This window comes from Citrobacter sp. Igbk 16 (assembly GCF_028069755.1).
Classification (GTDB): Bacteria; Pseudomonadota; Gammaproteobacteria; order Enterobacterales; family Enterobacteriaceae; genus Citrobacter.
Genome location: NZ_JANEWJ010000037.1, coordinates 1 through 44859, shown reverse-complemented (window position 1 = coordinate 44859; position 44859 = coordinate 1). Strand labels below are relative to the sequence as shown.

Annotated in this window: 40 protein-coding genes, 3 tRNA genes and 2 pseudogenes; 23 read left to right on the top strand and 22 right to left on the bottom strand. The window is 50.6% G+C overall.

Annotated elements, in window-relative coordinates; translation table 11 throughout:
- Positions 1 to 117 precede the first annotated feature (117 nt).
- The 11 genes from NNO03_RS19715 (at position 118) to NNO03_RS19665 (ending at position 11573) form a co-directional block, all read left to right on the top strand.
- Positions 118 to 582: a hypothetical protein gene (locus NNO03_RS19715; RefSeq protein WP_271450303.1), complete on the top strand. Its 465-nt coding sequence runs from the start codon at positions 118 to 120 to the stop codon at positions 580 to 582.
- A gap of 597 nt (positions 583 to 1179) precedes the next feature.
- Positions 1180 to 1701: a M48 family metallopeptidase gene (locus NNO03_RS19710; protein WP_271450302.1), complete on the top strand. Its 522-nt coding sequence runs from the start codon at positions 1180 to 1182 to the stop codon at positions 1699 to 1701.
- 208 nt (positions 1702 to 1909) lie between these two features.
- Entirely contained in the window at positions 1910 to 3562 is a 1653-nt protein-coding gene (locus NNO03_RS19705; RefSeq protein WP_271450304.1) for a sensor histidine kinase, read from the top strand.
- Positions 3555 to 4253, top strand: a complete 699-nt coding sequence (locus NNO03_RS19700) for a response regulator (protein WP_271441880.1) — start codon at positions 3555 to 3557, stop codon at positions 4251 to 4253. The genes NNO03_RS19705 and NNO03_RS19700 overlap by 8 nt, the downstream gene beginning before the upstream one ends.
- 220 nt (positions 4254 to 4473) lie before the next feature.
- A complete protein-coding gene (locus NNO03_RS19695) occupies positions 4474 to 5562 on the top strand; it encodes an ABC transporter substrate-binding protein (protein WP_271441881.1) in 1089 nt (362 codons plus the stop codon).
- Positions 5563 to 5638: 76 nt separating this feature from the next.
- Positions 5639 to 7408, top strand: coding sequence for an iron ABC transporter permease (locus NNO03_RS19690; protein WP_005133551.1), 1770 nt, complete (start codon positions 5639 to 5641; stop codon positions 7406 to 7408).
- On the top strand, positions 7401 to 8471 hold the full coding sequence (locus NNO03_RS19685; RefSeq protein ID WP_271441882.1) for an ABC transporter ATP-binding protein: 1071 nt from the start codon (positions 7401 to 7403) through the stop codon (positions 8469 to 8471). Before NNO03_RS19690 ends, NNO03_RS19685 begins: the two co-directional genes overlap by 8 nt.
- Before the next feature lie 719 nt (positions 8472 to 9190).
- Positions 9191 to 10345: an HNH endonuclease gene (locus NNO03_RS19680; RefSeq protein ID WP_271450301.1), complete on the top strand. Its 1155-nt coding sequence runs from the start codon at positions 9191 to 9193 to the stop codon at positions 10343 to 10345.
- A gap of 92 nt (positions 10346 to 10437) precedes the next feature.
- Positions 10438 to 10809: an HNH endonuclease gene (locus tag NNO03_RS19675; protein ID WP_271450300.1), complete on the top strand. Its 372-nt coding sequence runs from the start codon at positions 10438 to 10440 to the stop codon at positions 10807 to 10809.
- Between the two features lies 1 nt (position 10810).
- Positions 10811 to 10963, top strand: coding sequence for a hypothetical protein (locus NNO03_RS19670; protein WP_271450299.1), 153 nt, complete (start codon positions 10811 to 10813; stop codon positions 10961 to 10963).
- A gap of 94 nt (positions 10964 to 11057) precedes the next feature.
- Positions 11058 to 11573, top strand: coding sequence for a phage polarity suppression protein (locus NNO03_RS19665; protein WP_271450298.1), 516 nt, complete (start codon positions 11058 to 11060; stop codon positions 11571 to 11573).
- Between the two features lie 207 nt (positions 11574 to 11780).
- Here NNO03_RS19665 and NNO03_RS19660 read toward each other — a convergent pair whose 3' ends face one another.
- The 6 genes from NNO03_RS19660 to proB form a co-directional block, all read right to left on the bottom strand.
- On the bottom strand, positions 11781 to 12434 hold the full coding sequence (locus NNO03_RS19660; RefSeq protein WP_271450297.1) for an HNH endonuclease: 654 nt from the start codon (positions 12432 to 12434) through the stop codon (positions 11781 to 11783).
- Complete coding sequence (locus tag NNO03_RS19655) at positions 12418 to 13923, bottom strand: AAA family ATPase (protein WP_271450296.1); 1506 nt, start codon at positions 13921 to 13923, stop codon at positions 12418 to 12420. Before NNO03_RS19655 ends, NNO03_RS19660 begins: the two co-directional genes overlap by 17 nt.
- Entirely contained in the window at positions 13920 to 15098 is a 1179-nt protein-coding gene (locus tag NNO03_RS19650; protein WP_271450295.1) for a tyrosine-type recombinase/integrase, read from the bottom strand. Before NNO03_RS19650 ends, NNO03_RS19655 begins: the two co-directional genes overlap by 4 nt.
- Positions 15099 to 15260: 162 nt before the next feature.
- Positions 15261 to 15336: transfer RNA gene (locus tag NNO03_RS19645), tRNA-Thr, on the bottom strand.
- Positions 15337 to 15450: 114 nt separating this feature from the next.
- Positions 15451 to 16704 (bottom strand): glutamate-5-semialdehyde dehydrogenase, encoded by a 1254-nt coding sequence (gene proA / locus NNO03_RS19640; protein ID WP_271450294.1) that lies wholly within the window; start codon positions 16702 to 16704, stop codon positions 15451 to 15453.
- Positions 16705 to 16715: 11 nt separating this feature from the next.
- Positions 16716 to 17819, bottom strand: a complete 1104-nt coding sequence (proB, locus tag NNO03_RS19635) for a glutamate 5-kinase (protein WP_271450293.1) — start codon at positions 17817 to 17819, stop codon at positions 16716 to 16718.
- Positions 17820 to 18108: 289 nt separating this feature from the next.
- Between proB and phoE the strand changes: the two genes are divergently transcribed.
- Positions 18109 to 19164, top strand: a complete 1056-nt coding sequence (gene phoE, locus NNO03_RS19630) for a phosphoporin PhoE (protein ID WP_137384434.1) — start codon at positions 18109 to 18111, stop codon at positions 19162 to 19164.
- A gap of 187 nt (positions 19165 to 19351) precedes the next feature.
- On the opposite strand, the gene crl is transcribed toward phoE, so the two are convergent.
- The 3 genes from crl to gpt form a co-directional block, all read right to left on the bottom strand.
- Entirely contained in the window at positions 19352 to 19753 is a 402-nt protein-coding gene (gene crl / locus NNO03_RS19625; protein WP_005133595.1) for a sigma factor-binding protein Crl, read from the bottom strand.
- A gap of 57 nt (positions 19754 to 19810) precedes the next feature.
- Positions 19811 to 21055 (bottom strand): esterase FrsA, encoded by a 1245-nt coding sequence (gene frsA, locus NNO03_RS19620; protein WP_271442038.1) that lies wholly within the window; start codon positions 21053 to 21055, stop codon positions 19811 to 19813.
- Between the two features lie 98 nt (positions 21056 to 21153).
- The gene (gene gpt, locus NNO03_RS19615) at positions 21154 to 21612 is read right to left on the bottom strand and encodes a xanthine phosphoribosyltransferase (protein WP_048212530.1); all 459 of its coding nucleotides are present in this window, start codon (positions 21610 to 21612) and stop codon (positions 21154 to 21156) included.
- 261 nt (positions 21613 to 21873) lie between these two features.
- Here gpt and pepD point away from each other — a divergent pair, with 261 nt between their 5' ends.
- Positions 21874 to 23331, top strand: a complete 1458-nt coding sequence (gene pepD / locus NNO03_RS19610; RefSeq protein ID WP_271450292.1) for a cytosol nonspecific dipeptidase — start codon at positions 21874 to 21876, stop codon at positions 23329 to 23331.
- A gap of 298 nt (positions 23332 to 23629) precedes the next feature.
- On the opposite strand, the gene dinB is transcribed toward pepD, so the two are convergent.
- Complete coding sequence (gene dinB, locus NNO03_RS19605; protein WP_271442040.1) at positions 23630 to 24685, bottom strand: DNA polymerase IV; 1056 nt, start codon at positions 24683 to 24685, stop codon at positions 23630 to 23632.
- 140 nt (positions 24686 to 24825) lie between these two features.
- Positions 24826 to 25746: a putative lateral flagellar export/assembly protein LafU gene (gene lafU / locus NNO03_RS19600; protein ID WP_271450291.1), complete on the bottom strand. Its 921-nt coding sequence runs from the start codon at positions 25744 to 25746 to the stop codon at positions 24826 to 24828.
- Between lafU and NNO03_RS19595 the strand changes: the two are divergent.
- Positions 25673 to 27376: pseudogene (locus NNO03_RS19595) on the top strand (flagellar biosynthesis protein FlhA); the annotation flags it as partial. The gene lafU and the pseudogene NNO03_RS19595 sit on opposite strands and share 74 nt — an antisense overlap.
- A gap of 113 nt (positions 27377 to 27489) precedes the next feature.
- On the top strand, positions 27490 to 27741 hold the full coding sequence (locus NNO03_RS19590; protein ID WP_271450290.1) for a hypothetical protein: 252 nt from the start codon (positions 27490 to 27492) through the stop codon (positions 27739 to 27741).
- Here NNO03_RS19590 and NNO03_RS19585 read toward each other — a convergent pair.
- Complete coding sequence (locus tag NNO03_RS19585) at positions 27738 to 28499, bottom strand: C40 family peptidase (RefSeq protein WP_271450289.1); 762 nt, start codon at positions 28497 to 28499, stop codon at positions 27738 to 27740. The two genes, NNO03_RS19590 and NNO03_RS19585, sit on opposite strands and share 4 nt — an antisense overlap.
- A 348-nt stretch (positions 28500 to 28847) precedes the next feature.
- Here NNO03_RS19585 and dpaA point away from each other — a divergent pair, with 348 nt between their 5' ends.
- Positions 28848 to 29588: a peptidoglycan meso-diaminopimelic acid protein amidase gene (gene dpaA / locus NNO03_RS19580; protein ID WP_271442044.1), complete on the top strand. Its 741-nt coding sequence runs from the start codon at positions 28848 to 28850 to the stop codon at positions 29586 to 29588.
- Here dpaA and NNO03_RS19575 read toward each other — a convergent pair.
- Both NNO03_RS19575 and lpcA read right to left on the bottom strand, forming a co-directional pair.
- A complete protein-coding gene (locus tag NNO03_RS19575; RefSeq protein WP_069323846.1) occupies positions 29559 to 30326 on the bottom strand; it encodes a class II glutamine amidotransferase in 768 nt (255 codons plus the stop codon). The genes dpaA and NNO03_RS19575 overlap by 30 nt on opposite strands.
- Positions 30327 to 30489: 163 nt before the next feature.
- Positions 30490 to 31068: a D-sedoheptulose 7-phosphate isomerase gene (lpcA, locus tag NNO03_RS19570; protein WP_016151815.1), complete on the bottom strand. Its 579-nt coding sequence runs from the start codon at positions 31066 to 31068 to the stop codon at positions 30490 to 30492.
- A 239-nt stretch (positions 31069 to 31307) separates the two neighbouring features.
- Here lpcA and fadE point away from each other — a divergent pair, with 239 nt between their 5' ends.
- The 3 genes from fadE to NNO03_RS19555 all read left to right on the top strand — a co-directional run bounded on the left by fadE (position 31308) and on the right by NNO03_RS19555 (position 35219).
- Positions 31308 to 33752: an acyl-CoA dehydrogenase FadE gene (gene fadE / locus NNO03_RS19565; RefSeq protein ID WP_271442045.1), complete on the top strand. Its 2445-nt coding sequence runs from the start codon at positions 31308 to 31310 to the stop codon at positions 33750 to 33752.
- A gap of 109 nt (positions 33753 to 33861) precedes the next feature.
- Positions 33862 to 34629 carry an amidohydrolase gene (locus tag NNO03_RS19560; protein WP_271450288.1) on the top strand — a complete coding sequence of 256 codons (768 nt, stop codon included), beginning with the start codon at positions 33862 to 33864 and terminating at the stop codon, positions 34627 to 34629.
- 179 nt (positions 34630 to 34808) lie between these two features.
- A complete protein-coding gene (locus NNO03_RS19555; protein ID WP_271442047.1) occupies positions 34809 to 35219 on the top strand; it encodes a Spy/CpxP family protein refolding chaperone in 411 nt (136 codons plus the stop codon).
- 99 nt (positions 35220 to 35318) lie between these two features.
- Here NNO03_RS19555 and NNO03_RS19550 read toward each other — a convergent pair.
- Both NNO03_RS19550 and dnaQ read right to left on the bottom strand, forming a co-directional pair.
- Positions 35319 to 35395, bottom strand: a tRNA-Asp gene (locus NNO03_RS19550).
- Positions 35396 to 35529: 134 nt separating this feature from the next.
- Positions 35530 to 36258: a DNA polymerase III subunit epsilon gene (gene dnaQ, locus NNO03_RS19545; RefSeq protein WP_170974423.1), complete on the bottom strand. Its 729-nt coding sequence runs from the start codon at positions 36256 to 36258 to the stop codon at positions 35530 to 35532.
- Here dnaQ and rnhA point away from each other — a divergent pair.
- Positions 36212 to 36790 (top strand): annotated as a pseudogene (gene rnhA / locus NNO03_RS19540) (ribonuclease HI). The gene dnaQ and the pseudogene rnhA overlap by 47 nt on opposite strands.
- On the opposite strand, the gene NNO03_RS19535 reads toward rnhA, so the two are convergent.
- A complete protein-coding gene (locus NNO03_RS19535) occupies positions 36787 to 37509 on the bottom strand; it encodes a class I SAM-dependent methyltransferase (protein WP_271450287.1) in 723 nt (240 codons plus the stop codon). The pseudogene rnhA and the gene NNO03_RS19535 overlap by 4 nt on opposite strands.
- 33 nt (positions 37510 to 37542) lie before the next feature.
- Here NNO03_RS19535 and gloB point away from each other — a divergent pair, with 33 nt between their 5' ends.
- Complete coding sequence (gene gloB / locus NNO03_RS19530; RefSeq protein ID WP_271450286.1) at positions 37543 to 38298, top strand: hydroxyacylglutathione hydrolase; 756 nt, start codon at positions 37543 to 37545, stop codon at positions 38296 to 38298.
- A gap of 71 nt (positions 38299 to 38369) precedes the next feature.
- Positions 38370 to 39728 carry a murein transglycosylase D gene (gene mltD / locus NNO03_RS19525; protein ID WP_271450285.1) on the top strand — a complete coding sequence of 453 codons (1359 nt, stop codon included), beginning with the start codon at positions 38370 to 38372 and terminating at the stop codon, positions 39726 to 39728.
- Between the two features lie 49 nt (positions 39729 to 39777).
- Here the strand turns inward: mltD and NNO03_RS19520 are convergent, their stop codons facing one another.
- From NNO03_RS19520 to NNO03_RS19510, 3 genes are all read right to left on the bottom strand, one after another.
- The gene (locus NNO03_RS19520; RefSeq protein WP_271450284.1) at positions 39778 to 40548 is read right to left on the bottom strand and encodes a class I SAM-dependent methyltransferase; all 771 of its coding nucleotides are present in this window, start codon (positions 40546 to 40548) and stop codon (positions 39778 to 39780) included.
- Between the two features lie 76 nt (positions 40549 to 40624).
- Positions 40625 to 41425 carry an endonuclease/exonuclease/phosphatase family protein gene (locus NNO03_RS19515; protein ID WP_008783770.1) on the bottom strand — a complete coding sequence of 267 codons (801 nt, stop codon included), beginning with the start codon at positions 41423 to 41425 and terminating at the stop codon, positions 40625 to 40627.
- Positions 41426 to 41556: 131 nt separating this feature from the next.
- A complete protein-coding gene (locus tag NNO03_RS19510; RefSeq protein ID WP_271450283.1) occupies positions 41557 to 42732 on the bottom strand; it encodes an MFS transporter in 1176 nt (391 codons plus the stop codon).
- A gap of 104 nt (positions 42733 to 42836) precedes the next feature.
- On the opposite strand from NNO03_RS19510, the gene yafC reads away from it, so the two are divergent.
- Entirely contained in the window at positions 42837 to 43751 is a 915-nt protein-coding gene (yafC, locus tag NNO03_RS19505; protein WP_271450282.1) for a DNA-binding transcriptional regulator YafC, read from the top strand.
- A 20-nt stretch (positions 43752 to 43771) separates the two neighbouring features.
- Here yafC and dkgB read toward each other — a convergent pair whose 3' ends face one another.
- Positions 43772 to 44575, bottom strand: coding sequence for a 2,5-didehydrogluconate reductase DkgB (gene dkgB / locus NNO03_RS19500; protein WP_271442052.1), 804 nt, complete (start codon positions 44573 to 44575; stop codon positions 43772 to 43774).
- 164 nt (positions 44576 to 44739) lie between these two features.
- Positions 44740 to 44816: transfer RNA gene (locus NNO03_RS19495), tRNA-Asp, on the bottom strand.
- Positions 44817 to 44859 lie beyond the last annotated feature (43 nt).

The following is a 44859-nucleotide window of genomic DNA, read 5'->3' as shown; positions in this document are numbered from 1 at the left end:
CATATTAATATTATCTCAACGTAAACCAGGCATCATCGATTTGTTTTAAATTTGTTCTAAGTATTAGAGATGTAGATAATTCTGTAAATTTAACTTTAGACACGGATAACTCGCCACATGAGAAACACATTTTTTGCCTTTACTTTGCTATGCAGTCTGCCTGTTCTCGCATCCGAACCATCCTTAATTGTATGCGAACCGCAAAATACTAACGATCAGTCAGCAACAGGAATCTGGCCAGCCCCTTATTTATCAAAAGATAAACTCTGCCTTGATATTCGTGCTGATTCGGGAGACACATGCGTAAGCAATGGTCAAAGTACGAATTGGTTTACAGAGGCAGTCATTGTAGATATTGATGGGCAGCCTCAAGGACGTGATGATACCTGGTTCAGAGTCGTACACCCGATAATCACCGATAAGACCATCGAATACAAAATCGAAGGGTCACGAGACAATAAAACATGGGGGCTGGTATCCCATGTATCTATCAATCGACTGTCAGGACAAGCTGTTGATTGGTTAATTGGCGAGCATGGCGGTATTTCTTACCAGTGCCATCTGGAAGGGCGTAAAATCTGACCAGGAATGAGGCCAACATACCTGCCCTAATCCCAAAAACAAATAATACACATAAGGTGAATATCATTATGTCGGGAAAAGCAGTTTTCAGTTTTTTCATTTTGATGTTGTTATCCTCTGTTGCGAGTGCCACCACCTACAGAACAGACAGCTTTGGAACGACACGTGATGATCAAGGAAATAGCTGGCGCACGGACAGTTTTGGAACAACGCGTGGCAGCGATGGGAGCGTCTCACGCACTGACTCATTCGGAACAACAAGGGTAACCAGTGCTAACGGAAATACGACCAGTTATCGAACCGATTCATTTGGCACGACCCGCGGTAGCGATGGTTCCGTATCTCGTACAGACAGCTTTGGTACAACCCGAACAACTGACGCTCAAGGAAACACGACAACCTGTCGCACAGACTCATTTGGGACCACGCGCTGCGATTAAATAGGTGCCTCTCTCTTTGCTCATAAAGCGGTGTATTAAAAATAAACGGCAGGTCAATTTATAGGCATCGATAATGAGTAAAGCATGGTCTGCGCGGTTTACAGCATGCAAGAACCTTCACTCATACCGAGAGGACAGGATCATGAAGATGCACGCCATGACGAAAATACTGCCGTTGATTTGCCTGATCTCAGGCGGGCTGCTCTACTCCGCTGCAGCCAGCGCCATGGGAAATGACGATACCACCACACCAACATGCCCGAAGGGTCAGGTTTACGACAACAAAACCCAAAAATGTTTGCCCGAAAAAAGCAGCATGATCGACGATCAGGATAAAACGCAGTATGCGTATCACCTGGCGAAAACCGGCCATTATCAGGATGCCATCAATTTACTCGATACCTTACAGCAGCCCAATACGCGTGAAGCCTGGAACTATCGAGGCTATGCGACGCGCAAGTTAGGGCGTACGGATGAAGGGATAGGTTACTACCAACGATCGATTGCCCTTGATCCGCACTATGCGAAAGTGCGCGAATATCTTGGGGAAGCATGGATGATTAAAGGCCGCCCCGACCTGGCGAAAGCGGAGCTGGCCACCATTAAGACTATCTGCGGCACCCAATGCGAAGAATATCGCGATCTGAAAGCCGCGATCGACGGACACCCAGAGTCATAGACCGGAAGATCCCAAAAAATCACCGTCAACGATGCGCATTTTCAATGGATACAACCGTTGGATCGCATCGTCGACATACCGTTTATTGTCTCAGAAATTCGCGGAGAATGTAGGCAGTTCACAACTCTGTCGTCCCTCGATTACGGTTCGTATTTTCGCATGATAGGCTTTTCAGATGACCCTTTCTGCTCTGGCCGCTGCGGACTACATGAAACTTAGATTGTCCTTTCAGGTAAAGCTGTTCCTCTCACTGGTGGCTTTTTCCTGCCTTCTGCTGGCGCTGCTTGGCGTATTGCTGTTTCACTTTATCGACCGCCAGTTGCACCACGATTTAGGCCAACGTGCGCGGGTACAGGCCAGCGAAATTGCCCTGATTCCCGGTCTGGCAGAAAAAGTTCAGCAGCGGGATATTCCCGGTATCGCACAACTGATTCAGCCGCTGCGCGCCGAAAGCGATGCCAGCTATATTGTGATTGGCGATGCGCATGAACAGCATCTTTACCACTCAGAATCCCCGGAGCGCCTTAACCTGCCGATGATCGGCGGCGACAATGCTGACGTACTGAAGGGCAAAACCATAATCACAGTGCGCAAGGGCGGGATCGGTGTCTCGTTACGCAGTAAGGCACCTATTTTCGATAGCCATCATCAGGTAATCGGCATTGTCTCCGTCGGTTACCTCACCTCCTACATCGCCAATATCAACGCCCGCCTGCTGTGGCGCACCGGAATGTACGGCCTTGCCCTGCTGCTGCTGCTGTTTATTTTTTCCTGGTTACTGACCCGCACGCTGAAAAAGCAGATGTTCGGCCTGGAACCTAAAGATATCGCCCAGTTGGTGCTACAGCAAAAGGCGTTACTGGAGGCCATGTACGAAGGTGTGTTTGCGGTGAATGCCGATAAGCAGCTAATACTCATCAACCGCGCCGCCAGGGAGATGCTCAATATTCGCCAGAGTGAACAAGCGTTGCTCGGCAAACCGCTGGATGAGGTGATTCAGCTGCCACCGTCGTTTTTTGCGCCAGGCAATACCGCTTATGACAGCCGCCATCACGATCATATTACCGTCCTGAATCAACGGGAAACCATCGTCAACCGCGTGGCTATTGAAGTTGAGCCGGGCACCCAAAGCGGTTGGGTATTCAGCTTCCGCGATAAGAACGATATCAATACGCTCAGCAGCCAACTCAGCCAGGTGACCCGCTATGCCGATAACCTGCGTATCATGCGCCACGAGCAGCTCAACTGGACGGCTACGCTCGTCGGCCTGCTGCAGATGCAGCGCTATGACGACGCGCTGCGTTATATCCAGGTACAGTCAGAGGGGGCCCAGCAGGTGCTGGATTTCCTCTCCAGGCAGTTTGTCTCTCCGGCGCTATGCGGCCTGCTGCTGGGGAAATATGTCGGTGCTCGCGAGAAAGGTGTTGAGCTGGTTTTCGACCCTGCCTGCCAGCTCTCGCGCCTGCCGGAAGGGCTGAGCGAAACGGAGCTGATGTCAGTAATAGGTAATCTGGTGGACAATGCTGTCGATGCCACGCTGAAAACGCCAGCACGTACCGCGCCGGTGGAAGTGTATATATCGGATCGCAACTACGAACTGGTGATTGAAGTGGCTGACCGGGGCTGTGGCGTTGATGAAGCCATGAAGCCGCATATTTTTGAGCAAGGCTTCACCAGTAAACCCACTGACAGCAGCGAACTCACCGGTTCAGAACATGGTATTGGCCTGTACCTGGTCGCGGGCTACGTTCGTCGGGCCGGTGGCAGCATCGAAATGAGCGATAACATCCCGCAGGGTACCGTATTTTCGGTTTTCATCCCGTTCCAGATTTCACTTTCGACAGGACCTTCCCATGACTGATATCCGCCCTCTTGAGGTTGTTATTGTTGAAGATGAGCCACATCTGGCACAGTTGCATCGGGAGTTTATTGAGCAAAACTTCCATCTGCGCATCGTGGGGATCGCGGGATCGCTGGAACAGGCCCGCGAGCTGATCCTCCGTCATCGGCCGCGCCTGCTGCTGCTGGACAACTATTTGCCTGACGGTCAGGGCGTTGAGCTTATTGATAGCCCACTGCTCAAACAGTTTGAATGCTCGGTGATATTCATCACCGCCGCCAGCGATATGCAAACCTGCAGTCATGCTATGCGCAGCGGCGCGTTTGACTACCTGCTAAAACCCGTGTTCTCCCACCGTCTGCGGGCCTCGCTGGAGCGCTTTATGTTGCTGGTACACACTCTGCGCCAGGTGAAAGTTGTTGACCAACATGCACTGGATAAACTGTTCAATTTACCCGCGGGTGAGGCATCAACCCAGCCATCAACAAAGGGCATTGAACCGGCAACGCTCGAGCGGGTGAAGCGTATTTTCAGCGAGCATCCTGACACCAGCTGGTCAGTCGAACAGGTAGTAGAAGACGCGGGGATCAGCAAGACCACGGGTCGCCGCTATCTGGAGTATTGCGTGGAAATTGGGTTTGTGGTGATTGAGATTCAGTATGGGAGTATTGGGCATCCGAGGCGGCTGTACCGGAGGGTGGCTCAGGAGTAACAATCACTGTAGGCCGGATAAACGAAGCGCCATCCGGCCTACAACGGCGAGTATTCTATTCTCTCAACCCATCGCCCTCACGGTTTCTATGGTGTTAATTACCGAAACAACGCCAACAATCACATTTCCACCAGCCGGCTCTCTCCCCCCTCTTGTCTCTCCCCTCCCATCCGCTATGTTGACTTTTAGTTCCTCAAATGTAACTAGAAGGTTAATGATAATGGCGAACACATTCCGCATCTCTCTGATCTCTGCTGCTGTTTTCATGTCGTTTTCTGCTCTGTCCGCACTGCCGCAGGGGTATCCGGCTGACTACCAAAAGGTGGTTGATGCCGCCACCAAAGAAGGCAAAGTCGTGGTTTACTCCACAACGGATACCAAAGCGGCTGGGCCGCTGATTCAGGGCTTTGAAGCCACCTATCCGGGCATCAAAGTTGAATATAACGATATGAACAGCACCGAGCTGTATAACCGTTATATCAGCGAACAGGCTGCTGGCGGCGGCAGCGGTGACGTCATCTGGAGCTCCTCCATGGATACCGCGATGAAGCTCGCGACCGACTATGCCATGGAGTATGTTTCAGCAGAGCAGAACCAGCTACCGAAATGGGCTGTTTGGCACAACAAAGCCTACGGCACCACCTACGAGCCGGTGGTGTTTATTTACAACAAGCGCCTCATCCCGGCGAACGAGGTTCCGGATTCTCACACCGCACTGGCCAAGCTGATTGCAGGCCAGGTGGATAAATTCAAAAGCAAAGTCACCACCTACGATATCGAAAAATCCGGGGTTGGCTTCATGCTATCGGTGCTGGATTACAAGGCCGATCCGAACTACTTCAAAACATTGGCCGACGTGGCGAAAGGCGGGTTAGCCGTGCAATCGTCCACCGGTACGATGATGGAGCGGGTTTCATCGGGTGAAAACCTGATTGGTTATAATATCCTCGGCTCTTACGCCGAAGCGCGTGCCAAAAACGATCCGTCACTGGGCATTTCCTATCCGAAGGACTACACCCTGGTGCTGTCACGAGTTTCTTTCATCAGCCAGCAGGCAGAGCATAGCAATGCCGCCAAACTGTGGCTGGACTATGTGCTGTCTGAGAAAGGGCAAAACATCCTCGCCAACCAGGCCGATATTCCGTCTATTCGCAACGATATCGAAGGTAAAAATGACATCGACGGTATGACCAAAATGCTGGGTAGCGCGCTGAAGCCGATCCCAGTTGATGAGTCATTACTTGAATACCTGCAACCGAAAAAACGTCTGGATTACATCAAACAGTGGCGTGAAGCCGCGGCCAAATAAGAGCCAGAACCGGGCGCACGGTTCACTGGTGCGCCTGGTGCTCGTTTCCTGAATACGTGTTACCGGATCTCCGCTTATGAATGCATTACGCAGAAAGTGGCAAAGCTTGCCGCGTGGCATCGTCGTGCTGTTAACCGCGCTGGTTATCTACACGCCGTTGTCGTTCATCGTGATACAAAGCTTTTTGTCCGCGCCGTTCTTCTCGCCGGCAAAGGACTGGAGCCTTGAATCCTTTGGCTTTATTTTTACCGACCCTGACTTCTATAAAGCGCTGAAAAGTGGCTTTATTCTCGCATTCGGGCTGGTCATTATCGCCATTCCTCTGGGCGGTATACTGGCCTTCCTGATGGTACGTACCGACTTACCGGGTAGACGTCTGATTGAGCCGCTGATCCTGGTGCCTATTTTTGTTTCACCGATGGTGCTGGGTTTTGGCTATGTGGTGGCCGCAGGCCCGGTAGGCTTCCTGTCACTGTGGGCACAATCGCTGATTGGCTTCGTGCCGTGGAATATCTACGACATGTCGAGCATCGTGGTCATTGCAGGGCTGACACACGTACCGCACGCTTATCTGTATATCTCGTCAGCGCTGCGCAGCGTGAGCTCAGACGTGGAGGAAGCCGCGCGTATCTCCGGCGCATCCCCGCTGCAGGTCATGACATCAGTCAGCCTGCCGATGGTTCGCCCATCTATTCTGTACGCCGTGGTGTTGCTGTTTTTCCTCGGTCTGGAAGTCTTTGGTCTGATGCTGGTATTGGGCGACCCTGAAGGCAACATGGTGCTGGCGACCTACCTGTATCAGTTGACCAATAAACTGGGTACGCCGTCGTATCACCTGATGGCGGCAGTTGCCGTGGTGCTGATCTGCCTGACCATCCCACTGGTCATGCTACAGCGTCGCCTGATGCGTACTGCTAACCGCTTCGTCACCATGAAGGGTAAAGCCTCACAGGCCCGCGCGTTACCGCTGGGTAAATGGCGCTGGATAGCGGGTGCTGTGGTCGCGTTTTGGCTGACCATCACCATTGGCGTACCGTTAATGGGCGTGGTGCTGCGTGCGTTTATCTCCAACTGGGGGGTGGGTGTGTCGCTGTGGGATGAGCTGTCCCTCAGCACCTTCCGTACCATCTGGGAACAGCCGAACCTGTTGCGGGCCATCGTCAACTCCATGGCGATTGGCGTGATCGGCGGCGCGCTGGCGGTAGGTTGCTATCTGTTTATCGGTATCGCGATGCACCGCAAGCCGGATAACACCACGCGTTTTCTCGACTACAGCGTGCTGGTGCCCCGCGCAGTGCCGGGCCTGCTCGCGGGTCTGGCATTTCTGTGGGTGTTCCTGTTCTTACCAATGTGGCTCGATAACGCGCTGAAATCCGGCTGGTTATCCGGTATGCCGTGGTCGCAGTGGTTGCGAGACACTTTGATTGTCTGGCTGCGCTCGCTACGGAGCACCATTTTCAGCGTCTGGCTGGCGTATACGGTGGTGTGGATGGCCTACGGCCTGCGCCTCATCTCCTCAACGTTGCTGCAAGTGGGGCCAGAACTGGAGGAAGCGGCACGCAGCACCGGTGCGACGCGTGGGCAGATTACCCGCCACGTTACCATTCCGCTTTCACGTTATGGGCTGATTGGCTCATGGCTGCTGATGTTCCTGATCTTTGAGCGTGAGTATTCAACGGGCGTCTATCTGCTGTCGCCGGGCACGGAAACCATCGGCTCGATGCTGGTATCTCTGTGGGCGGCAGGTGCTATCGACATCGTCGCCGCACTCTCGTTTATCAATATTCTGTTGGTGGTGGTGGGCCTGGGTATTGCCCTACGTTTTGGAGTGAAATTACATGATTGAATTATCGGTCGAGAACCTGCACTTAACCTACGGTGATAACCCGGTGCTAAAGGGCGTGACCATGGACCTCAAACGGGGCGAAGTGGTTTCGTTACTGGGGCCGTCCGGGAGCGGTAAAACCACCCTCCTGCGCGCCGTGGCTGGGCTGGAAAAACCGACACAAGGGTCAATTACCATCGGCAACAACAAAGTCTACGACGGCACCCCGCGCAGCGAAATCCCAGCCGAGGAGCGTAACCTGGGGCTGGTGTTCCAGTCCTATGCCTTGTGGCCGCATAAAACCGTATTTGAGAATGTGGCCTACCCGCTGAAGTTGCGCAAAGTCTCCACCGCAGAGATCAACCAACGGGTACAGGGGGTGTTGGATCAACTGGGCCTGGGACATCTGGGTAAGCGCCATCCGCATCAACTTTCTGGCGGTCAGCAACAGCGTGTAGCGATTGGCCGGGCGCTGGTTTATAACCCACCCGTGATCCTGCTCGATGAGCCGTTATCCAACCTTGATGCAAAACTGCGGGAAGAAGCGCGCGTATTCCTGCGTGAGTTGATTATTAATCTCGGGTTGTCCGCGCTGATGGTGACGCATGATCAGGGAGAAGCGATGTCGATTTCTGACCGCATTCTGCTACTCAACAACGGCAAAATTGAACAACAGGGTACGCCGCAAGAGATGTATGGTTCCCCAAAAACGCTGTTCACCGCTGAATTTATGGGCAGCAACAACCGTCTGCATGGCAAAGTCACTGAAGTGCGTGACGGCAAAGCACGTATTGAAGGACGTGACTGGGTTCTGTGGGGTCAGGCGGGCGACGGCGTTCAGGTTGGCCATGAGGGCACCGCGGTGATCCGCGTTGAACGTGTGGTGCTGGCCGACGGGCCAGGCGAAAACCAGTTGGCTCTCCCGTTGCTCACCAGCATGTATCTCGGTGACCGCTGGGAGTACCTGTTCCGAACCGTCGCTGATGATTTTGTCATCCGCGCCTACGGCAACGAAGTACGCGATCCGCAGCACTGCCACCTGGCGTTACCTGAAAAACATGTTTGGGTGTTCCCAAAATCCTGATGCCAGAAGGGAGCGGCTGTCGCTGCTCCTTTTTCTGCAGGAAGGATAGCGGTAATACAGAAGATATATTTGCGTACAATGAGATGCTGCTCATCGTGCTGATGACATCAAACGGGCTGGGCCTGGTACAGAAAAGGGTAAAAATCAGTCCGAAGAAATAACAGGAACAAAACAAAAATAGCTAACAACCTGTTTTAAATTACTTTATTTTTGTTTAGTTTTTATAGATGCTCTCAAATGTCCTCCCAGATGTTTTAGCATCACGTCAAAATGGATGAAAATCATACAGACACTTCCATTTTTATAGCCGCTTACACTCGATCAGATCTTACCTCTCCTCTCTGGGAAATCGTTCATTCAGTTCTCTATATAAGCAATAAGCAGAAAAACGCCATTTTTCTTGGAATAACGAGATACTTTCAAAATAAAATAACATTATCAAATGGTTATGCGCTAAATCTTATCCCAAGGTTATCCCAGTTACCCCAAAACAGGGCTGCTTATCCCAACCACAGCTGTCAGCACGCCGGATTGCGGTCATGATTCGTCCAGAACAGGACTTGTCTGGTGCAGGGTTGATACTGATCACCTCAATACCATATCAAAAACTTAAAAATTCATAACCATCGAAGGGCAGGCCTACGTCAAAAAAGGATCAACCGGGTTCAATTAATATTGATTCTGTCTACGGGCAGAGAAAATTATCCAGAGGCAGGGCCATGCTACTTAACGAGTATTTCGAATCCAAACAAATTCATCTCTACATAGATGGCTGGAAGCATAAAAGCTGGAAACCAAATCATCATGCGTGGGGTAATGATACCCATACTGGTTGCTTTAAAATTGAAGCGGAAGGTAAGCGTGGTCGTCAGTTCCGATACCATTTCCGCATAGCTGTCGCGCGTGCTGCCGCTATTTTCAATATGCCTGCGAACGAGATTCGCTACGCCTTCACAAAGGCATTAGAAGATTTTCAGTTTATTGCGATTCGTGGCAATGAAATGAATATCGGCTATCACGCAACTGTATCAAATCAGGATACACCAGACGAAATTCGCGCCGTCCTGAAACAATATAATTTCTATGGTTCGCTGCATGAAGGCCAACAGGAAGGCTCCCTCCAGCCTACCGTCCCGAAAAAAAGCAAAAAGAGCAAACGCCAGGCCCGAAGGGAGCGTCTGAAAGCGTGGAATGAGAAATATGCCGTTTTGCCTGGTGAACGTCCGAAGAGAATTAGTGTTTCTCACTTGTCCAAAACCTCTCTCTCCATGCTTGTGCCGGAAGTCGCTGCAGGTCTGCCAGCAGATATGGTGAAGGATTTCCGCGACTGGTGTAAGAGGCTGAATGAACTGAACGCAGGGAAAACGCTGGATGAAAAAATTGATGGGTTTCTTTCCGACTCATGGGAAGAGTGGACGGCAGAAACACCTGTATCTAATCCACTGCATGATGCGCATTTACTCGAGTTTCGTAAGCGCCGCGCTGCCCGGTTGCGCAAACTACGCGAAGTGGCTCAGCGTGAAGGGCAGGGCCGTTTCCGTATGTCTGTACTGGCGAACTTCGACGGCTGCGCGATCACAGGCATTACCGAAAGTCTGGAGGCGGCGCACATTGTGCCGGACTCCAGTCACGATTATATGCACGCAAGCAACGGGATCGCCCTGGTGAGTTTCCTGCATCGTGCTTTTGACGATCTGTTTTTTTCCATCAATCCGCTGACACTGGTGGTATTTGTGGATACGCCCTTCCGTGGCTGGCTGAATATTCACGGTGTACAGCTGCGCGATGGCAACATATGGAAGCTAGACCGGAGTGCACTGGCACACCACTGGGAACGCTTCAGGAGTGCACGTTACCTAGACGATGCCACCTGAGATCTAAAAAGGAGAAGTAGTAGATATCCTTCAGTTCTCGCAGCTCTACCGGTTCGAGTTGGTGGCCAACATGCTCAAAGGCCAGTGGCCGCATGGCCGAGGTATTCCAGCGAGATCCTCGCGCTCAGGCTGTATTCCGTAAGCTGGTGATGGAGAACTTTGGCGAACGCTGCGCGGTGACGGGCAAGCGCCTGAATGGCGTGCTGGAGGCTGCACATATTGAGGGGGCGGCGGTAGACGGCTGCTATAACGCCAGTAACGGCGTGCTGCTCGCTCCAACGTTCCATAAGCTATATGACCGTCACATGATGGGCATCAACCCTGACACCATGACCGTGCATTTTGCGCCAGGTATCGAATGGGAAGAGTACGAAGGGAAGGCAATCGCGCCGCTGCGCTATCGCTTGGATAAAGATCGCCTGTCAGCTCGCTGGGAGCAATTCAAAGGTAAGAAACAGGACTAGTATGCACAATCTGACTGGCGTTAGCTTCATGCCCTTTGTGGGCGAAAAATACCATAACAGCCGCTATGGTGTGCGCGTGTTGGTGCCTGGAGAGTCACATTACGGCGCTGATGAGGACTGGAGCCCAGACTTTACGCAAAAAGTTGTTGAGTAATGTGCCTATGAGCCGGGCACGCCCTTTTTCAGTAAGCTGACCAACGTTCTGCGCGGCCGAGCTGACTGACCTACAGAAGAATAAATTGGACTGGATGAGCAGCAAGTCAGCACTGGCACGGGCTGAAATGGCGCTGAAAGAACAAGAGCTCAGCAGTACCCGTTGTGAGCCTGACGCTGTACAGGCGCTGCGGGATGATATTGACCTGAAAAAATGGGCGGTAAATCAGTCGGCCGGGCAGTACATCCGGTCACATGAGGCCGTGCAGCGTATCAGTATCCGGCGTCAGCTCCACGCCTTTATGCAGGTAAGCGGCGACGCGCTGACCGCCGCTCTGGCACCGGAATTAATGCATCTCTGCGAACAACCTGACATCGTCAGAGAACGGGCTCTCGACCGGGCGGCCGCCAGTGTTCGCGAAGCGCTGTCCGTTCATGTAACCCGCGGAGGAAATATTGATTACGCAGAGGATGATCGCGACATTCTGACAACCATCGGTTTCCGGCCTGACAGAGCATCGAGAGACGACAACCGGGCAAAATATACGCCTGAACAGAATCAGATTTTCATGCGTCGACAGGCCGCTAAGCCCCGCAAAAAATCCGCATAAAACGCCCCGAAAATACCCGTCTTTTTAATAAAAATAGCCATGCATGCCTACGCTGCATGGCTTTGCATGCAAAAACCTGAATTTTCCACACCCCGCCGCACCAGTACTGGCGCGGCCTGAGCCACTTCATACACCTGCATTAAAAGCGCCCCACGAAGCGGGCAGGCGTGGCGGGGAGAGCATTGCGCGCTAATGTCATTAATGCAATTAATCGCTTTCATCAGCTACTAAAAGCTCTTTTAGAGTTAACGCACTAATTTGGCGCAATAGATATTTCCTTTTATCATGATCTTGTGTTCTTGATAAGAGGTCGGCATATTGCAAAATTAAGTCACTCGCAGCTACAGCAGGATCGTATCCTGCAAATTCATAGAAACGATTCAAACCACACAAAGATATTGTAAACTCTCCCTTTGAACTCTTGGAAAAATAGAACTCACCTGGTTTTACTGCTTCTATATGGTGTTCATAATTATCAAAGTGTGGGTGAACGATAAAATAATCACTGGATGTACTGGGCAGCTTTTTTCTAGCCTTACTTTTTGTAACCTTCCCAGCTCCTTTTCGTTGGTTACAATCAGGACATGAAACACATAAATTCTCAGGCTCAAACATAAACTCATGTACCGCTTCTCTGGAGATAATATGTTCTATATCCCAGGTACGTCCATTACTGCTTTTAAAGACTTGCTTACAATATACACATGTATGACTTTGCTCCTTTATATAATAATCCTTTATTTCCTTCCTAATTAAATCAACATCTTCATCAGCCCAAGAAGCACCACAAAAATTAGGCTGTTCTTTTTTATCAGCAATTTCATCAAGGCTTTTTTTAGAGTATTTAATTGACTTTATCATTTGAAAACATCCCTGCTATTTCAATGGCTAGGTCTATTAGTTGCTTTACACTATCGCCCTGCTCAACCTTATCTCTATTCTTCAAAAGCAAATCAAGATCGTTAGCATGTAGTTCTTTATTATAAGTTCCTTTTGATAATGCTGACAATATATTAACAGCAACTCTTTTTAAATATTCATTCTCAACACCAGGAGCATCAAATAATGTTGCCAATTGAAAATCAGCAGACTTATTAATAATATCGCAAGCGGCAATAACCTCCTCCTGCTCAATCAAAGACACAAAACAATTTTTATTTTTTAATTTAGATACAATCTGAGGTGAGTGCGTGGCAATAATAAAGTGACAACCTTTAATATGCGTAAAAGAATCCATTAACAACTGAATGTAATTCTCTTGCCACTCAGGATGCAAGCTTATTTCAGGTTCATCAATCAATACTAAAGAATTATCCTCAATGCTCGATGCAATCCCAAGTATATTCAATAAAATACATTGCTGCCCTGAACTAGCATCATTAATACTGAAAGGTTCTGTAGGCTCGGACCACCACTGCCAGTCATCTACTTCCCGCTTGATTTTCCTGCTAACTATTATGTCATGAACATTGAACAATCCAATATCTGATAGTATTTTAACTGCCGATATAAACTCTTTTGTTTTTTTACCAAGTCTTAATGATGTGTTATCAACCGTAAACGTGACTATTCGAGAGAAATCATGCTTGACGCAATAATCATTCAGAGCTACAAATGCATCTCTTAACTTTGCATAATTTATGTCATATTTGCTTTGTAAATATGACAAGTCTCTTTGAGAAACACTTGATATATAATTCATGAAATCCCGAATACTCATCGACTCCAAGTTCGTCATGAATTTATTTATTCCATGCTTCATTCTGAAATGAATCTCAAAGCATTCATTCAGCCCTAAAAAGTTTAGTAGTTTTTTTACAGTGAAGCGGTTTTTAGTAAGAAAACCATCATTAACAGAGAAAAAAACTCGTTGCACAAGTGATAATAAAGCTCTGTTCTTTGATTTATCATCAAGCCCATAATATTTATAAAAACTTGCACTAACGTTGTTCTCAGAAAAATACAAACTCTCTTCTGGAAATTTATTAAATGGACTTGTAGAAGCAGAAATTATCTTTTTAGGGCATACTTTATTGACATCCCCACAACCTTCAAGAAATATGCTCCTTCCTTTTACGTTAATGCTGAATTCATCTCCATCTTGAGAACCACTGATTGAAAGATAGTATTCATCTTGTTTATATTGACTTACAGTGCCAATATCTCTTTTCAGGAGTTTATTTTTAACAAAAACAGAGCATAAAACATTATTAATTGCGCTCAATACCCTGCTTTTTCCAGAGCCATTTTTACCTATAAGGATAGTGAACAAATTTTGCTCATTATCAATATATTGATGAAGTAGAATACTTACCCCACCGATACTCACATAATTAATTTTGTAACTCATAAATATCCTTTTGGTAAAATCATATTAGAGTACGACTGCATCATATCTCTTCTTTTATCTAAATATTGCGCATGATTGTACGTACCTCTTATACTATTTTTATCAACATGAGCTAGTTGCATTTCAACCCAAACACTCTCATATCCATTCTCATGTAATATTGTTGACATTGTATGTCTAAATCCATGTCCTGTTACTCTTCCACTGTAGCCAATTCGTTTGATAACTTGATTAATACTCGCTTCACTCATAGGCTTGTTTGGGTCATTCCGTCCAGGAAAAACATAACGATAGTTCTTTGTCATAATTTCAAGTTCTTTGAGTAAATCTAACGCCTGAGTCGACAATGGCACAAGGTGTGCCTTACGCATTTTCATCCTTTCAGCAGGAATTTCCCAAATAGCGTTATCCAGATCAAACTCTGACCATAATGCAGCTCGTAATTCGATGGTTCTGACACCAGTGATCATTAGTAATTTCGTAGCGATTTGGACAAGCCGACTCCCTGTGTAGCTATCTAAAGCACGCAGAAAATCAGGTATCTCATCAGCTTTTAGGAACGGGAAGTGATTTGATTGATGCACTTCGAGAGCACTAGAGAGATCTGCTGCAGGATTAAATTCAGCCCTTCCTGTAGCTATCGCATAACGAAAAACCTCTGAACAACGCTGTCGAACTTTCCGCATTTTCTCTAACGCACCGCGTTTCTCAATTTTACGCAGCACATTAAGCAGTTCTAACGGTTTGATTTCGCCGACAGGTCTTTCCCCTACATAAGGAAAGATGTCGTTCTGAAACGCTTCCATGATGTCTGATGCATAGCCCTCTGACCATTTGGTAGACTTCATCTGATGCCATTCTGTGGCTATCTTTTCAAACGCGCTCTCGGATTCCGTTTGCAAAGCAATCTTTTGCTCTTTTCGAACCTCGCTCGGATTCTTCCCTTCGGCTACCAGTTTTCGTGCATCGTCGCGACGAGAACGCGCATCGGCAAGTGTGATCGTCGGGTACACACCCAGCGAGATCATTTTTGGTTTACCGGCAAAACGATAGCGGAACCGCCAGCTCTTGCTTCCATTAGGTTCTATAAGCAAAGATAGCCCTTGCCCATCTCCAAGTGTATAGGCTTTAGCTTCAGGCTTAGCGCGGCGAATCTGCATATCGTTTAAAGGCATGTGTATAGGAATCCAGACCGAACAGGAACATATACACAATCCTATACACATTCAGTACCGGATTCTACTGGATGGTTACGGACTACTATGGACTTAAAAGAAGAAAAAACGTTATAAATCAGGCGATTTACGGACTAATACGGACGTTTGAGGAAGTTGAGATGGTGCCGATAATAGGAGTCGAACCTACGACCTTCGCATTACGAATGCGCTGCTCTACCAACTGAGCTATATCGGCCCTGATAAGGACATGTCCACGAATGCGAACACGGGGTAGAAGGTTAAAACTAACCGGGCGATGCGTCAATGGCCTTGTGAATCAAACGCCTATTTTTGCATCACCCGGTTTCAATTACGCACGAATCGTGTCGTCACCAAAGCCAATCCACTTGTAAGTGGTCAGTGCTTCCAGCCCCATTGGGCCACGCGCGTGTAATTTTTGCGTGCTCACGGCGACTTCCGCACCGAGCCCAAACTGACCGCCATCGGTAAAACGGGTAGAGGCGTTTACGTACACGGCGGAAGAATCGACTTCATTCACAAAACGGTTGGCATTGCTGAGCGTGCGCGTCAGAATCGCATCAGAGTGCTGGGTGCCGTGTTCGCGAATATGGGCAATGGCGTCATCCAGATCGGCGACAATCTTCACGTTCAGATCCAGCGACAAAAACTCATCGTCATACTGTTCCGCTTTTACCGCCACGACGTTTGCCGGTCCGGCCTGCAACACGGCTAGTGCGGCATCATCTGCATGAAGCGTCACGCCGCTTTCTGCCATTTGCTGGCTTAGTGCAGGCAGGAAGCGCTCAGCGATACTCTGATTCACCAACAGTGTCTCGACAGTGTTACACGTGCTCGGGCGCTGGGTTTTGGCGTTGGCGATAATCTTCAGCGCCGGGGCGATCTCAGCCGTATCATCTACATAGATATGACATACGCCAATACCACCGGTGATAACCGGGATAGTCGACTGTTCACGACACAGCTTGTGCAGCCCTGCGCCACCGCGAGGGATCAGCATATCGATGTACTTATCCATCCGCAGCATTTCAGTGACCAGCGCGCGATCCGGGTTATCAATCGACTGCACCGCAGCGGCCGGTAAACCGCAGGCTTGCAGCGCATGCTGGATCACGGCAACAGTGGCGGCGTTCGTCCGGTACGTCTCTTTTCCACCGCGCAGAATCGCTGCATTGCCCGTTTTCAGGCACAGCGAAGCCACATCAACGGTGACGTTAGGACGCGCTTCATAAATCACGCCAATCACGCCCAGCGGCACGCGACGACGCTCCAGACGCAGGCCGCTATCCAGCAGACCGCCGTCAATCACCTGCCCGACCGGGTCAGCGAGATTACACACCTGACGCACGTCGTCAGCAATCGCTTTCAGGCGTGCCGGGGTCAGTGCGAGGCGATCAAGCATCGCTTCGCTCAGGCCATTTTCACGCGCCTGCTCAACGTCCTGTGCGTTCGCGCTGAGGATGCTTTCCGTTTGCGCTTCCAGCTCATCAGCAATGGTTTCCAGCACGCGGTTTTTTTCGCGGCTGGAGAGTAGCGCCAGCTTATATGACGCAGCTTTGGCAGCAATGCCCATTTGTTCCAGCATATGCCTGTTCCTTAACGGGTAATCATATCGTCGCGATGGACAGCTACCGGGCCATATTCATAGCCAAGAATAGTGTCAATCTGTTGTGAGTGGTGCCCGGCAATACGGCGTAGCGCATCACTATTATAGCGGGTGACGCCGTGGGCAATATCACGCCCTTCAAGGTTGCAGATGCGGATCACTTCACCACGAGAGAAGTCGCCTGTCACGCTTTTAATGCCTTTTGGCAGCAATGAACTGCCGCGCTCCAGAATCGCCGCGGTCGCACCTTCATCGACGGTAATCTCCCCGGCAGGCGGAGCACCGAAAATCCAGCGTTTACGGTTTTCCAACGGAGAAGCCTGCGCATGAAAACGGGTACCGACGGAAACACCTTCCATCACATCACCAATGACGCCCGGCTTGCTGCCTGCGGCGATAATGGTGTCGATACCCGCGCGGCAGGCCACGTCGGCAGCCTGTAATTTAGTCCCCATGCCGCCGGTTCCCAGACCCGAGACGCTATCCCCGGCAACGGCGCGCAGCGCATCATCAATGCCGTGAACGTCTTTGATCAGTTCCGCCTGCGGGTTAGTACGCGGATCGGCGGTGAACAGGCCCTGTTGATCGGTCAACAGCAGCAGCTTATCGGCACCCGCCAGGATCGCCGCCAGCGCCGAAAGGTTGTCGTTATCACCGACTTTAATTTCAGCAGTCGCCACTGCGTCGTTCTCATTGATGACGGGAACGATATTGTTATCCAGCAGCGCGCGTAGCGTATCGCGGGCATTAAGGAAGCGCTCTCTGTCTTCCATATCCGCACGCGTCAGCAGCATCTGGCCGATATGAATACCGTAAATTGAGAACAGCTGTTCCCATAATTGAATCAATCGACTCTGCCCTACCGCCGCCAACAGTTGTTTCGACGCTATCGTCGCCGGGAGTTCAGGGTAACCAAGATGCTCGCGCCCGGCGGCAATCGCGCCCGAGGTAACGATAACAATACGATGCCCTGCGGCATGGAGCTGCGCGCACTGGCGAACCAGTTCGACGATATGGGCGCGGTTCAGGCGGCGCGATCCGCCCGTTAACACACTGGTGCCAAGTTTTACCACCAGCGTCTGGCTGTCACTCATGATTCTCTGCCATTCAAAATTGGGGAAAATGATATCAAACGAACGTTTTAGCAGGACTGGCTCCGGTTGCCAACAGCCAGCGCACAAAGCATGAAATTTTATTGCGCAGGATCAGCAAGCGTAGCGGCAGATTTTGACGCATTTATTACAGACACAAAAAAACATTCTTTTTTAAAAATATTCTTACTTTGTCATAAAACGTTCATTGCCAGACGTTAAAAACCTTCCTGTCTTTTAACGGGGATCACACCCAGTAAATATTAGCGCGTACTTTAAATCAGGAATGAAAATGAAAAAGAGCACTCTGGCATTAGTGGTGATGGGAATTGTTGCATCGGCGTCCGTACAGGCGGCAGAAGTCTATAACAAGAACAGTAATAAACTGGACTTGTATGGCAAAGTCAAAGCGATGCACTACATGACTGATTATGACAGCAAAGATGGCGACCAGAGCTATATCCGCTTAGGTTTTAAAGGCGAAACGCAAATTAACGATCAACTGACCGGTTATGGTCGTTGGGAAGCTGAGTTCGCAGGAAATAAAGCGGAAAACGAAACCAATCAGCAAAAAACACGTCTGGCTTTCGCCGGTGTGAAATTAAAAGATTTTGGTTCGTTTGATTATGGTCGTAACCTGGGTGCGCTGTATGACGTGGAAGCGTGGACGGATATGTTCCCGGAATTCGGCGGTGACTCTTCCGCACAGACCGATAACTTTATGACCAAACGTGCCAGCGGCCTGGCCACTTACCGTAATACCGACTTCTTCGGCGTTGTTGATGGTCTGGATCTTACCCTGCAATATCAGGGCAAAAACCAGGATCGCGATGTGAAAAAACAGAACGGCGACGGCTTTGGTACCTCCGTGACGTATGACTTTGGCGGCAGCGATTTCGCTATCAGTGGTGCATATACCAACTCCGACCGTACCAATCAGCAGAACCTGCAAAACCGGGGTACCGGCGATAAAGCAGAATCCTGGGCAACAGGTTTAAAATATGATGCCAATGATATTTATCTGGCAACGTTCTATTCTGAAACACGCAATATGACACCTATTTCCGGTGGCTTTGCTAACAAAACTCAGAACTTCGAAGTGGTCGCTCAGTACCAGTTTGACTTTGGTCTGCGTCCATCTCTGGGTTATGTGCTGTCAAAAGGCAAAGATATTGAAGGCGTAGGCGATGAAGATCTGGTGAATTATATCGACGTGGGTGCGACCTATTATTTCAACAAAAATATGTCAGCCTTTGTTGATTATAAAATCAACCAACTGGATAGCAATAATAAGCTGGGCATCAACGATGATGATATCGTTGCTGTCGGTATGGTCTACCAGTTCTGATTATACCCGTCATATTTCAAGCTGCATGTGCGTTGGCTTTACTCGGCCTTTGGCCTCGCCCCTTCGGGCCCAGCGCCAGCGCTGTTCAAAACGGCCGGGCCGTTTTGTCCTGCAACTCGAATTAGTTAGGGTATAGCATAAAAAAAACCGGATGGGGTTGCGCCGCCATCCGGTTTTTTTCTGTTCATTATGCCGTTAATTTAACCGGCTCATCCTTAAAGTCGTCAGCAGGCTCCAGCGCCAGATTCAGCGTCGTTAACAACCCACGCAACTTTTCATGAAACTCGCGTAAGGTGTATTCCAGTCGCTCTACCACTTCAGTCTCTTTAATCGGCACAGCTGTCCAGTTGCCGTCTTTATCGAACAAACCAAACTGGTAGCTGTACGTAAAGCGTTTTTCCTGCGCTTCCAGCTCCATCCACCAGCCCCAAAATTCACGTTTCTCTGGCGCCGGTTTCACATTGACGCAAACAGCCAGACAATCGAAAAAGAATCGATTATCTTCGCACTGCCCTTCGCGGATGTATGGGCCAAGCGCGGTGAATTTTTTGATCAATCTGCTTTTCGGGTGTCCACTCGGTAACGTCATTGCGATCTCCTTAGGTGAAGCAACTGTTTTACCAAACCAATAAAATTTAGCAATCTATTAACACAATCTATGATTGATCCACCCGGTAATTTCTTGCAGCGCTTTGTCAAAATTGCGATACACCGGGTTGAACGGAACCTCCAGCAGCTTACCGTCAGAAGATGACGAAGTAATTAAGCGAGACTCCTCTTCCGGACTAAACGGATCGTTTTTCCAGAACCCCGAGAGCATTGGCGTTGGACAGCGACGGCCCAGCAGCCCTTGTACCTTTAATGAATAGCGGTTTAGCTCGACGCGAAGTGCTTCATCGGACGCATCGTGCATCCCCAGACGGCTGGCCAGAACGTCAAGATACATTTCCGGTACTGAAGCCTGACGCTGTGGGTCGCTAAGCAGCGCATGGACCACCGGTCCCAGACAGGCCACAGCTTTCAGGCGCGACGATTCAAGATAGGCCAGGCGTACTGCGACGTTAGCGCCAAAGCGAAAACCGAATGCTGCCACACGGGTATGATCAACCCAGGGAATATTTGGCAGCGCTTTTAATACATGTTGATGCAGCAGGCTGGAATCCTGGGTCAATTTCCATTTTGACGAGAATCCGACCGAAGGCATATCCAGCGTCAGCATGGCAATACCACGCGGAGCGAAATAGCGCTCATACAGGGTGTAGTAGTCGGTTTGCATGGAATCCAGGCCGCCGCACATCAGCACTGTCGGGAACGGGCCGTCGCCTTTTGGCATGTGCAGGAAACCGGTTACCGGCGCACCGCCGGCAACGGCAAATTCCATCTCGCGCAGCGTACCTGGCAGTCGTTGGGCCGCCTCTTCGTAAGCGCGGTTGGCCAGGGCCTGCGCCTGTTCTGCCAGCTCATCACCTTTTAAATGCGGGTATGCAGCAATATTGTACAGCGTGGAGGCATGCAGCCAGTGGCGACCACTCACCTGCGGGTCCTCTTCCATAGACGCTTTCTGCTGCCAGTCCATCGCCTGCTTCGCCCACTCGTAGATCCAGTTTCCACCACGATAGCCAATGACCGTATCGTAGAGCTCTTTATCCGTGCGTTCGGCTTCGCTCATGACGATACGCGCCTGCACCTCAAGGATTTCACGCGGATCGACCCCACGCCAGATCCACATCAGGCGATTCACCATGCGATACCAGTGCGGGATTGTTTTGCCATCCAGAGCGGACTGCACAGACGGTTGCGCGCCGTGGTTAAAACGACGAACCAACGTTGACGTTTCAGGATGTTTGAAGCGGGGTTTAAACAGAACTTCGCTGAGGTTAGCCTGCGACATGATTACGGCCTCCATGAGTACTCACTAAGGCATAGTGTAACCTGACACCGCACAAAAAGAACAACGCCCGGCAGTGCGGGCGTTGAAAACTTTTTAGATTAGCGACCAGAGATCGGCGGAACAAATACCACGCCCATATCCCACGGCTGCTCAATCCAGGTATCCTGCGGGATATCAACCACATAGTCATTCACCAGCGGGCGACCTGCCGGCTTAGCGAAGATCGTGACGAAATGCGCTTTAGGATACATTTCGCGGATAGCAACGGCGGTACCACCGGTGTCTACCAGGTCATCGATCACGATGAAACCTTCACCGTCACCTTCCGCACGCTTCAGCACTTTCAGTTCGCGCTGATTGTCGTGATCGTAGCTGGAGATGCATACGGTATCGACATGACGAATGCCCAATTCACGCGCCAGCAATGCGCCCGGCACCAGACCACCACGGCTAACGGCAATAATGCCTTTCCATTGTTCAGAAGGCATCAGGCGGCTTGCCAGTTTACGTGCATGGACTTGCAACATGTCCCAGGTGACGACGTATTTTTCGCTCATGTGAAGTGTCCCAGCCTGTTTATCTACGGCTAATTAATAAATTGAGGGTGAACCAGGTTGCGCGAGATTATAGAGACCTGACGCACTAAAAACCAGTGTTTCGCGGAATCCGCGCCTCTTTTTGCATGCTTTATACTAGCCGTCAGCGAAGAAAGTGGTATTCTCAATCGCATCGCGCAAGCCTGACTTGTGGTGTTTTTAATTCCGCTAACCCCGTGGCCTGCAAGTCAATTTTGTAGGACATCGCCAAGGAGACTCAACGTGTCTGAACTGTCTCAGTTATCCCCGCAACCGCTGTGGGATATTTTTGCCAAAATCTGTTCTATTCCTCATCCGTCCTACCATGAAGAGCAACTCGCTGAACACATTCTGAGCTGGGCCCAGGAGAAAGGTTTCCACGTCGAGCGCGATCAGGTTGGTAATATCCTGATTCGTAAACCCGCTACCGCAGGAATGGAAAATCGCAAGCCGGTCGTTTTGCAGGCGCACCTGGATATGGTCCCGCAAAAAAATAACGACACCGTGCACGACTTCACCAAAGATCCGATCCAGCCTTATATTGATGGCGAATGGGTAAAAGCCCGTGGTACCACGCTGGGTGCAGATAACGGTATCGGTATGGCGTCTGCGCTGGCGGTACTGGCTGATGACAATGTGGTACACGGTCCGCTGGAAGTGCTGCTGACCATGACCGAAGAAGCGGGCATGGACGGCGCATTTGGTCTGCAGGCGAACTGGCTGCAGGCTGATATCCTGATCAACACCGACTCTGAAGAAGAAGGTGAGATCTACATGGGTTGCGCAGGGGGTATCGACTTCACCTCTAACCTGCCGCTGTCCCGTGAAGCTATTCCTGCTGGCTTCCAGAACTTTAAGCTGACCTTAAAAGGCCTGAAAGGCGGTCACTCCGGTGGCGAAATCCACGTTGGCCTCGGTAATGCCAACAAGCTGCTGGTACGCTTCCTGGCAGGCCACGCCCAGGATCTGGATCTGCGTCTGGTTGACTTCAACGGCGGTACGCTGCGTAACGCTATTCCGCGCGAAGCCTTTGCGACCCTCGCCGTTGCTGCCGATAAAGTTGATGCGTTAAAAGCGTTGGTCAGCACGTATCAGGAGATCCTGAAAAACGAGCTGGAAGCAAAAGAGAAGAATCTGGCGCTGCTGCTGGATGCCGTCAGCAACGACAAAGCCGCACTGACTACCCAGTCTCGCGATAGCTTCATTCGTCTGCTGAACGCGACGCCAAACGGTGTAATCCGCAATTCCGACGTGGCAAAAGGCGTTGTAGAAACCTCGCTGAACGTTGGCGTTGTGACCATGACTGACGATAATGTACAGATTCACTGCCTGGTTCGTTCGCTGATCGACAGCGGTAAAGACTACGTGGTAAGCATGCTGGATTCCCTGGGCAAGCTGGCTGGCGCGAAAACGGAAGCCAAAGGTGCGTATCCTGGCTGGCAGCCGGATGCAAACTCACCGGTTATGCACCTGGTGCGTGAAACCTATCAGCGTCTGTTCAACAAGACGCCGAATATCCAGATTATCCACGCAGGTCTGGAATGCGGTCTGTTCAAGAAACCGTATCCGGATATGGACATGGTTTCCATTGGGCCGACTATCACCGGTCCGCACTCTCCGGATGAGCAGGTTCATATTGAAAGCGTCGGTCATTACTGGACGCTTCTGACCGAGCTGCTGAAGTCTATTCCCGCGAAGTAAGTCTCTGCAATAAATGCCGGATGGCGCTGCGCTTATCCGGCCTACGCGCTGGTTTGTAGGCTGGATAAGGCATTTACGTCGCCATCCGGCCTGCACGCTGATTTGTAGGCCGGATAAGGCATTTACGTCGCCATCCGGCCTGCACGCTGGTTTGTAGGCTGGATAAGGCATTTACGTCGCCATCCGGCCTGCACGCTGGTTTGTAGGCTGGATAAGGCATTTACGTCGCCATCCGGCCTGCTCACTGATTTGTAGGCCGGATAAGGCGTTTACGCCGCCATCCGGCAATACGTTAGCGTCAAATCCCCAACAGTAGCTGTCTTTCCATCTGCGGATCCAGCAGCGTTACGTGTAATCCCACCAGCCTTACCCCGCGCCCTCCCCGACGTTCATTCCAGGTATTGCGCGCCGTCGCGATCAGATCCTCTTTATTTAAGCGCGGCCAGACGTGTTCCTGCGTCGTCTGCTGAAAATCATTAAACTTTAACTTCACCCCCTGACGGGCGATGAAGAGATCAGGTTTAACCTTTGCCAGCCGCCGCTCCAGTTCCGGGTAGAGTCGCTCAATAATCGCCTCACACTCCGACCATTCATGAATATCTTCCGCCAGCGTGCGCTCGACACCGACTGACTTTCGCAGCCTGTCGTTATTCACATCGCGCTCATCAATTCCCTGACTACGTTCCCACAGCACACGACCAAACTTACCAAACCGCTTAAGCAGCAGGGCCAGATCGTATTTTTGAACATCTTCACAGGTCCGCAATCCCATCGATTCCAGTTTCGCGGCAGAGACTTTGCCGACGCCGGGTATTTTCCCCAACGGTAACGTTCTGAGGAATTCGGGAACATCCGCGGGAGTAATCACATATTGCCCGTTGGGTTTATTCAGGTCGGAGGCGATTTTGGCCAGAAATTTAACCGGAGCAACCCCCGCAGAAGCGGTTAGCTGTAGTTCGTTGAAAATCGTCTGACGGATCTCTTGTGCTATCAGCGTAGCCGAGCCGTGGCAGTGCGGACTGTCGGTCACATCAAGATAGGCTTCATCCAGCGAAAGGGGTTCGATGAGCGAAGTGTAGCGAGAGAAGATGGCCTGAATCTGGCGAGAGGCCTCTTTATATGCGTCGTAACGGCCGGGTAATAAGGTGAGATGCGGGCACAGTTTTAGCGCCATACCCGTAGGCATTGCGCTACGCACACCAAACTTTCGTGCCGGGTAATTGGCGGTGCTGATGACTCCCCGGCGTTCGCGACTGCCACCAATAGCAATGGGGATGTCGCACAGGGCCGGGTTATCACGCATTTCCACCGCCGCGAAAAAGCAGTCCATATCGACATGTATGATTTTGCGCATCGCTCGCCTCCCACAATACTGTTTAAGTATACAGTATTTTTTATATTATGAGAAGCCTGCACCCGTCCCGAAAAATGACAAACCCATGATGAATGCCAGACGGGATTATGCCCCCCATGATGTGAAGGGCGAAAAACCCCTTAATGAACGACGGGAGCAGGTTGTTGGCGCAAAGACATCACCTTCTTTTGTTTATCCAGCTTGCTTACCAGCGGCTGCACAATTTTCTCTCCGTGCTGGCCAAAATATTGATACAGCGTGTCAGAGGCACTTTGCGTCAACACCATGATCTCAATGCGCCGGTTACCTGCACTTTCAGGATTCTTGGCATCCAGCAGCATTTGATCGGCCATCGCGCTAACCTGCATCACTTTACTCTGAGGCATTCCGGCATCCTCCAGCACACGACGGGCCGACAGTGCACGGTCGCCGGAGAGATTCCAGTTGTTATAGACATTGCTCTTGTAACTCATCGCGTCCGTATGGCCGGTAATGATGAGTTTGTTGTCCAGTGAATCAAACACCGGGGCCAGTTCTACCAGCAGCGCGTTAAAAAAGGGCGTAATTCTGGCGCTACCCCGTTCAAACATATTCCGGTTCTGGTCGTCTTTAATCAATACGCGTAGCCCCTGGGGCACAATCTCCATCTCCAGGTTGGCTTCCATATGCGCATTCCTGGCAATCACGCTAATGTCGGTTGCCAACTCACCCAACTCGCTCGCCGATTTTTTCTTTAACAGGGCCGTTTTCTCATTCACATCACGCGCTTTCTTTTCTGTTTCTGCGCTCACCGTTGCCGTCTCTTTCGGTGCAGCGGTTTTCTCTTTATCCAGATTCGCGCGGGTGATACTTTGATTTTTCGTCGTAGAAGGTAGAGGTTGCTTGCCAATCTTATTCAGTGGCGCAAGCCCACCGCCGTTAAAGATGGATTGACCATGCAAGGCCGCCACGATGTTTTCTCGTTCTGATTTACTGACGCTGTTTACAATCAACTTTATCGTGGTGACCAAGGGCGCCGAGCGTATCTCCGAAGTTTCGGCTCGCTTTACGCTCGACGCCATGCCCGGGAAACAGATGGCGATCGACGCCGATCTGAATGCCGGGCTTATCAACCAGCAACAGGCGCAGACTCGCCGTAAAGATGTCGCCAGCGAGGCCGATTTCTACGGTGCAATGGACGGCGCATCAAAATTCGTACGCGGGGATGCCATCGCCGGGATGATGATACTGGCGATCAACCTGATTGGCGGTGTCTGCATCGGAATCTTTAAATACGATTTAAGTGCCGAGGCGGCCTTCCAGCAATACGTGTTGATGACCATCGGTGACGGCCTGGTCGCGCAAATCCCGTCTCTGCTGCTATCGACGGCTGCGGCAATCATCGTGACGCGCGTCAGCGATAATGGCGATATTGCTTCCGACGTTCGCACACAACTGTTGGCCAGCCCTTCCGTGCTGTATACCGCCACCAGCATTATGTTCGTGCTGGCGGTGGTACCAGGGATGCCGCACTTCCCGTTTCTGATTTTCAGCGGGCTGCTCGGGTTTACCGCCTGGCGTATGAGCAAACGACCGAAAGTCGCAGAAACTGAAGAGAAGAGTCTCGAAACGCTGAGCAAAGCCATCGCCGAAACCAGCGAACTGCAGGTCAGTTGGGAGACTATTCCGCTGATTGAACCCATTAGCCTGAGTCTGGGCTACAAGCTGGTGTCGCTGGTGGATAAATCGAAAGGCAATCCGCTGACCCAGCGCATTCGCGGCGTACGGCAAGTTATCTCCGATAACAACGGCGTGTTGCTACCAGAAATTCGTATTCGCGAAAACTTCAGGCTGAAACCCACGCAGTACGCCATTTTTATCAACGGAATCAAAGCCGATGAAGCAGATATCCCCGCAGATAAGCTGATGGCGCTCCCCTCCAGTGAGACCTATGGCGAGATTGATGGTGTGTTAGGTAACGATCCGGCTTACGGGATGCCCGTCACCTGGATTCAACCGGCGCAGAAAGCAAAAGCGCTCAATATGGGTTATCAGGTTATCGATAGCGCCAGTGTGATTGCGACTCATGTGAATAAAGTCATCCGCAACTACATCCCTGACCTGTTTAACTACGACGATATTACACAATTGCACAATCGCCTCTCCTCGATGGCACCGCGGCTGGCTGAAGATCTCAGTGCTGCATTGAACTATAGCCAGCTGTTGAAGGTGTACCGGGCACTGCTTATTGACGGTGTTTCATTGCGCGATATCGTCACGATCGCCACTGTACTGGTCGCCAGTAGTGCCGTTACCAAGGATCATATTTTGTTAACCGCAGATATCCGCCTCGCGCTGCGCCGTAGCATTACCCACCCGTTTGTGCGCAAAGATGAGCTGGCGGTATACACGCTGAATAATGAGCTGGAGAACTTGCTGGCGAATGTGGTTAATCAGGCACAGCAAGGTGGAAAAGTAGTGCTGGACAGCGTTCCGGTCGATCCCAATATGCTTAATCAGTTCCAAACCACTATGCCGCAGATAAAAGAACAGATGAAAGCCGCAGGTAAAGAGCCGGTACTGCTGGTCGCACCGCAGCTACGTCCTCTGCTCGCGCGCTATGCGCGGCTGTTTGCACCCGGACTGCAAGTACTGTCGTATAACGAAGTACCGGACGAACTGGAATTAAACATTATGGGAGCGTTGAGCTAACGTAAACCCAGGGCGGCAACTTAAGTCTTAACTTACTTTGTCGCTTTATTACATTACGTAAGAAATACAGGCAATTGATGGGATCGCATTACACTTACAGGGACTGAAATGTAATGGCACGGAAGCAGGCTGAAAAAATGGTGCCTCACGAACCGGGGCATCGTCGTTATTCCCGACAATGGCTAACGTTTATGGAGTTTGTCCATCGGCAGGAGGAGGCGAGCACATCCCCCCGCCAAAAACATCGACCGAAACGTAAAGAGCAGGCTTCCGCCACGTATTTACTGTTTGAACTGTGCGAGTTGCTCTTCGTCGGCGTACTGATCTTTGCTTTTATGACGTTACTCCTGCTGATTATGAATTAAAGAATCGTATTCTCCGTAAGAATACGCCGGGCGCCGAGGTAATGGTCTTGCCAAAACGCATCAGATAAATGACTTACCCGAATACTTTCTCCCGTGCGTGGTGATTCAATAAACTGATCCTGCCCCAAATAGACGCCCATATGATCGGCAATATCCCGACTGTGAATGTGAAAGAACACGAGATCACCACGACGAAGATCGCGATCAGCCACAATCGTTGCCCGTCGATAGTGATACATTTCGTTCGCCGTACGGGGCAACTTTGCTGCCAGTATTTTGTTGTAGGCGTAAAAAATCAGTCCACTGCAGTCAAACCCGGCATCCGGATTGGTACCTCCCCACAGATAGGGCTTTCCCAACTGCTGCTCAAGACGATGGATAGCCACTTCAGTGATGTTGCGCAAATGATCGCTGCTAAGAAAATGTGCGTTCTCGGCGAGCGCCTGCCAATGGTGATCGCTGGCTTTAAGCGGCCCGGGAAACCATTCCGGGTGCTGCTTAATCAGCGTCCTGTTTTGCTGGCGTAGCGCGCTTTTACTTTGCGCATTGCCTTCCACCACATAACTTGCCTGCTTTTTTACCTGCGCGTGGTACAGCTTCAGCAGCCGGGCGCGGTTACGCATGCGCATTTGCGCCGCATAGCTTAAATGGGCGTCAGATAAGAGGGGCTGAACTTTGGCGACAGACGGTGAGGACAACACAACACACAAAGACAGCAGGCCCGGCAAAATACGTCGGGACGCAGAGACAAAAGACATGAAAAAAGAGTACCGAGGCAAACACGTTCAGCGCAGTCTAGCGCGATGGCCTGACAATCCGTTTTAATATTCGATTATTAAATAATTATTTATTTAAATTCAATACATTATAACTAGCACACTCATCAAGCATTACGACATAAGGCCGATGAAAAAATACGCCACTGTCTGACTGCCTTTCTGCGCGATTTTCCGTATAAAGAGAAACTAAAGTGTAAACGGCGCACGAGAGACTTGCGAAAAACTCTCTTGGTGCTAATGTGAGCGCTCCAAATACAGACTTTTCTGATTTGGGGACTCTTTTTGCCGTCCTGGCGTGTGTAATCGTTTTATCAAGGAATAAGCAGTATGCGTAAAATCGCATTTTTTCTTGCGATGCTTTTATTGCCGTGCGTTTCATTTGCCGGTTTGCTGAGCAGCGGCAGCCCAACCACGCCAATCAGCAAAGAATATAAGCAGCAATTGATGGGGTCCCCTGTCTATATTCAGATCTTTAAAGAAGAGCGGACGCTCGATCTGTACGTCAAGATGGGCGAACAGTATCAGCTGCTCGACAGCTATAAGATCTGTAACTACTCCGGTGGATTAGGGCCAAAACAGCGTCAGGGTGATTTCAAAAGTCCGGAAGGGTTCTACAGCGTTCAGCGCGGGCAACTCAAACCAGACAGTCGCTTTTATAAAGCCATTAACATTGGCTTCCCTAACGCCTACGATCGTGCGCACGGCTACGAAGGTAAGTACCTGATGATCCACGGTGCTTGCGTTTCTGTCGGTTGCTATGCGATGACCGACAACGGTATTGATGAGATTTTCCAGTTTGTGACCGGCGCTCTGGTATTCGGCCAGTCCAGCGTTCAGGTGAGCATTTACCCGTTCCGCATGACTGACGCGAACATGCAGCGCCATAAGTTTTCGTATTACAAAGATTTCTGGTCGCAGCTAAAACCGGGATACGATTACTTTGAACAAACGCGTAAGCCACCGACCGTTTCCGTTGTCGATGGCCGTTATATCGTCAGCAAGCCGTTGAGTCACGAAGTCATTCAGCCACAGCTGGCATCAAACTACACGCTCCCCGAGACAAAATAGCGCCCACTCGCCTGGCATAATCTTTTGCCAGGTTTCATTGCCCGTCAGTGGCTGAGTGGCAATCACAGTGACCACATCATTGGGTGTGGTCTCTGAGCTAAAATCAATTTCCACATCCTGATCCAACAATGTCGCCACGCCAAACGGCGCACGACGCGTGATCCAAAACAGGTTGGTCGAACAGAAGGCCATCACATAGCGCCCGTCAGACAATAGCATGTTGAAGACGCCCTTCTCTCGCAGTTCTCCTGCCAGCGCCGCGATATATTTAAACACCGCCGTCATATTACCTGGCGTGCGCGGATAACGCTCGGTCAGCTTATGCAGCAGCCAGCAGAAGGCTTTTTCGCTGTCGGTTTCCCCGACCGGGCGGAAATTACCGGTTTCCAGCGATTTATAGCCGCTGAGCTGTCCGTTATGGGCGTAAGTCCAGTTGCGCCCCCACAGTTCACGCGTGAACGGGTGGGTATTTTCCAGCGCCACTTCACCCCGATTCGCCTGACGAATATGGGCAATCACGGAACAGGATTTAATGGGATAGTCTTGAACCAGTTTGGCAATAGGCGAATTAAAGCTGGGTTGCGGATCTTTAAACGTACGGCAGCCCTTACCCTCGTAAAATGTAATACCCCAGCCGTCTTTGTGCGGCCCAGTACCTCCGCCGCGCTGAACCAGCCCGGTGAAGCTAAAGCAAATATCGGTTGGCACATTGGCGCTCATCCCGAGCAGTTCGCACATACATCACCTACCTTAAAACGGTTAATTGCCTGATAAGACCAGCAAAGCACAGCTCGTAGGCCGGATAAGACGCTTGCGTCGCCATCCGGCACAATACCCGATGGCGCTTCGCTTATCGGGCCTACACGTTCCAGGCCCGATAATACCGGCAAAAATTACCCGCTTACTTAACCATCTCTTTTTCGATCAACTGGATCAGGATATGGATCACTTTGATATGAATTTCCTGGATACGGTCGGCATAGCCAAAGTGCGGCACGCGAATTTCAATATCTGCGCTACCGGCCATTTTACCGCCGTCTTTGCCGGTCAGGGTGATGACTTTCATTCCCTTCTCACGCGCCGCAGCAATCGCTTTAATCACGTTACCGGAGTTACCCGAAGTCGAGATGCCTAACAGGACATCGCCTTCACGGCCAACCGCTTCAACGTAGCGGGAGAATACATAATCGTAACCAAAATCGTTGCTGACGCAGGAGATGTGGCTGACGTCAGAGATAGCGATAGCCGGGTAGCCCGGGCGGTTTTCACGATAGCGTCCAGTCAGCTCTTCGGCGAAATGCATCGCATCGCAATGGGAGCCGCCATTACCACAGGAAAGTACCTTCCCACCGGCTTTGAAGCTATCTGCCAACAGGACCGCCGCGCGTTGAATGGCGTGAATATTGGCGTCATCTTTAAGAAAATTAGCCAGCGTTTCCGCCGCTTCGCTCAGTTCGTTACGAATAAGATCCTGGTACATGAGGATATCCTTCAGCATGAATGTAAATGACAAGATGCAGTGTACCGGATAGCGCTACCAGCGAGAAGTACAAGCCACAGGAATGGCTGCTGCTTTTGATTTTTTGTGCCGGTTAAAACAACAACAATGTGAGCTTTGTTGTAATTATTTTGTAAACACATTGCTAAAAGAATTTACATACACTACAACCATATCATCACAAGTGGTCAGACCTCCTACAAGCAAGGGAGCTTTTCGTTATGATGATTTTGAGTATTATCGCTACGGTTGTTCTGCTCAGCGTTCTGTTTTATCACCGCGTGAGCTTATTCCTCAGCAGCTTAGTTTTGCTCGCCTGGACGGCTGCGCTCGGCGTGGCTGGCCTGTGGTCAGTCTGGCTGCTGGTTCCTCTGGCCATTATTCTCGTACCGTTTAACTTTACCCCGATGCGTAAATCCATGATTTCCGCTCCCGTGTTCCGCGGTTTCCGTAAAGTCATGCCGCCAATGTCGCGTACTGAAAAAGAAGCGATCGATGCCGGTACAACCTGGTGGGAAGGTGACCTGTTCCAGGGCAAACCTGACTGGAAAAAACTGCATAACTATCCGCAGCCGCATCTGACTGCTGAAGAGCAGGCGTTTATCGATGGCCCAGTGGAAGAAGCATGCCGCATGGCGAACGACTTCCAGATAACCCATGAACTCGCGGATCTGCCGCCGGAATTGTGGGCATATCTAAAAGAACACCGCTTCTTCGCAATGATCATCAAGAAAGAGTACGGCGGGCTGGAATTCTCTGCGTATGCTCAGGCTCGAGTACTGCAAAAGCTCTCCGGTGTTTCTGGGATCCTGGCGATCACCGTCGGCGTACCTAACTCATTAGGTCCTGGTGAACTGCTGCAGCATTACGGCACCGAAGAACAGAAAAACCACTATCTGCCGCGTCTGGCACGTGGTCAGGAAATCCCGTGTTTTGCACTGACCAGCCCGGAAGCCGGCTCTGATGCAGGTGCGATCCCTGATACCGGCGTGGTTTGTATGGGCGACTGGCAGGGCCAGCAGGTGCTGGGTATGCGCCTGACCTGGAACAAACGCTATATCACGCTGGCTCCTATTGCTACCGTTCTGGGTCTGGCGTTTAAACTCTCTGACCCGGAAAAACTGCTGGGTGGCGAGGAAGATCTTGGCATTACCTGTGCGCTGATTCCAACCTCAACGCCGGGCGTACAAATTGGCCGTCGTCACTTCCCGCTGAACGTGCCGTTCCAGAACGGACCAACGCTGGGTAAAGATGTCTTCGTTCCGATTGATTACATTATTGGTGGCCCGAAAATGGCCGGTCAGGGCTGGCGTATGCTGGTGGAATGTCTGTCCGTAGGACGCGGCATTACCCTGCCATCTAACTCTACGGGCGGCGTTAAATCCGTCGCCATGGCGACTGGCGCGTATGCGCATATCCGTCGCCAGTTCAAAATCTCTATCGGCAAGATGGAAGGCATTGAAGAACCGTTGGCACGTATCGCCGGTAACGCCTATGTGATGGATGCCGCAGCGTCGCTGATAACCTACGGCATTATGCTGGGTGAGAAACCAGCGGTGCTGTCGGCTATCGTGAAATATCACTGTACTCACCGTGGACAGCAGTCAATCATCGATGCAATGGATATTACTGGCGGCAAAGGCATCATGCTTGGCGAAAGTAACTTCCTGGCCCGTGCTTATCAGGGTGCACCGATCGCCATTACCGTCGAAGGTGCCAACATCCTGACGCGTAGCATGATGATCTTCGGTCAGGGCGCAATTCGCTGCCATCCATATGTGCTTGAAGAGATGGCTGCGGCGCAGAATAACGACGTGAATGCGTTCGACAAACTGCTGTTTAAACATATTGGTCACGTAGGCAGTAATAAAGTGCGCAGCTTCTGGCTTGGTTTGACTCGCGGGTTAACCAGCAGCACGCCAACCGGTGATGCCACCAAGCGTTACTACCAGCACCTGAACCGTTTGAGTGCCAACCTGGCATTACTTTCAGATGTGTCCATGGCCGTATTGGGTGGTAGCCTGAAGCGTCGTGAACGTATCTCTGCTCGACTGGGTGATGTGTTAAGTCAGCTGTATCTGGCCTCCGCTGTGCTGAAACGTTATGACGATGAAGGCCGGAATGAAGCCGACCTGCCGCTGGTTCACTGGGGCGTACAGGATGCGTTGTACAAAGCTGAACAGGCGATGGACGACTTGCTGAAAAACTTCCCGAACCGCCTGGTTGCAGGGTTGCTGAATGTGGTCATCTTCCCTACCGGTCGCCACTACCATGCACCGTCAGACAAGCTGGATCATAAAGTCGCGAAGATTCTGCAGGTTCCAAGCGCCACCCGTTCTCGTCTTGGTCGCGGTCAGTACCTGACGCCAAGCGAACACAACCCGGTTGGCTTACTGGAAGAGGCGTTGCTGGATGTCATTGCAGCCGACCCAATCCACCAGCGGATCTGCAAAGAGTTGGGTAAAAATCTACCGTTTACCCGCCTGGACGAGCTGGCACATAACGCGCTGGCCAAAGGACTGATTGATAAAGACGAAGCGGCGATTCTGGTGAAAGCCGAAGCAAGCCGTCTGCGCAGTATCAATGTTGATGATTTTGAACCCGAGGCGCTGGCGACTCAGCCGGTAAAGTTGCCAGAGAAAGTGCGTAAGGTCGAAGCAGCATAACGCTAACGCACAACGTTCAGCCCCGCTAAATGCGGGGCTTTTTATTGCCACATTTTCGTTAATGCTCATGCTACAGTGTCAAAATGCTGTTCAACGAGGAGCCTCGACCGTGCCAGGTTTAAAAATTACTCTGCTGCAACAACCACTGATCTGGATGGATGGCCCAGCCAACCTGCGCCATTTCGACAGACAACTGGAAACCGTCACCGGGCGTGACGTTATTGTGTTGCCTGAGATGTTTACCAGTGGATTTGCGATGGAAGCGGCAAACAAATCGTTGCCGCAAGAGGAAGTTGTAAGCTGGATGCGTAGCAAAGCGCAGCAGACGAATGCCCTGATAGCAGGTAGCGCAGCGATACAGTCTGAACGGGGACCCGTGAATCGTTTTTTGCTGGTTGAACCCGAAGGCACCGTGCATCTCTATGACAAACGCCATCTGTTCCGCATGGCAGACGAACATCAGCATTATCAGGCCGGTGAAGAACGCATCATCTTTGAATGGCGTGGTTGGCGTATTCTGCCGCTGGTCTGTTATGACCTGCGTTTTCCGGTGTGGTCACGTAACCGTAATGACTACGACCTCGCCTTGTATGTTGCCAACTGGCCCGCACCGCGCTCGCTGCACTGGCAGGTTCTGCTCACCGCACGGGCAATTGAAAATCAGGCGTATGTAGCAGGATGTAACCGTGTGGGAACCGATGGTAACGGCCATCATTATCGCGGTGACAGCCGGGTCATCAACCCACAGGGTGAAGTCATTGCCACAGCCGAGCCGCATCAGGCAACGCGAATTGATACTGAGCTGTCGCTTTCGGCGCTACGCGAGTACCGCGAGAAATTTCCTGCCTGGCAGGATGCTGACGCTTTCACCCTGTAGAGATCGCCTTCCCTCCCGCCACGGACCTTGTATCCACGGCGGGATTGTTTCACTCCGTAACCAACCGCAAAACAAATTCGCGTGGCGACATGCATCGGGCAACGTATTCTGCAAGGGATAATCACGCGTCATTAACGGGTGATCTACACTTTCAATAATTCCCTTATCAGGATGTCTAAATGAAGAACTTCGTACGTATGACCTTGCTGGCTGCCACTCTGGCTGGCGCCTCTTTTAGCACGCTTGCAGCAAACGTATCCAACGTTCCCGCGCCGGCTCAGGATCCGGTCGTTCAACACCTTAAGTTGACCAACGACCAGGTGGCGCAGATTAAAAAACTGCACCAACAGCTGGAAAACAACGTTGACCAGATTTCAGTGAAAGACGTTAAAGACGGTGCGCTGATTGACGTCATCAAGTCCGGGAAATGGGATGATGCCGCCGTTAAGAAACAGCTTGCCGCGTTCAGCAACATCGAACAACAGGCGCGTTATTACCGCGTGAAATACTACTTTGATCTGAGCAAAGTGCTGACCCCAGAGCAGCGCCAACAGGTACAAAAAGATATCGCCCAAACGCTGAGTGAGTAATGACTACGGCCTGCAATAAAACATTATTGCAGGCTTTTATTTTAGCTGGATTAAAACGACGAAAGCCTGAATCATTTCTGATTCAGGCTTTCTGAATAGTGGCGGAATGGACGGGACTCGAACCCGCGACCCCCTGCGTGACAGGCAGGTATTCTAACCAACTGAACTACCACTCCGCGTTGTGTTCCGCTTGGGAACGAAGCGAATATTACGGATTGCCTCGCGCCTCGTCAACGCTTTTTCTCACGTTTTTTAATCGTTTGCTGCAAAAATCACCCGAATGACCATTTCTGTACTGTAAATACCAGAACTAGGCCCGCCAGAGGCAACTTCCGCCCTTCTTCTGTACCAGGTCAAGGCGCGACTCATGGGCTGCCAGCTCTTCATCAGTAGCGAAAACAACGCGTAATTTACTGGACTGACGCACAATGCGCTGGATCCCCGTATCATTCTGCTGCTGGCTGTCACCTTCCATAGAGAATGCCATGGTGGTCTGCCCGCCGGTCATCATCAGATAAACGTCGGCCAGAATCTGGGCATCGAGCAATGCGCCATGCAGAGTACGCTTGCTGTTGTCTATCTCATAGCGCGAGCATAACGCGTCAAGGCTGTTACGCTTGCCAGGAAACATTTTCCTCGCCAACGCCAGACTGTCGGTCACTTTACAGAAGGTGTTCGTCTTCGGGATATCGCGATTGAGTTTCGCGAACTCGTAATCCATAAAGCCGATATCAAACGATGCGTTATGGATGACCAGCTCCGCGCCACGGATATAGTCAAGAAACTCATCGGCGACATCGGCGAACGTGGGTTTATCAAGCAAGAACTCATCGGCGATTCCGTGTACGCCAAATGCTTCCGGGTCCACCAGCCGGTCCGGCTTCAGGTAGACGTGGAAGTTATTTCCGGTCAAACGGCGGTTAACCACTTCAACCGCACCGATCTCAATAATCTTATGGCCTTCGTAGTGGGCACCAATCTGGTTCATACCGGTGGTTTCGGTATCGAGGACTATCTGCCGTGTAATTCCAGTGCTCATAGCGGTCATTTATGTCAGACTTATCGTTTGATTTCGATTTGCTAAAACAGGAAGTCTACCAGAGATGCTTAAACAGGTAGAAATTTTCACCGATGGTTCTTGCCTGGGAAACCCAGGTCCTGGCGGTTATGGGGCTATCTTACGCTATCGCGGGCGCGAAAAAACCTTTGCCGAAGGGTACAACCTCACCACCAATAACCGTATGGAGTTGATGGCGGCAATCGTCGCGCTGGAAGCACTTAAAGAGCCATGTGAAGTGGTACTCAGCACCGACAGCCAGTACGTGCGCCAGGGCATTACACAGTGGATCCACAACTGGAAAAAACGCGGCTGGAAAACCGCAGATAAAAAGCCAGTGAAGAACGTCGATCTGTGGAAACGTCTGGATGCCGCACTTGGGCCGCACCAAATCAAATGGGAATGGGTTAAAGGGCATGCGGGTCATCCGGAAAATGAACGCTGTGATGAACTTGCACGTGCTGCAGCAATGAGTCCCACCCAGGATGATGTTGGGTATCAGGCAGAGTCTTAAGCGTCTGGCTTGCGGTATTGTCGGGTTGCCCCAACAGCCTGGCGGATGCGTGCCTTACTTTTACTTTGTTTCATCGGATTGAGCGTAAGCGGAATGGTTCGCTTGCGCGCGACAACCAACTGAAGACAGCCCAGTGCCGGAATATGCGCACTTAACATTTTACCGCCCTGCTTCGCCCAGGGCAGCACGTGGAACCGGCTATAGTGCAGCACCTCAAAATTCAGCAAAGAGAGCCAATCCAACTGGCGCATCAGGGTAAACATCCGGCTGTTGTAAGGCGGTGTTTTACGTAGCACTGGCACCAGCTTACGCAATCCCATCAGGCTAACCGGGTTAAACCCGCTCAGTATTAACCAGCCATCATCAATCAGTACCCGGTCGGCTTCACGTAATAAGCGATGCGGATCGGCGCACCACGGTAGTGTATGAGCCAGCAGACAGACATCCACGGATTTATCGGCAAAAGGAAGGTGTAAAGGATCGGCCGTAACCTGCATGGGCGAACCTTGCAAAGAAACATTTACCTGATGAGAAACCGCGCACGCTTCGGAATTGATTTCTGCGCTTAAATTACCAATCTTAAGCAGATGAAATCCGTACATTTTTGCGAACCACGGGTTAAGCTGATGTTCCAGCGCCTCACGATAGTGCTCACCCCAGGGTAAATCATCCCAGCTAACGGGCGCTACGACAGTTTGAGGGATCCTTGCCGGTTTCATCACAACCTTCCGTTACGCATTGAGAGGTAATTTATGAATCTTAACAGTATTCCCGCATTTCAGGACAATTACATCTGGGTCCTGACAAATAATGAAAACCGTTGCCTGATTGTTGATCCGGGCGAAGCCGCTCCCGTCCTGAAAGCGATTGCAGAACATCACTGGGTGCCGGAGGCCATTCTCCTGACCCATCACCACAATGATCATGTTGGCGGTGTGAAAGAACTTTTGCAACATTTCCCACAATTAGTGGTTTACGGACCGGCTGAAACGCAAGATAAGGGAACGACCCATATAGTCAAAGATGGCGATATTGCACTCGTTTTAGGGCATGAATTTAAGGTAATTGCTACGCCGGGTCACACTTTAGGACATATCTGTTACTTTAGCCAACCTTATCTATTTTGCGGAGATACACTCTTTTCAGGCGGTTGTGGCAGACTATTTGAAGGTACAGCTTCACAGATGTATCAATCACTTAATAAATTAAGTGCGCTTCCTGATGATACATTGATCTGCTGCGCTCATGAGTACACATTAGAAAACATGAAGTTTGCCTTAAGCATTCTGCCGCACGATTCGTGCATAAATGAATATTATCGTAAAGTTAATGAGTTACGCGTAAAAAAACAAATGACACTACCCGTAATTCTGAAAAATGAGCGGCGAAATAATCTTTTTTTAAGAACGGAAGATATTGATTTAATTAATGAAATAAACAAAGAAACAATATTGCAACAACCTGAAGAGCGTTTTGCCTGGTTAAGGTCAAAGAAAGATACGTTCTGACAATTCCGGGTTGCCTTTTGAAAACTTCGCCGTTATGATCGGTCGTCTTTTAAGCAACTATTGACACACACATGAAGGCAAAAGCGATATTACTCGCCTCTGTCCTGCTTGTTGGGTGCCAGAATACTGGTAACGTCCAACAGCACGCACAGAGCCTTTCTGCAGCTGGTCAAGGGGAAGCAGGAAAGTTTACAAGTCAGGCGCGATGGATGGACGATGGAACATCTATCGCTGCTGATCAGGATTTGTGGGCTTTCATTGGTGACGAGCTAAAGATGGGAATTCCGGAAAACAACCGGATTCGCGAACAAAAACAGAAGTATTTACGCAATAAGAGCTATCTCCACGATGTAACTTTACGGGCAGAGCCGTATATGTACTGGATAGCCGGGCAAGTTAAGAAACGTAACATGCCTATGGAACTGGTACTACTACCCATAGTGGAGAGCGCTTTTGATCCTCACGCAACGTCTGGCGCCAATGCCGCAGGTATTTGGCAGATCATTCCGAGCACGGGGCGCAATTATGGTTTAAAACAGACCCGCAATTATGATGCACGTCGCGACATTGTGGCTTCCACCACTGCCGCGCTGGACATGATGCAGCGTCTGAACAAGATGTTTGATGGCGACTGGCTGCTGACCGTTGCCGCGTATAATAGCGGTGAAGGTCGCGTGATGAAGGCAATCAAAGCGAACAAATCTCGGGGTAAATCCACCGATTTCTGGTCGCTCCCTTTGCCTCAGGAAACGAAGCAGTATGTGCCCAAAATGCTGGCATTGAGTGATATTCTCAAAAACAGCAAACGCTATGGCGTGCGTCTGCCTACCACAGACGAAAGCCGTGCGTTGGCACGTGTTCGCCTGAACAGCCCGGTTGAGATGGCTCAGGTTGCCGATATGGCGGGTATTTCCGTCAGCAAACTGAAGACCTTCAATGCAGGTGTGAAAGGCTCCACGTTGGGTGCCAGCGGTCCGCAATACGTGATGGTACCAAAGAAGCATGCAGAGAAGCTGCGTGAGTCTTTGGCTTCCGGCGAAATTGCAGCCGTACAGTCAACGTTGGTGGCTGATAACACGCCGCTGAACAGCCGTAGTTACAAAGTTCGCTCTGGCGATACGCTTTCTGGCGTCGCTGCACGTCTTGGCGTGAGCACGAAGGATCTGCAGCAGTGGAATAATCTGCGTGGATCATCACTGAAAGTGGGCCAAAGCCTGACCGTAGGTGCTGGCAACAGCGCGCAGCGACTGGCTAACAACAGCGATAGCATCACCTATCGTGTGCGTAAAGGCGACTCTCTGTCGAGCATTGCCAAACGCCACGGGGTTAACATCAAGGATGTAATGCGCTGGAACAGCGATACGGACAATCTGCAACCGGGCGATCAGCTCACGTTGTTTGTCAAAAACAACGGCATGCCTGACTCCTGATAGCATTGTAAAAATGAAGGCACTGGTTTCCCCCCAGTGCCTTTTTTATTTATCCCGCTTTATGTGCCTCAACCATTATCGTATCACTGGTGAATGAACCATCCTCCTGTAACGCGAAGTAGGCTTTCACTTCAGCAGATGCGCTCTCCTGATATAAACGAATCGCTTCTGTCAACGCGGCAGGTGTACGCATCCGCGCCACCCACGAACTGAACTCCAGCGGCAGGCGATCGGTCAACACGGTATTGGTAATCAAACCGGCATCGTTGATTAAAGACAGCCATTCACCGCTGGAATAATTGCGGACATGCGAGGTGTCGCGTAACGCTTCGACAGTTTGCAACCAGATATCACGGACCGGATGTCCTGGCGACATCACATCCATTACGATCGCCACACCACCGGGTTTCAGTACACGATTGACTTCACGCAGCGCACGTCCGACATCATGCCAGTGATGCGCCGAATAGCGGCTAATCACTACATCAAAAGCGCAATCGCCGAACGGCAGGCTCTCTGCATATCCCTGTTGCGTGGTGATGCTGTCCAGGCCCTTCTCTTTTGCAGCCTCTGCGACCACCTCAAGCATTTGAGACGATAAATCATAAGCCACAACCTGTTGAACGTTTTGCGCAGCCACAAAGCTGGCGTGTCCTGCTCCACATCCCATATCCAGTACCCGTGCCTGTGGAAAAGCAGACAGCCTTTCCGCCAGTCGTTGTAAATCACGACCAGTAGCATGTACGGTGCTGGTTAAATAGGCGTTAGCCTGAGAGCCAAACTGCTTTTCGACGTTGTCATGGTGGGAGCGTGTTGTCATTGTGTTGTCCTTCGGTTGTTGTGAAATATGAAGGGCAACCATCACAGGCCTGCCCTACGGCAGACCTGACATACCTTTATTGCTCAGGCTTGCCGGGACTGAATTCAACGAGTAGTGGATTGTGGTCGGAGGCGCGAGTGACCAGCACAGAGGCCTCACTCACGTTCAAACCACGATAAAACACAAAGTCGAGTGGGCGACCAAACGCACGCCGGCGTTGATCGTCGGTAAAGCGAACCTGGCGCAGCGACATTTCACGCGCAAAGCGGTACAGCGCATTCATCCGTCGGCGGCTCCAGGCATTGAAATCACCGGCCATAATCACCGGACCACTGTGATGGGCGATTTGATCCCCAATGGGAAGTAACTGCTTACTATAGACATCGACACCGAGGCTGAAGTTTACCGCGTGGATATTCACCACCATTAATAAACGCGAGTCAGGCAGCGGGTACACTGTGACCAGAGCCGATTTTGCCAGGCGTAAAATTGGCTCACGCTCGCGCAATGGGCAGCAGTAGACCGGATGTGCAGCAGAAAGCGTCATGACGCCAGAAGGATGCTGAGGCAACACGAAAGCGGGAACCTGATCGGCGGCAAGATAGTTAGCGGTCGCAAACTGCACCAGTTCAGGCGTGGTTTGTGCTTCCTGCAATAACACCAAATGCGCGTCTTTGCCAAAATTCTTCAGCACCGACTGCCATTCTGCGCGCTGCTGTTTAAAAATATTCCATACCAGCACGCGAATGCGATCTTCACTGCTTAACGGCACGCCTGCAGGTAATGCCTGGCCGATATGCGCAAATGACCCTGGCGGTAAAATCCGCTCAGCGGGCTGTCCGGCAACATAGCGCATGGCATAGGTGTTTTTTCGCACTTTAGACTTTCAAACCTCTATAACGTCAACCAGTCCGCAGCCGGACTGGTTCTTCTGTTATAGGGACTTTAGCACTCACTTTCAACGAACAATTGCAGTTTGTTTTGTAAGTGGGTACTTACATCAATGATTTATCCCAATACTACCCGCGCCGGTTTATCCAGGCGACCGCTGATACCCATCAGTAAAAAAGCAACCAGAACAATCAGCGCACCAATCCACGGAGTCTGTGCTAAACCATAATGCTCTACCGTTTGTCCGCCAATCACAGAGCCAAGCGCAATACCAATATTAAACGCAGCAATGTTCAGACCGGATGCCACATCCACCGCATTGGGGGTAAATTGTTCCGCTTTCTGTACCACGTAAACCTGCAAACCTGGAACATTGCCAAAGGCGAAGATCCCCATCACCAGAATCGTCACTAACGCAGCGTATTGCGTAGAGGCCGTCAGTTGAAAGACCATCAGCAGGACAAACAGCGCCGCGAAGATAAATTTCAGCGCCGGGACAGCACCATGTTTATCCGCCAGCTTACCTCCCCAAATATTACCGATAGCGACCGATACGCCATAGCCCAGTAAGATCCAGCTTACCGCTGCCGGCGAGAAGCCTGCCAGGTCCTGCATCATAGGTGCCAGGAAGGTGAACGCAGTGAAGACACCACCGTACCCCAACGCCGTAACCGCGTAGATAAGCAACAGGCGTGGGTGGGTTAACACTTTTACCTGATCACGAATGCTGGCAGCCGCCCGACCCGGAATATTCGCAGGGATCAGCAGTTGGCTGCTAATCAGTGCAATCACACCCAACAGTGATACGGCAAGGAAAGTCTCACGCCAGCCAAAATGTTGTCCGATAAATGTACCCAGCGGTACTCCCGTCACCAGTGCAACCGTTAAACCACCAAACATGATAGCGATGGCAGAAGCGGCTTTCTCTTTTGGCACCAGGCCTGTCGCAATCGTAGAACCAATTGAGAAGAAGACACCGTGTGCCAGGCCTGTCAGCAGGCGGGCGACAATTAATGTCGTATAACCAGGTGCCTGCCATGCCAACAAGTTACCGGCCGTAAACAGGACCATCAGCGCCACCAACAGTTGCTTACGTGGCAGACGTCCGGTCAGGGCTGTCAATACTGGCGCTCCGATCGCGACACCCAGCGCATAGATTGAAACCAGCATCCCGGCAGAAGGTAAAGAGATCGCCAGTTGTTCAGCAATGGTCGGCACCAGGCCGACAATCACAAATTCAGTCGTGCCAATAGCGAAGGCACTTATTGTCAGTGCATATAAAGCGAGAGGCATAAATAGCTCCATATCATCAGTAATCAGATGACAGGCAGTATGCCGGGATGTTTTAATAACAAAAACATTCAAAATCTCAATATAATTTTGCTTCAGGTGCAAAAATGAAAGCAACCTCCGAAGAACTGGCAATTTTTGTCGCGGTCGTGGAAAGCGGTAGCTTTAGCCGGGCCGCAGAGCAGCTTGGGCAGGCCAATTCCGCGGTCAGTCGGGCAGTAAAGAAGCTGGAGATGAAGCTGGGCGTTAGTTTGCTCAATCGAACAACCCGGCAGCTCAGTCTGACAGAAGAAGGTGAACGCTACTTCAGGCGTGTACAACAGATACTGCAGGATATGGCTGCGGCGGAAACCGAAATCATGGAGTCGCGTAATACACCGCGCGGTTTGCTGCGTATCGATGCCGCAACACCGGTGATGTTGCATTTCCTGATGCCACTGATCAAACCTTTCCGTGAGCGCTATCCCGAGATGACGTTGTCGCTGGTTTCCTCAGAGACATTTATCAATCTTATTGAACGAAAAGTGGATGTTGCGATACGTGCCGGTACCTTAACTGACTCAAGTCTGCGCGCACGTCCACTCTTTACCAGCTACCGTAAGATTATTGCTTCGCCCGACTATATTGCCCGTTTCGGTAAACCAGAGACTGTTGAAGAGTTAAAGCAGCACCTGTGTCTGGGGTTTTCTGAACCCATTTCGCTCAATACCTGGCCCATAGCCTGCAGTGACGGACAATTGCATGAGGTTGAGTGCGGTCTATCTTCGAACAGTGGCGAAACGCTGAAGCAGCTTTGCCTGAGCGGCAACGGTATTGCTTGTCTTTCAGATTATATGATTGATAAAGAGATCGCTCAGGGTAAGCTGGTCGAATTGATGGCGGATAAACGGCTGCCAGTCGAGATGCCTTTCAGCGCGGTGTATTACAGCGATCGTGCCGTCAGTACCCGTATTCGGGCATTTATCGATTTTTTAAGTGAATATATAAGAACAGCTCCCGAAGGAGCTGTAAAAGAGGGTTAAAGGCACAGAGGGTCAGGCGATTAATCCCACTCAGGTGCCAGACCTTCCGGGCTAACCAGGCGATCGTTGCAATCCAGAGCAGCGATTGCCGCTTTGTCTTCCGCATCAAGGTGCAGTTCCAGTGCTAGCAGGTTGCTTGCCAGGTTTTCACGCTTAGTAGAAGAAGGGATCACAGAGTAACCTTCCCCCATCGCCCATGCCAGAATCACCTGGGCCGGCGTCGCGTTATGTTTAGCGGCAATGCGAGCAATCACTTCATCTTTCAGCGCCTTACCGTAAGCCAGTGTCATGTATGAGGTGATGTGGATACCGTGCTCTTTCGCCCAGTCAACAACCTTACGGCTTTGCAGATACGGAGATAACTCAATCTGGTTAGTCGCAATATTCTCTGCACCCACAGCAGCAATAGCTTTTTCCATCAATGGGATAGTGAAGTTAGAGATACCAATTTCACGAGTCAGCCCTTGCTCTTTGGCTTCGAGCAATGCCTGCATAAACTCTTCAACAGAGACAGCATCATTTGGTGATGGCCAGTGGATCAGCGTCAGATCAACATAATCTGTGCGCAGTTTTTTCAGGCTCTCTTTCAGGCTTGGGATCAGCTTGTCTTTACCAAGATTCTCAATCCAGATCTTAGTTGTGATGTACAACTCATTACGCGGTACGCCACTTTCGGCAATCGCCTGGCCAACAGCAGCTTCATTATCATAGATTTGTGCAGTGTCGACTGCGCGGTAACCCAGCTCCAGAGCTGTTTTAACAGAAGCGATAACCACGTCGTCTTTCAGGCGGAAAGTACCTAAACCAAATGCAGGGATAGTCATAGAATTCCTCTTTTTAATCACAATGTTCGTTAACTGAGGGGATTATGACCTTCTGCTCTTTATAGAAAAAGAGCGAAAAATGCAGAGGATTTTTGCGAATTTAGCAATAATAAAGTTACAGGCAAAGAAAAAGCCCTGAGCAAATGCTCAGGGCTCTTAATAAGTGGCGGAACGGACGGGACTCGAACCCGCGACCCCCTGCGTGACAGGCAGGTATTCTAACCAACTGAACTACCGCTCCACCGAATTTCTTTGTCACCACCCGGATTATTCATCCCGGTTTA

Excerpts from the sequence above, each read along its gene's own strand:
- NNO03_RS19715 (WP_271450303.1), top strand. The coding sequence starts at position 118 with ATGAGAAACACATTTTTTGCCTTTACTTTGCTATGCAGTCTGCCTGTT.
- NNO03_RS19710 (WP_271450302.1), top strand. The coding sequence starts at position 1,180 with ATGACGAAAATACTGCCGTTGATTTGCCTGATCTCAGGCGGGCTGCTC.
- NNO03_RS19705 (WP_271450304.1), top strand. The coding sequence starts at position 1,910 with ATGAAACTTAGATTGTCCTTTCAGGTAAAGCTGTTCCTCTCACTGGTG.
- NNO03_RS19700 (WP_271441880.1), top strand. The coding sequence starts at position 3,555 with ATGACTGATATCCGCCCTCTTGAGGTTGTTATTGTTGAAGATGAGCCA.
- NNO03_RS19695 (WP_271441881.1), top strand. The coding sequence starts at position 4,474 with ATGGCGAACACATTCCGCATCTCTCTGATCTCTGCTGCTGTTTTCATG.
- NNO03_RS19690 (WP_005133551.1), top strand. The coding sequence starts at position 5,639 with ATGAATGCATTACGCAGAAAGTGGCAAAGCTTGCCGCGTGGCATCGTC.
- NNO03_RS19685 (WP_271441882.1), top strand. The coding sequence starts at position 7,401 with ATGATTGAATTATCGGTCGAGAACCTGCACTTAACCTACGGTGATAAC.
- NNO03_RS19680 (WP_271450301.1), top strand. The coding sequence starts at position 9,191 with ATGCTACTTAACGAGTATTTCGAATCCAAACAAATTCATCTCTACATA.
- NNO03_RS19675 (WP_271450300.1), top strand. The coding sequence starts at position 10,438 with ATGGCCGAGGTATTCCAGCGAGATCCTCGCGCTCAGGCTGTATTCCGT.
- NNO03_RS19670 (WP_271450299.1), top strand. The coding sequence starts at position 10,811 with ATGCACAATCTGACTGGCGTTAGCTTCATGCCCTTTGTGGGCGAAAAA.
- NNO03_RS19665 (WP_271450298.1), top strand. The coding sequence starts at position 11,058 with ATGAGCAGCAAGTCAGCACTGGCACGGGCTGAAATGGCGCTGAAAGAA.
- NNO03_RS19660 (WP_271450297.1), bottom strand. The coding sequence starts at position 12,434 with ATGATAAAGTCAATTAAATACTCTAAAAAAAGCCTTGATGAAATTGCT.
- NNO03_RS19655 (WP_271450296.1), bottom strand. The coding sequence starts at position 13,923 with ATGAGTTACAAAATTAATTATGTGAGTATCGGTGGGGTAAGTATTCTA.
- NNO03_RS19650 (WP_271450295.1), bottom strand. The coding sequence starts at position 15,098 with ATGCCTTTAAACGATATGCAGATTCGCCGCGCTAAGCCTGAAGCTAAA.
- proA (WP_271450294.1), bottom strand. The coding sequence starts at position 16,704 with ATGCTGGAACAAATGGGCATTGCTGCCAAAGCTGCGTCATATAAGCTG.
- proB (WP_271450293.1), bottom strand. The coding sequence starts at position 17,819 with ATGAGTGACAGCCAGACGCTGGTGGTAAAACTTGGCACCAGTGTGTTA.
- phoE (WP_137384434.1), top strand. The coding sequence starts at position 18,109 with ATGAAAAAGAGCACTCTGGCATTAGTGGTGATGGGAATTGTTGCATCG.
- crl (WP_005133595.1), bottom strand. The coding sequence starts at position 19,753 with ATGACGTTACCGAGTGGACACCCGAAAAGCAGATTGATCAAAAAATTC.
- frsA (WP_271442038.1), bottom strand. The coding sequence starts at position 21,055 with ATGTCGCAGGCTAACCTCAGCGAAGTTCTGTTTAAACCCCGCTTCAAA.
- gpt (WP_048212530.1), bottom strand. The coding sequence starts at position 21,612 with ATGAGCGAAAAATACGTCGTCACCTGGGACATGTTGCAAGTCCATGCA.
- dinB (WP_271442040.1), bottom strand. The coding sequence starts at position 24,685 with ATGCGCAAAATCATACATGTCGATATGGACTGCTTTTTCGCGGCGGTG.
- lafU (WP_271450291.1), bottom strand. The coding sequence starts at position 25,746 with ATGGCGTCGAGCGTAAAGCGAGCCGAAACTTCGGAGATACGCTCGGCG.
- NNO03_RS19590 (WP_271450290.1), top strand. The coding sequence starts at position 27,490 with ATGGCACGGAAGCAGGCTGAAAAAATGGTGCCTCACGAACCGGGGCAT.
- NNO03_RS19585 (WP_271450289.1), bottom strand. The coding sequence starts at position 28,499 with ATGTCTTTTGTCTCTGCGTCCCGACGTATTTTGCCGGGCCTGCTGTCT.
- dpaA (WP_271442044.1), top strand. The coding sequence starts at position 28,848 with ATGCGTAAAATCGCATTTTTTCTTGCGATGCTTTTATTGCCGTGCGTT.
- NNO03_RS19575 (WP_069323846.1), bottom strand. The coding sequence starts at position 30,326 with ATGTGCGAACTGCTCGGGATGAGCGCCAATGTGCCAACCGATATTTGC.
- lpcA (WP_016151815.1), bottom strand. The coding sequence starts at position 31,068 with ATGTACCAGGATCTTATTCGTAACGAACTGAGCGAAGCGGCGGAAACG.
- fadE (WP_271442045.1), top strand. The coding sequence starts at position 31,308 with ATGATGATTTTGAGTATTATCGCTACGGTTGTTCTGCTCAGCGTTCTG.
- NNO03_RS19555 (WP_271442047.1), top strand. The coding sequence starts at position 34,809 with ATGAAGAACTTCGTACGTATGACCTTGCTGGCTGCCACTCTGGCTGGC.
- dnaQ (WP_170974423.1), bottom strand. The coding sequence starts at position 36,258 with ATGAGCACTGGAATTACACGGCAGATAGTCCTCGATACCGAAACCACC.
- NNO03_RS19535 (WP_271450287.1), bottom strand. The coding sequence starts at position 37,509 with ATGAAACCGGCAAGGATCCCTCAAACTGTCGTAGCGCCCGTTAGCTGG.
- gloB (WP_271450286.1), top strand. The coding sequence starts at position 37,543 with ATGAATCTTAACAGTATTCCCGCATTTCAGGACAATTACATCTGGGTC.
- mltD (WP_271450285.1), top strand. The coding sequence starts at position 38,370 with ATGAAGGCAAAAGCGATATTACTCGCCTCTGTCCTGCTTGTTGGGTGC.
- NNO03_RS19520 (WP_271450284.1), bottom strand. The coding sequence starts at position 40,548 with ATGACAACACGCTCCCACCATGACAACGTCGAAAAGCAGTTTGGCTCT.
- NNO03_RS19510 (WP_271450283.1), bottom strand. The coding sequence starts at position 42,732 with ATGCCTCTCGCTTTATATGCACTGACAATAAGTGCCTTCGCTATTGGC.
- yafC (WP_271450282.1), top strand. The coding sequence starts at position 42,837 with ATGAAAGCAACCTCCGAAGAACTGGCAATTTTTGTCGCGGTCGTGGAA.
- dkgB (WP_271442052.1), bottom strand. The coding sequence starts at position 44,575 with ATGACTATCCCTGCATTTGGTTTAGGTACTTTCCGCCTGAAAGACGAC.